Origin of the sequence: uncultured Acinetobacter sp., assembly GCF_947624825.1 — a bacterium.
Taxonomy (GTDB): domain Bacteria; phylum Pseudomonadota; class Gammaproteobacteria; order Pseudomonadales; family Moraxellaceae; genus Acinetobacter.
On record NZ_CANQLZ010000021.1, the window covers coordinates 1 to 42,260 of the forward strand.

Here is a 42,260-nt window from a genome sequence, read left to right on the forward strand (position 1 = left end):
ATTATGGCTCTTATTTCATTGCGCCAGCTCTTGGATCACGCCGGCGAACATGCTTACGGCGTACCAGCATTTAACGTAAACAACTTAGAACAAATGCGTGCCATTATGCTCGCTGCAGATCAAACCAATTCGCCTGTGATCGTACAGGCATCTGCAGGTGCGCGTAAATATGCAGGCGCTCCATTCTTACGTCACTTAATTTTAGCGGCAATTGAAGAGTGGCCACATATTCCTGTGGTAATGCACCAAGATCATGGTACAAGCCCTGATGTGTGCCAACGTTCAATCCAATTGGGCTTCTCATCAGTCATGATGGATGGCTCATTGGCGGCAGATGGCAAAACACCAACGTCGTATGAATATAACGTGGATGTTACACGTCAAACCGTAGCAATGGCACATGCGTGTGGCGTATCGGTAGAAGGCGAAATTGGTTGCTTAGGTAGCCTAGAAACAGGTATGGCAGGCGAAGAAGATGGCGTAGGCGCTGAAGGCGTACTTGACCACTCTCAATTGTTAACCTCTGTTGAAGAAGCAACTCAGTTTGTAAAAGACACCAATGTTGATGCTCTAGCGATTGCAGTAGGGACTTCACACGGTGCTTACAAATTCACGCGTCCACCTACAGGTGATATCTTAGCGATTGATCGCATTAAAGAAATTCACGCGGCACTTCCAAATACCCATCTTGTGATGCACGGTTCAAGCTCAGTGCCACAAGAATGGTTGGTAGTGATCAATGAGTACGGCGGTAACATCGGCGAAACTTACGGTGTGCCAGTTGAACAATTGGTTGATGCAATCAAACACGGTGTACGTAAAATCAACATCGACACAGACTTACGTTTAGCATCTACAGGTGCAATGCGTCGTCTAATGGCTGAAAAACCATCTGAATTCGATCCACGTAAATTCTTTGCAGCAACTGTTGATGCAATGAAACAAATCTGTGTAGATCGTTATGAAGCATTTGGTACAGCTGGTAATGCAGATAAGATCCGTCCAATTTCGTTAGAAAAAATGGTTGGTTTCTACGGTAAATAATTTGCCATAGCTTATCTATAAAAAAAAGCCCACACTTATGTGGGCTTTTTTTGTCAATATGGATGACTTAACCAGATATGAGCTTTATTTTGGCAGCTGCCTTATGCAGCGTATGTGTTTCGATTTTACTTAAAATAGCCAAGCAAAAAGGCTATCAGCCATTTGAGATGATCACTTGGAATTATTTTTCGGCAAGCGTGTTATGTGGTCTGTGGTTTGAGCCACAATTTAGCCAACTGTCTTGGGCAACGCCGTGGTGGCTCATCCTGAGTTTAGGGCTTTTATTGCCAAGTATTTTTTTATGCTTAGCACAGGCACTTAATCAGGCCGGTATTTTAAAGACCGAAATCGCTCAGCGTTTGTCAGTGGTATTATCTTTAACTGCGGCATATTTTATTTTCAATGAAAGTTTTAATGCGCTTAAATTGTTAGGGATTGGTTTAGGCGTGGTGGCTATTGGGCTGATTTTATATTCACACCAAAAAGATCAAGCTTCAAAAAACCAAGGCTTACTTTATTTGGCTTTGGTGTGGGGTGGATATGCCTTAATTGACGTATTACTCAAATATAGCACCGGTCTTGGGCTACAGTTTGCGACGACCTTAAATCTTATCTTTATTTTTGCTTTTATACTGTCGCTATGCTTTCTTCGTTATCGTTACGCAACGTGGGGCAGTGCTAAAAATATTGGGGCGGGTTTAGGCTTGGGCGTGCTTAATTTTGCCAATATTGCCCTATATCTGCAAGCGCATAGCTTACTTAAAGACAGTCCTGCCGTGGTGTTTGCGGGTATGAATATTTTGGTGGTGGTTTTAGGGGTGATTGCCGGTGTTGCAATTTTTAAAGAGCACTTAAAACCAAGTTCAGTTTTAGGCTTAAGCCTCGCTTTAATTAGCGTATTTTGTCTAGCATTTGCAATGTCATCTTAAAATAACTTTTAATTAAAGTACGTGGATATTTCAGTGCATCCATTGCTTCGGCATTGCCCAATAAGCGCCCATGTGCACCGCAATCGGGGCAACTTGGATAATGCCGCGCGCAAGCCTGTTGTCCAACATGCATATAAAGATGATGGCAGCTTGAGCATTCAAACTTAATCGGAAGAGGGGCAATTTTTAACATGACTGAGTACCGTCTTTTTGTTTTTGTATAAAATATAGTCTTTTTGTGGCGATGAGCAACCTATTTTTTTATATTTGGGCAAGCGAACTTGCCCAAAGTGTTACCACTTATAAATGCGTAAAAATGAGATCTTCAGATAAACGTGATTTAGGTAATTTGGCATTGAAATCCTGTTCGCTACGGTAGCCTAAGGTTAAAATCACCGATGGAACCAAACCTTGAGCCGTGAGTTGTAGCTCTTGATCTAAAATTTCTTCATTAAAACCACCAATCGGTGTGGCATCAATCTGTTCAACACCTGCTGCAAGTAGCATTTGTCCTAAGGCAATAAAGGTCTGATTTTCAGCCCAACGCTGAATATCACCTTTTTCGTTGCGATAATACTCAATATAACCCGTGCGTGTATCTTTTTGCCCTTGCTTGGCTTGTTCATCTTTAAAACGACCACTGATTTCATCTTGTGCCAATAATTGCTCTAAATGCTGAGCATCAATATCCGCTTTGGTACAAAATAAAATGGTATGAGAGGAGTCTAAAACTTTTGGCGCATTGTATGCATACTTACCCACTAAAGCTTTTGCAATCCGTTGTTTGGCCGCCAAATGATCAGCAATGATAAAATGCCACGGCTGAATATTAATAGACGATGGTGCTAAGCGCAGAATGGCCAACAATTGTTCAAACTTATCTTGTGGGATACGTTTACTCGCATCATAAGCTTTGGTGGTGTAACGGCTTTGTAAAACTTTTAATAGATCCATGTGGCATATCCAACATCATTTTTAAAGCATTTTAAATAAAGCACTGCGCTTGCGGCAACTATTTATGCAGTTTATCTAAAGATAACACATAAGCTCCATCATCTTTTTTAATGATTGAAAATTTTGACCATAAATAAGACTGAGGCAATAGTGTTTATATTTTCCTACCATATCAGGTATTGGCAATCAGCTAAATTTTTCTAAAAAATTCACTGTAAAAAAGCCTTTCATGGAAAGGCTTTTTTATAAACTTCTGGTTATTTTGTTTGCTCATAGTCTTGAATGACTTCGAGTGCAGCACGGAAAGCTTCTTGAGTGGCAGGCGCACCGCAGTATGGAAGACTATGCAATAACACTTCCTGAATTTCTTCAACTGTTGCACCATTATTAAGTGCACCACGTACATGACCTTTGAGTTCAGTTGGGCTTTTTTGTGCAGTTAAAAATGCAATAGTAATCAGTGAGCGATATTTACGTGGTAGCACACCTTCACGTTGCCAAGTTGAACCCCAAGCATGCTCATTAATCCAATCCTGAAGTGGTTGGGTAAATGCGACTGTATTGTCCTGTGCACGCTGAACAAAGCTTTCACCCATGACTTCAGTACGCACTTTTAAACCATTTTCATAATCTTGCTGTGACATTGCTCGCCTCAAATATTGAATAAAGATTTTGTGATTTAGAACATACACATGCCATGAGAATATTCTCATGGCATGTTGATGAATTAAGGTAATTCAACAGCAATAGCAGTTGCTTCACCACCGCCAATACATAAGGCAGCAATCCCTTTTTTGTGACCTAGACGTTTAAGATTATGAATAAGAGTGACAATAATACGTGAACCTGATGAGCCAAGCGGATGACCCAGTGCACATGCACCACCACAAATATTGACTTTTTCTACATCTAGCTCAAAAGCATCAATCGCAGCCATGCTTACCATAGCAAAAGCTTCATTGATTTCCCAAAGGTCAACGTCAGCTACACTCCAACCTGTTTTGGCCAAAACTTTTTCAATAGCACCCACTGGTGCGATTGTAAATTCAGATGGATGCTGAGAATGGCTAGCATAGGCTTTGACTTCAGCCAATATTGGTAAAGCGTGATCTTGCGCATAGTCCTCAGATGTCACGGCAATTGCTGATGCACCATCAGAAATGGAGCTGGCATTGGCAGCGGTAATGGTGCCATCTTTGGCAAAAGCAGGACGTAGGGTTGCAATTTTATCAATTTTTGCATTAAACGGATTTTCATCCTGCGTAACAGACGTTTCACCTTTACGACTCGTCACCGTCACGGGTGCAATTTCTGCTGCTAAGTCACCATTGGTAATGGCAGCTTGCGCACGAGTAAGTGAGCGAATGGCAAATGCATCTTGTTGTTCGCGAGTATAGTTTTTCTTATTTGCTGTGTCTTGTGCGAGTACACCCATAGACAAGCCAGTCTCAGCATCTTCTAAGCCTTCTTGAAACATGTGATCAGTCACTTTGCCATGACCCATGCGCAAACCAGCACGCGCTTTATCCATGAGATAAGGGGCATTACTCATAGACTCCATGCCGCCTGCAATAATGAGTTGTGCACTTTGTGCTTTAATGGCATCTGCCGCTTGCATGACGGCTTTCATGCCCGAACCACAGATTTTATTAATGGTGGTTGCACCCACATGATCTGGAATCCCCGCAATACGCATCGCTTGACGTGCAGGACCTTGTTTTACACCTGCAGGCAGAACGCAGCCCATAATCACTTCATCAATCGTTTCAGCATTGATTCCTGCACGTTTCACTGTTTCTTGAATCGCAGCTGCGCCTAATTGTGGCGCGCTTAAGCTAGAAAGACTACCTTGGAAGCTACCCATAGCAGTACGGCTAGCAGCAACAATGACAATTTTTTTCATGCAATTTCTCGTTATTTCAACAGTATAAATAGAATAAAAGCAGCCGAAGCTGCTTTGATCCATGTGCAATATTAAGCGACTTGTAATGCATCAATGATCAGTTCAACACCTGTTGCAGCTTTGATCTGTTCTAAGCTTACATCTTTGGCAAGTTCAACCAATACAACACCACGCTCAGTAATGTCCATCACACCAAGGTCAGTAATGATGCGGTTCACGACACCTTTGCCTGTAAGTGGTAGGGCACACTGAGGCACAACTTTTGCACTACCATCTTTGGCATTGTGTTCCATGAGCACCACAACTTTTTGAACGCCAGCAACTAAATCCATTGCTCCTCCCATGCCTTTGACTTTTTTACCGGGAATCATCCAGTTAGCTAGGTCGCCTTGTTCTGAAACTTCCATGGCACCTAAAATGGCAATGTTGACATGGCCACCACGAATCATGGCAAATGATTCAGAGCTTGAGAAGAATGATGCACCTTTACGTGCAGTCACTGTTTGTTTACCTGCATTGATCAAGTCAGCATCTACAGTTTCAGCTGTAGGAAACTCGTCAATACCCAATAAACCATTTTCAGACTGTAACCAGACATTAATGTTTTCTGGAATGTAGTTGGCAACTAAGGTTGGCAAACCAATCCCTAAATTGACATAGAAGCCATCTTCAAGTTCTAAAGCAGCACGTTGTGCCATTTCATTACGCGTCCAAGCCATGATTTAAGCCTCCGCCTTTAAAGTCATTTGTTCAATGCGTTTTTCAGGTGAAGCATTCACCACGATGCGGTTGACATAGATACCCGGTAAATGAATATCATCCGGATCGATGTCACCAATTTCAACGACGTGTTCTACTTCAACAACGGTGAACTTTCCTGCAACTGCACATTCAGGGTTAAAGTTGCGTGCCGTTTTACGGAAGACAAGGTTGCCTGCTTTGTCAGCTTTATACGCTTTAACTAAAGCAATATCTGCAGTGAGTGATGGTTCAAGAATGTATTCTTTGCCATCAAATTCACGTACTTCTTTGCCTTGTGCAATTAAAGTACCTACACCAGTTTGGGTAAAGAATGCAGGGATGCCTGCACCACCAGCGCGAAGTTTTTCAGCCAAAGTACCTTGTGGCGTCAATTCAACTTCAAGCTCACCACTTAAATATTGGCGTTCAAATTCTTTATTTTCACCGACATAAGATGAAATCATTTTTTTGATTTGCTTGGTTTGTAGCAATTTGCCTAAACCAAAATCATCTACACCAGCATTGTTAGAAATACAGGTTAGATTTTTAACGCCAGTGTCTTTTAATGCGTCAATCAATGCTTCAGGAATACCGCAAAGACCGAAACCACCCACCGCCAACGTTTGGTTATCTGCTACAACATCTGCTAAGGCTTCTTGAGCGCTTGCAACCAATTTATTCACGTTTTTAATCCTTTAAAAATCAGTCATCAACTTTTGCAGTCGCAGAATTGTTATCTAGCTCGTCTGCATGAAGGAATTGGGTATGATGCGGTGCACGTTTGTTCTTAGACCATTCCTCAAGCATTTCGTATTTCATTTCTTCAGTGATCATGGCAATTTTTTCAGGCGCTTTTTCATCGTCATATGCCAATTCTAAGCGGTGACCATTTGGATCAAAGAAATAAATTGAATGGAAAATACCGTGGTTGGTAATACCAAGCACGTTTACGCCATTTTCTTCTAAATGCGCTTTTGCTTCGATCAGCGCATCACGGTCTTTGACTTTCAACGCAATGTGTTGTACCCATTTTGGTGTATTTTCATCACGACCCATTTCAGGTTGTGTTGGCAGTTCAAAGAAAGCCAAAACGTTACCATTACCAGCATCTAAGAATAAATGCATATACGGATCAAAGGCTTTGGTTGAAGGTACATAGTCTTCAGCAAAAGCTAAAATGAAGTCCATGTTGAGGTTCTTTTTGTACCATTCAACTGTTTCTTTTGCATCTTTACAGCGGTAAGCCACATGGTGGATTTTTTCGATTTGAATCGCCATGATTATGTCCTTATAAAATATTTATACAGCTTCTGGCTGCGCTTCTGGCGCTGCCTGTTGGAAAGCTTTTAAAGTGTTACAGTGCGCGTAAATCGATTGAATTTTCGGATATGCCGATAAATCAACATTGAAGCGCAGTGCGTTATAAACTTGAGGAATCAAGCAGCAGTCAGCAAGCGTTGCCTGTTCACCAAAGCAGTACTGACCGTTGGATTGAGTGAGTAAGGCTTCTAGTGTGTTAAAACCGACTTCAACCCAATGTTTGTACCAAGCATTTTTTTGTTCATCTGTGACTTGTAATGTGCCTGCTAAATATTGCAGTACACGTAAGTTATTTACAGGATGAATGTCACAAGCGATGCTTAAACTAAATGCACGTACTTGGGCACGTTGTTGTAAGTCTTGTGGTAACAATGCTGTATCGGTATATTTTTCATCTAAGTATTCAATAATGCTTAGGGATTGACCAAGAGCGAAATCGCCCTCAGTCAATGTTGGCACTAATTCACTTGGATTGACTTGACGATACGTTTCACTATGTTGTTCACCACCGTTATTAACCAAATGTACAGGCACTTGTTCTGCTTCTAATCCTTTAAGATTTAAAGCAATGCGTACACGGTAAGCGGCAGAACTACGGAAATAGGTATAAAGTTTCATCGCTGTTCCTATTGGTACTTATTCAGCGAAATTAAACTGAACTGCTGGAAGTACTTTTCCGGTAACTTCACCAAAGCCAATGCGCAGACCATCTTTTTCACAGTAGCCTTTCATGGTCAATGTATCGCCGTCTTGCATGAAAGTACGCTCTTCGCCATTGGCTAAAGTGAGCGGCTTTGTCGCATTCCATGTGATTTCAAGTAAAGAACCGTAAGAGTTAGGTGTAGGACCAGAAATCGTACCTGAACCCATTAAATCACCCACTTGCACGTTACAACCTGCAATTGTGTGATGCGTCAATTGCTGTGACATAGACCAGTACATGTATTTGAAGTTTGTTTCACAAATCACGTCGGCTTGTTCAGCATTTTCAGCTTGGATTTCTACAGACAGATTAATGTCATAGCTGTTGTCTACATTTTCTTCACGTAAGTAAGCCAATGGACGAGGTTCTTGAACAGGTGTACGTGTTTTGAATGGTTCAAGTGCTTCTAAAGTCACAATCCATGGAGAAATTGAAGATGCAAATGTTTTGGCATTAAATGGACCGAGTGGCACATATTCCCATTGCTGTAGATCACGAGCAGACCAGTCATTAAACAGCACCATACCGAAAATGTGATCCCAAGAATTTTCAATTGAGATCGGCTCGCCTAATTTATTTGGTTTACCTACGATAAAGCCCGTTTCTAATTCAAAGTCTAGCTTGCGGCAGGCAGAAAATTGTGGACGATCAGCATTTGGTAATTTGATTTGACCCGATGGACGAACAACATCTGTACCGCTCACAATCACTGAGCTTGCACGACCGTTATAACCTACTGGTAATTCAGACCAGTTAGGAAGCAAAGCATTTTTAGGATCACGGAACATACAGCCAACGTTGGTTGCGTGTTCTTTAGATGAGTAGAAATCTGTGTAGCCAGGTACATGTACTGGCAAATGTAGTTTTACGTCTGCTTGTTTGAAGAAAACTTGATCGCGTAATGCTTGGTTGTCACGCAGCTCAGCATTGTGCTCAGCCAATAGGTTTTGAAGCTCAGCACGTACTTTAGACCAGTTGGCTTTGCCTGATTCAATAAATTTATTGAGTGTAGCTTGATTAAAGAAAGTTTGACCTTCTTCAATTTTTAAATAACCGTTTGCTTCCAATGCAGCTAAGTCAACCACCCATTCACCCAACGCTACACCCACGCGGCGTTCACCATCAAGCGTTTCACTAAATACACCGTACGGCAAGTTTTGGATTGGAAAATCCGAATCTTGAGCAACGTCGATAAATGATTTCAATTGGATAGTCATTTCCATGTTCCTTGTGTCAAAGCAGCGCAAACATATTGCGGCGCGTTTATTCATCGAGAATAAAATTTCAGCAAAAGTTCTTATACTTTAGTTGTAAAAAAATGTATTTCTTACATATAAAATCATTAAAAAACATAAGCTTATTTATAACAAAATGATTTATAAGCCTAACGTCTAAGAACTATTGATTTTTGCGATTAATCAAATCATACTCGTTTTCATAAATTTCGCAATAAGTAATTTGATTATGAATTGCGTAATTAAACTAAAGTTTTAGATCATCAACGAGGAGGCCAGCTTCGGGGGCACTGCGACGATTTTCTTGTGTTTGACGCTTTGCAATCAGTGCGCTTCGAGTAGAATACTGATCATAAAAGTGAGAGTTGAAGACGAATGTCTGAAGAGAAAATACAAGGTGGCGTACAGTCCGTAGAAGTTGGGTTGACGGTGCTTGATGCGTTAATTTCGCATCAAGCACCAATGATGCTCAAAGAGTTGGCAGAGAAATTGTCGATGCATCCTGCAAAAGTTCATCGTTATGTGGTGAGCCTAATTCGTATGAATTATGCCCAACAACTGAGCGATGGACGTTATGCATTAGGTGATCGGGCTTGGCGCTTAGGTTTAAGTTGTATTCAACGTACCGATGCAATCCAAGCGGCTCAGCCCATGATTAATGCACTGCACCGTCAAATTGATTGCGGGCTGCAGATCAGTAAATGGACATCACAAGGACCGCTCATTGTGCAGTGGATGGAACCCAATCAACAGGTTTCAGTCATTACGCGGGTAGGTTCAATTATGCCCATGCTGAACTCAGCAACTGGACGTGCATATGCAGCCTTTATGGCAGAAGACATCGTGCGTCCTCAGTTGGAAAAAGAGTGGCAACTCAAAAAGATGCAGGGGCAGAGCGTTTATCCTGCGAACTGGGCTGAGTTTCAAGACATGAAACAGCAGATTGTTCAAAAGGGGATTGCAACTGTTTCAGGCGATATGTTGGTAGGTGTGAATGCTCTTTGTGTACCCGTATTCAATCTTCAAGGCGAAATTGAATTTTGTATAGCAGCACTCGGCACTGAAGCACAGTTACCTATAGATTATGAAAATGAAAAAGTTAGTGCCTTAAAAGGAACTGCTGAGGCATTAACACAATACATCACTCAGAGATAAGCGACGTCTAAATCTGCTTTCTCTGGGCTGACATTGAGGGAATTAGGGAAAGCAGAATGAAGGAATCAAACAAGTTCTTTTACGGCTGGTGGATTGTATTAGCCTTAATGGCGATTTCGGGCGCAGCGATTGCACTGACAATCACCACTTTTAATATCTATCTGAATGCCTTTACAAAAGATATTGGGATTAGCGCGACTCAATTTGCGCTATGTTCAACCATTATCAACATTACAGTGATGATATTTTCTCCAATAGTGGGGAAGTTAATTCAGCAACATACTAAAAAAGCACTTCTGTTTTTCTTAACAGGTTTTTGCTTAAGCTACGCTGCATTCTCATTGGCATCGAATGTGATTGTACTGTACATCGTCGCTGTATTTTTTGGTTTTTTCTCTACAGGTCTTACCTTTATTCCGCCAAATATTTTGGTGAACCGTTGGTTTGTTGAGAAAAAAGGCTTAGCGATGAGTATTGCGCTGTCAGGTAGTGCTTTATTTGGCATGCTATTGAGCAAATACATCACCTATTGTATTCAAAATTACAGCCTTGCTTTTGCTTATCAAAGCGTTGCAGCCATGATGTTTGTGGTGAGCGCATTGCTGATTCTTTTTTTGATCAAAGAATCACCAGAAAGTATGGGTTTAAAAGCACTCGGTGCAGACAAAGCACAGCTACAAACAGCGAACGTCGATGAAAAGCTGGCCCTGGTTCACCTTGAGCCTAAAGTATTAAAGAAAAAGCCTTTTTTCTGGTCGATGCTTACAGCCCAATTCTTGGTTGGCTTTGTAGGTGGTGGAATCGTGTTGCAATTGCCTGTGTATTTGCAAAACACCTTCGGTATGGAAGAAGCGGCAACTCTACTTGTAATCACTTTGGGCATTATGATTTTTGCCAAAGTTGCCTTAGGTTGGATGTATGACAAGTTTGGTTCTTTAGCGGCAACAACCATTGTTTGTGCTGCTGTACTGATGACCTGTTTGCCATTTATTTTCACCAACTCACCAGATATGTGGATGTTAGGCCTGATCGGGGTGATGTTCTGGGGCTTAGGTAACTGTATTGGTACGGTAACACCTGCGGTTGTGGCATCAAAAACCTATGGTCCTGCGCATTATGGTGAAGTTTATGGCATTTGCTTACGTTTCCAGACTTTAGGTATTGCCACAGGCGTACCTGCAATTTCAATGATTGCTGCAGCATTCGGTTCATTTACTTGGGTTTGGATTATCTGTTCTGTCCTTACCGTAATTTTACTCAGCTGTTATTTCTATGGTATGCGCGGCAGTCATGCTTATCGTACCTATGCACCACAAAATTCTGAATCTCTGAACAACGATATGCCATCAGCTTTAGCAACGGCATCTAAACCTTAACTTTAATCTCAGTGTAATGACGACAAGGAGTCTGACATGCATTTTCCAGCCAATACGCCAAGACAATCACTTTATTACAATTATGAAGTGTACCCACATTTCCATAGCCAAACAGATGTGACCACAGATGAGCAAACTGTTACCGTTGTAGGTGCAGGCCCAATCGGTATGACCACAGCGTTGTTATTGGCTAAACAAGGCGTGAAAGTCATTTTATTGTCTACCGAATTGCAATTGTCTGAAGGTAGCCGTGCTTTGGTTTATACCAAACGCTCTATGGAAATTTTGCAGGCTGCAGGTGCTGCTGAACGCATTATGTCAAAAGCTTTACCATGGACACATGGTAACTCGATCTACAAAGGTCAAGTGGCTTTCCGTATGGCATCGCCAACCAATGAAAACGACCAATTTGCACCGCTAAACAACTTGCAGCAAAACTGGTTAGAACATTTCTTATTAGAAACCATTAAAGAAAATAGCAATATCGAAGTGCGTTGGGGCAACAAAGTTGTGGGTCATGTTCAAGACAATGATCAAGTGACTTTAACTGTTGAAACACCAGAAGGTTCATACAAGCATACGTCTAAATGGGTGGTCGCAGCTGACGGTGGTCGCTCGCCAATTCGTGAAAGCATGAAGCTTTGGATGGAAGGCGCAAGCTACGAAGGCCGTTTCGTGATTGCTGATATTCGTATTAAGCTAGACTATCCAACCGAACGCCTTGCATTCTTCTCTCCAGATTGGAACCCTGGTAACACGATTTTAATGCACCGTGAACCACACGATATTTGGCGTTTTGATTACCAATTAGATCCATCTATTTCACCAGAAGAAGCATTGCTTCCAGAAAATCTACACAAGGCTGTAAATGACCAATTGAAAATGATTGGTCAAGATCACCTTGAATGGGAAATGGATTGGAGCACTGTATATTCAGCGCGTGCTTTAACACTAGACAATTATGTGCACAATCGCGTGATCTTTGTGGGTGATGCTGCGCATTTACTGCCAATTTTTGGTGTACGCGGTGCAAATACGGGTTTCCAAGATGCGCAAGATTTAGCATGGAAGTTGGCAGCAGCAGTAAAAGGCTGGGCACCAGAGAAAATTCTAGAAAGCTATACATTTGACCGTGTAGGTGCTGCGCGTGAAATTATCGCAGAAGCTGGCAAATCTACACGCTTTATGGCGCCACCAACAGATGGTTTTCGCCTTCTTCGTAATGCGGTTTTATCGTTATCACTTGAGCACGAATTTGTTCGTCCGTTATATCACTGGCGTACTTCACGTCCACACGCATATACGCACTCGCCATTGAACAGCCAGTTTGATGACAACGCGAAAATGAATGAATTGACTGAAAATGGTTCACTTATTCCAAACGTGAAATTTGATGATGGTTCATTCTTATATGACTCAATTTCTGGAAAATTCTCAGTGATTGTGTTGACTGAAAATGGCCAACTTCCAGCAGGTTTAGCACTCGAAACTAAAGCCTTGAAAGACAAAGGACTTCCTGTTCAGGTCGTGGCATTAGCAACTGACGGTCAAGCAGTATTAGAAGCAGATGTGTCGTTAACGATTACTCCAGAAGTGGCTGCTGACCGTTTCTTTGCTGGTGCAAATGCGGTGTATTTAGTTCGCCCAGGCCACCATATTAATGGTCGTTGGATCAACTATCGCGAAAATGAGTTGACGCAAACATTTCAACAATTTGCTAAAGTTGCACAAGGAGTAGCAGCATGAACACAATCTCAATTGATAATTTAGAAAAAGTATATGACCACTTGGCTGAAAGCATTGACGCAATTCCTGCGGAAAAGCGTGAATTATTTTTAGTGAAATTGGCTTTACTGAGTGCCAACCAAATTCAGGATGGCTCTATTTTTCTACAGCTGATTAATCAGGCAAAAGTTCTAGAAGATTAAAAGCTTTTAATCAACAAAATCCCTAAGCATCAAAATCGTATGCTTAGGGATTTTTTACGTTGAGGGAAAAAATAAAAAAGGTTGGTTGTACTTATATAACCCCAATCATAGATCAGCTTGGTTTTACATTGAAGCTGATAAAAAATAAATTGCACATTGCATAAATCACAACAACTATTGCAATTTTTACGCGATCACAATAACCCAAATTTTTTATTCATCTATAGTCCTTTTAATCCTAAGCAAAACTTATGCAATGCTTAAGTTATACTGCAATACGTACTAGAGAAAGCATAGTCCGTCTTAAAAAAATGAAAGCAATTGCTCAATTTTGGTTGGTAAATGGCTAAAAAATGCATTGAGAATAAAAACATGTCTGTTTGCGCAGGATAAAATACCCGCCAATTCAGGTTTTTTATTGGCTTTTAAGTATTGTCGCTAATCGTCCACAGGTTATGCTACATCCACCGATGCATACTTTAACTGCTTGGGGCAGCGTTGGCTTGTGACATCGTGCAATATGAATGACATTTTAATTTATGAGTGCAATTGATTGACCTGCCACGATGGGCTATGCAGCTAATCCTAATCATCTTGATTTACAAAAAGTTGTCATAGATGCCATGCAAGGTGTTCCTAGACTAAGCAAAGCCAAATTGATGTGATACAGCAATATTTACTTTAGCTAAACAATCTGTGGATAAAAGTATTTTGATAAAGTCGCTACACGATTATTGGCAAACAATATAAGACAGGTAAATGTAAAGCCAACTGAGGATGGTGGCTAGATTAAGCGCCCTGTATTGATGTTAATACAAAGAATTGGGATTTTGGCTTAAGTATTTGGCAAGACTTGGCTCAATTCTAAACACGTGTTTATGACGATCGACCTTGCCTGTAAAATGAATAAATTTGATATTTTGTCACCAAGCCACGGCTTGATCATCTGGATTCAGACTTTTCTGTTGCACTTTGTCATTCACAAATAAAGCTAAAATATTTTTTTCTTCGTAAGATAATTGAGTCAATTTATGAATGAAAACCTTATTATTTTGCTCTAAATCAAGCATGTTTTTTCTTTTTATGAGAGAAATGTATGATTTCATAAATCAAACAAGATAGACTGAGCAGTAGGATAATCAAAATAAGCATCAATAAAAGCGGTTAAAGCTGCATCAATATTTAAAAATCCAACCAAGATAAATACAGTTAAAAAATGTGGCTTGCTTTTAAAACTCCTTAAGCAACTAACGCATAGACCCATGTTGTAAGTGTTAATTTTTGCAGGTCTGTTTGATCATCGATCACTAAAATTTGTGCTTCTTCTTCACGCCAATCTCCTAGCACAATACGTGGTTTACCCTGTACATCATGAATATTTGGACGATGGGTATGTCCGTGAATGAGAATATCTACATTTTCTAGGGCATGTTCTACAGCTTGTTGGTTGACGTCCATGATGCTATAGCTTTTGACTTGATTGGCTTGCTGACTTTTTTTACGAAAACCATTGGCTAGTTTTTGTCTAAAAATTAAAGGTGTGGCTTTTAATAGCCTAAGTAATATAGGGTTGCGGATAATTTTTTTAAAGCGCTGATAAGAAATATCATCGGTACATAAACCATCGCCGTGTTCTAAGCGCACGGTCGCACAACCAAGCTTAAGTGTAGTCACTTCATTTAATAAAGTGCCACCAAAGCGATCTAGAAATTTTTGTCCTAAGGCAAAATCACGATTACCCACTAAAAAAAAGATCTCGTTGCCCTGAGCACGAAATGCGTTTAATGCGTTAACAATGTCATCAAGCCATGGGCTGTCTTGGTCATCACCAATCCATGCATTGAACCAATCACCTAAAATATACAGCTGTGTATTGCAATGTTGATAGTGGTGTAATAAATCCAAAAACCCTCGAGTTAATCGAGGGTATTGGGGTGACAAATGTAAATCAGCGATAAACAGATAGGTCACAATCGATTCCTTTTTAATCTCTCCCGACCTCCCTTTATAAAAGGGAGGATAATCACATACAAGACAGTGATTATTCCTTCGTTTATTAAAAGAGGGATAGGGAGGAGTTAAAATTATTCAGAAATGATTTTTGCAGATTCAATTACTACGTTTTCTAAAGGAACATCAGCGTGGTAGCCACGGTTGCCTGTACGAACGCCTTTAATTTCGTTCACAATGTCCATACCTTCAACTACTTTACCAAATACAGCATAACCCCAACCTTGTGCAGTTTTGCCCGTGTGATTTAAGAAAGTGTTGTTTGATACGTTAATGAAGAACTGTGCAGATGCAGAGTGTGGTGCTTGTGTACGTGCCATTGCAACCGTACCTACATCGTTGCTTAAGCCGTTGTCTGCTTCGTTTTCAATTGCATCACGTGTTGCTTTTTCTTTGAAGTTTTCGTCCATGCCGCCGCCTTGAACCATGAAACCATCAATGACACGGTGGAAGATAACGCCGTCATAGAAACCATCACGTACATATTGTAGGAAGTTTTCAGCAGTTTTTGGTGCTTTTTCTGTGTTAAGTTCAAGAACAACACGGCCTTTATTGGTGTTTAATTCAACTTGAGGAAAACTCATTGGGTAATCTCCTAAACATGGACACTAAAGCCATGGGTTTTTTGGTTGAGAGAAGCATAAGCAAACTGTAAACTACATAGCAAGCAAAAAACGTGAATTTCTTTGTGAAAAACTGAAAAACGCGTTTTAATTATCCTAATTTTTTATTTTAGAAGTGATTTTACTGTGATGAAGCCAAATGATGTTGTTGCGTCTTTGCCAAATACCACTGCCTCAGTCGATGCTGCGCAGCAAGGACAACAGCCGGGCTTAGACTTTGTTCGTCAAATCATTACTGATGATTTAGCCGAGGGTCGTACCCAAAAGGTATTGACACGTTTTCCACCAGAGCCAAATGGCTATTTACATATCGGACATGTAAAAGCAATTTGTTTAAACTTTGGAATTGCCGAAGAATTTAACGGTGCATGTAACTTACGTTTTGATGACACCAACCCAGATGCTGAAGAACAAGAATATGTAGATGGTATTGCCAACGATGTAAAATGGTTAGGCTTTAATTGGGATGGCGCGCCACGTTATGCATCAAGCTATTTTGATCAACTGTATACATGGGCAGTACAGCTGATTCAACAAGGCGATGCTTACGTTGATTTACAAAGCCCAGAAGAAATTAAGTTAAACCGCGGTAACTTTATTGAACCAGGTAAAAACTCACCACAACGCGATGCCACAGTTGAAGAAAACCTTGAGCGTTTTGAAAAAATGCGCAGTGGGGAATATGCAGAAGGTCAAGCGGTACTGCGTGCTAAAATTGACATGACCTCACCAAACGTACATATGCGTGACCCAATTATGTACCGTATTTTGCATTCAAGTCATCATCAAACCGGTGATACTTGGAAAATCTACCCAATGTATGACTATGCGCATCCATTGTCTGATGCTATTGAAGGCATTACCCATTCATTATGTACTTTAGAGTTTGTTGATCATCGTCCATTCTATGATTGGGTTGTGGCAAAAGTACAATCACCATCTGTACCGCGTCAGTACGAATCAAGCCGTTTAAACGTCGATTACACCATTACCTCTAAACGTAAATTACGTAAATTGGTTGAAGGTGGTTTTGTCAATGGTTGGGATGACCCACGTATGCCAACTGTTGTGGGTATGCGTCGCCGTGGTTTTACCCCTGAAGGTTTACGTGATTTCTGTAAGCGTGTGGGTGTAACTAAAGTCGATGGCAGTATTGTTGATGTGGCCATGCTTGAATTCTGTATCCGTCAATCTTTAGAAAACACAGCAAGTCGCGGTATGGCGGTCTTAAATCCTCTCAAAGTCACTTTAACCAACTTGCCTACCGACATGGATTTAACCCATTCACGTCATCCAAATGTAGACATGGGTGAACGCATCATTCCACTGACACAAGAAATCTTCATTGATCGTAAAGACTTTGAAGAAATCGCACCAAAAGGCTTTAAACGTTTAATTCCGGGTGGTGAAGTGCGTTTACGTCACGCTTACGTGATTAAATGCGATGAAGTGATTAAAGATGAAAATGGCGAAGTGGTTGAGCTAAAATGTTCAATTGATCCTGAAACTTTAGGTAAAAACCCTGAAGGTCGTAAGGTAAAAGGCGTGATTCATTGGGTATCTGCAAGCAAAGGCGTAAAAGCTGAAGTGCGTATTTATGACCGTTTATTCACTGAATCCGATCCAGAAGTCGGTGATGACTTCTTAGCGAACTTAAATCCAGATTCGTTGCAAGTGCTTCAAGCTATTGTAGAACCTGCACTGGCGCAAGCTCAACCAGAAGATCGCTTCCAATTTGAACGTGAAGGTTACTTCGTTGCAGATCAACACGACCACACTGCTGAAAAACCCGTGTTTAACCGCATTTTAGATTTAAAAGACAGTTTTAAACCTAAATGAGGTTAAAACAAAGCATGGCGTTGTCTGAATATAATTGCTCAATTTGAACTTGAGCAATCAGTTTAAAAGCTCAACTTCGGTTGGGCTTTTTTTAATTTTAATCATGAGTAGGCGAAAGTGAGTGGTACTTTTTTTACAGCTTAAGCGCCTTGATGTGGCTTTCATGTGATCACTTCATCTAAGTTATGCTCATAAATGAGCTTGGTGGATAGGGCATTAAATAGCAAAACAATTACGACTTTGGTCGCCAAATGGGCAATAAAATTGACTTGAGATTAAATATCGAGCATATTTTAGATGAAATATTATTTTAAGTTTCTCGTAACCCCACCACGGTGGGGCTTTTTTTATTTTAACTTGTGTAATTGCTTGGCTTTATCACGTAATTTTTTCTTAATATAGAACACCAACGCAAAACAGGTGGTGGTAATGGTCAGCAGCATCCCGTTCATATAACTTAAAACAGAGCTGATATAGCCAATCGTGGTTAAACGATGCATCATGGCAAACACTTGCGGACTACTTTCCACGCCAGTAATGGCCCAAGTACATAAATGCTCGCAATTATTGATAATTAAATGATAGTTATTCTCGTGCATACGCGAGCGCATACGGCGTACCACTTTACGACCTTGATATTTAGGGGTTAAGTAAGTTTGCACGTCAATATTTTTACCACGACTAAATTTTTGTAAGCTGGTAATTTCAATCGGATGCTTTTTAAACAGATGAGCAAAACCTGAGTAATGAATAATGCGACCACGTCCGGCGTAAATACCATGATGTGAATAGCCTAAGTGTCTGACCACTAAATGTGCACCTAGAGGAAAACGAATTTTAACGCGTTGCTGCATGCTCAACTAAAAGAAAAAGCCAAATAACCTATTAAGTTTAAGCCAATGCTTAGAATTAAACGACACAAATTGTAAACATTGTGAAATCAGCCAAACCTGTGCTTGGCTGATGTTAATTACAAACAATTGGCAGGTTTTGGCACACCGGCCAAACGACTTAAATGACGTGCAACCAAACCTGTATTAAAACGTGCTTGTAACACAGCGTTGTCAATATCTGCACTGACTGTTTTCATCAAAAATTTGATTAAAGGTCGCGTTGCAGGGGAGTGCCCAAATTGCTGGTAAAAAGCACGTACTGCATGTAATACTGCAAAGTGCCATTCGGTTAACTCAATCTCAAGGCTTTGCGCCAATTGTTGAGCTACCTCTTCATTCCAGAGGGTATAGTCGACTAAATGACCATCTTGATCTAACGCTAAACTCATAACATCCTCTTTATTGCAAACGCATACAACGTGAATAGCTCAAAGTTAAATCAGCAAAATCTGCATAAGACAAGACCTTCACTTGGCTTGGAACACTGAGTAACATGCCTGCATCTGCATCTAAAATCGCACAGCGATAATCATGACAGTATAAGTCTGCATGCAGCACCGCATCTCCCATTAACACGACACAATCACCATTTTGATACAATTTCGCAATCTGTTGTATCATGTGAGGGGTTGCGTGATAAGACGATTGTACTAAATAAAGACAATTTGACATTTTTTACCCCTTACCAATATAAGACATGATCAAACTGAGATACAAAATCAGCATTAAAATCAATCATTTCAATATCTTGGTTGCTATTTTTTACAAAAGCATGATGAGCTTGCTTGTGTTCAACCAAAATTGGGGTGAGATCATAAAATTCAAAGCTATCGACCATATTTGATGCCACTTTAAAGGCATGTTTAAGCGTATCAAAAGCGACATCACTTTGTAATAAACTTAATGCCGCATCTTGCAATAAAACGTTCACTTCACAACCAAAGGTGGCCAACACCATGGTGGCCGATAAACTTTCATGGACTTGCAAGCTGCTTAAATTAGCATGGCTTAAAATAACCAATACAGATTTCACACAATTTACCTTTTTAAACGCAACAATGTTGCAAATATAACCACTTAGAATTGAACAATACGTACGGCTTCTTGAACAGCATCAGCAAGTTCACCTAAGCCCACCAGCTCAAATTGCGCTGCAAGATTGTGATGATCGAGTTGGTGACGCTTGGCATTTTCAGCATCAGTAATGCCACGTGCTAAAGCTGCGCTGACACATACTGGCAAACGAATGCCAAGTTTTTGCCATGCATGGCTTAAATTTCGTTGATCATCCGGTTGCCATTGTAGGCTATTGGCCACATAGACACCATCTTGGTAAAAAAACACGCGAAATGGCTGTTGTTTTGCCTGTAACGCTTCGGCAAGACCCAAAGCGTGCCAAGCATGAATACTGCTTGGTGCGGAGGTAATCAGTAATAGAGTAGACATGGTATTTCATGGTCCTCAATAGGACCTTAGACTTCATAATGATAAGGGTAGTATACAATGATTCTCGTCACGGGTGGTTTAGGCTTTATTGGCTCTCACATTGCGTTAAGCCTCATGGCACAAGGCCAAGAAGTGGTCATTGTGGATAATCTTTCCAACGCCAATGTACAAATTTTACAACGCCTTGAGTATAGCTCAGGCATGTTTGTGCCTTTTGTAAAGTTGGATATCCGAAATACGCCAGCCTTAAATAAAGTTTTTGAACAATATTCGATTGATGCTGTTGTGCATTGTGCAGGGTTTAAATCTATTCACGAATCGGCGCTCAAACCACTAGAATATTACAACGACAATATTAGTGGCATTATGAGTTTATTGCGTTCTATGCAACGTACAGGTGTGCGTCATTTAGTGCATGTGTCGAGTCTTGCTGTGTATGGTATGTCAAGTTTACAACTCAATGAGCAACAAGCCATACAGTATAACTATCCAAACCCGTATATTAAGTCACAGCAAATGATGGAACAGATTATTCAAGACACCTTTGCGACCGATAACGAATGGAAGATCGCGATCTTGCGGCTTGCCAACATTGGTGGTGCATTTGGTAATGGAGTTTTAGGTGAGATGGTGGCACCACTGCCAAAGAATATTTTACCGCTTGCTTTACAGGTTGCAGCACAACAGCGTGACGTGGTGGAGTTGCGCCAAGATGCAGCAACGCTAGATCATACCGCAGAGCGTAGTTTTTTACATGTGATGGATGCATCTCGCGCCGTGATTGCAAGTTTAACGTGGTTGTTTCAACAGCAGAATGTATGTGAGGCTTTTGATATTGCAGGTGACGTGATTTCTATGCAGCAATTGGTGGCAAAAATTGCACAGGTCACCCAAAAACCTATTGCACAGGTCACCCAAAAACCTATTGCAACGCAAGCTGCCATCGCCATGGATACGCTAGAGCCCGCTCAATTGGGCAGTCAATCCAATAAAGCCCAAGACATTTTGCAGTGGCAGCCACAGCATGATTTAGACAAAATGATTTTAGATCAATGGTTGTTTTATCAAAACGTCCTACAGGGACAATAATATAAATGATTATCATTTACTTATTGCTAAGGGTGAATTAAGCTACTCATCTCCAGCCATAGCATGTCGATGTGTGCTAAAGCCAATAACTGTATAAAAATAGAGGTGAGACATGTCAACACGTATTGAACATGACACGATGGGTGAAGTGGCTGTACCAAGTGCAGCATTATGGGGCGCACAGACCCAACGCAGTCTACAAAACTTTAAAATCGGTCATGAGCGTTTACCTCGTGCCATGATTCGTGCCATGGGTTTGGTTAAGAAAGCAGCAGTAAAAACCAATGCCAATTTACAACAGCTTCCTCAGCATTTGGCAGATTATATTGTTGAAGCGGCGGATGAAGTGATTGAGGGGCAATGGGACAGTCAATTTCCTTTGGTGGTGTGGCAAACGGGTTCTGGTACACAAAGCAATATGAATTGTAATGAAGTGATTGCCAATATCGCCAATCAAAAACTAGGGCATGCTTTAGGTGCTCAACAGCCTGTACATCCCAATGACCATGTGAATCGTGCTCAATCCACCAATGATTCTTTTCCAACTGCAATTCATGTGGCAGCCAGTCTACAAATGCATGAACTTTTGATTCCTGCAGTTCATGCGCTACGTGAAACTTTAAATAGCAAGGCGCAACAGTTTAATCAGATCGTGAAAATTGGTCGTACCCATTTGCAAGATGCCACCCCATTAACTTTGGGGCAAGAATTTAGTGGTTATGTATCGCAACTTGACCATGCTTTAAAACGTTTGGATCAAGCTTTAGAAGGTCTATATGAATTGCCATTGGGCGGAACTGCTGTAGGCACAGGCTTAAATGCCCATCCTGATTATGCTCATCAAGCAGCAATGCAATTGGCAGATTTAACCGGCTTGCCATTTGTGACTGCACCAAACAAATTTGAAGCTTTAGCTGCGCGTGATGCTGCGGTGTTTGCGTCAGGTGCTTTAAAAACGCTAGCGGTAAGTTTAAATAAAATTGCCAATGATATTCGGTGGTTGGCGAGTGGACCGCGCTGTGGTTTTGGGGAAATTTCCATTCCTGAGAATGAGCCGGGTTCAAGTATTATGCCAGGTAAAGTCAATCCTACCCAAAGTGAAGCCATGACTATGGTGGTGGCACAAGTGTTGGGTAATGACACCACCATTAATGTTGCAGGTGCATCGGGTAATTTTGAGCTGAATGTATTTATGCCTGTCATCGCCTATAACCTCTTACAATCCATTCAGTTATTAGGTGATGCATGTAATAGTTTTAATGAGCATTGCGCCGTGGGGATTGAACCTAATCGTGAAAAAATTGATTATTTCTTGCATAATTCATTAATGTTGGTCACTGCATTAAATCCAGTCATTGGTTATGAAAATGCTGCAAAAGTGGCAAAAACGGCTTATCAAGAGGGGAAGACCTTAAAACAAGTGGCAGTTGAGCTGAACTTGGTGACAGAAGAGCAGTTTGATGCAGTAGTCAAACCTGAACAGATGATTGCACCTAAGGCTCAGTAGCGAATCAACTGCAAAAAAAGCTTATATATCGATAGGTAGACTTTTATTGATAAGCTACTTTTACATACATTTTAGGGGGTGTTTAGATTAACTAAATACCCTTTAAGCAGATTAAAGCAAGAAATAGAGTATGAAATTGTGATTTTTTAAAGCAATTGAAACAGCATGAGTTAAAACGATTGAATAAGCTCTCATAGTTGTTAAAATACCTGTTGATTTTTATGGCTGTGGATTTTCAATTCTAATATTTATATTAAGTTTATGAAAAACAGCATCTTACTTACAGGTTCTCTCAATGCTTTCTATTTATTTAACATATAAATGGTAAAGAATTAAGTTGTTGTTTTAATTGGATTTTAAGGTGTATTTATACTTAAAATAATAGGAAAAATCGAACAAATAGAAACCATAGAAAACAATAACTTAGCAGATAGTTTTGCATCGACTTTTTTAGTCAAATCAGCCAATAAAAAAGCCACAATAAAGTGGCTAGCTTTGAATTTTATTAGTTCTAATTTTTAAATGGCAAATCAATTCCTATGTCAGCATCATTCCAGATAATTTCGTGTCCTGAGGCGTAAAGCTCTGTCATTTTCTCTGTTGCATGACCTGCAAGTGTCTGCGCGGATTTTCCTGATTTTTTGTGCAAGAAAATTGCTAATGCGCGGATTTCATGGAAGCTTGGGAGTTGGCGACCGCTCAGTTCAGGATATGCATGTGCAGCTTTGCTGGCTTTGAGAAATTCTCTAGATACATATTGTGGTTCGAGCTGCGTCCAGTGCTCCTTGTATTGCGTGTGATTTTGGGTTTTACCTTTTGGAACACGGTGAATAATAAAAGGACTAGCGACTTTATCTTTGCATCGATCTAAAACACGTTTTAGCTCATTATTGATCTTAATACGTACATATCCAGCACCTTCTAATAATTCAAAGTCATCTTCTGGATCATCCGTTGTTTTCTCTTGGGCTACGTATAAATAGCCATCCTTGATATCGTCCCACTTCATATTAATGATATCGATTCGACGTTGAGTAGTAAGTAATGCTAGATCAATTGCATTTTTTAACCATTGTGGTGAGGCATCTCGAATTTTAGCCAGTCCTTCTATGGTATGACGCTTACGCTGTTTAATACGATATCGCTTAATAGTCTGAGCCGCGGGATTTTCGGTGACGAGCCCTTTGCTAATGGCCAAGTCAAAGATTTGAATGAGCAGGCTACGAGTTTCAATGCTTGTAGAAGCAGGTAAGCTATCAAGCAGTCTATTGACCATTAGTAAGGTAATTGAAGAAAGAGGGCGTTTATCCCATTTCTTACATTGTCCTAAACTATGTGTATAAGTCCTAATAGAGTTAGCTGCCAACGGTTTACCATCTTTTCTACGTTTTTCAGCCAAGAATTTTGTTGAGAATTCTCCAAAAGTAACCTCACCCATAACAGATGATACAAGGTCACCTGCTGGGATAAGCATGTCATTTAATTTTCGTGCAGCTGTAATTGCCTTGTTTTTGTCGGTACCCATACCATGGTATTTACCAGTTAATGGGTGACGATAGCGCCAAGTAGTACCTTTCCCGCGATATAGATTCGCAGGCAGATCCTTATTTCTCTTTGCGCGTGGGCGAGACATATTTAACTCCTAAGGACTTTATCTACTAAGTCATCGCCGGTTAGCTTAGTGTATGCAGTCCAATTGATATACCAAGTTTTTCGACTACCGAAGCCTTTTTGTTCAGCTGGAAGCTCACCACGTCGGCACATGCGTGTAATTGTCTGTGGAGCAGGCGGAGTACCATCTTCACCATAAACACGTTTAATAAACTCAGAAACTTTGATTAAACAAGTCACTACGACACCTCTCCCAAACTTTTGACCACTGACTCAGGCAGATCAAGACGACAATAAGCTTCGATTTCAGCATCGGTGGCGTGTGATAAATTGCAATGAAGCTCGCAAACTTTGCAATCCTTAAACTTAGCATCCTTATTCTTGTGTATTAAAAACTCAGAGCCATTATCAATATCTGAAATAATCCAGTATAGTTGATTATTCCATTTGCGTATTACAGGGTCGCCCACCTCAAAAATATTATGTTGGCGGCGGTACTCAAGTAATGCAGCATCATACTCATTACCCAAGCCCTGAAGCATAACCTTGGCTTTTTCATAACCAAGGCGCTTAATTATTATTTTATTCGCTTGCATCGGCTTGCTCCCCACGTAATTTAGACATCACATTTTCTTCATACCACACAGCAAATTTTTCAGAATCTTCTCTGGCGACAATCTTATTCTGTGCAACATTTTTACGATGATCTTCCTGAGATTCAGGCCATGCCAAACGATTACGATTGAAAAATTCTTGGGCAGATTCATACATTTGCCATTCGGCACAATCAGCTTGATCTAATGCTTCAAGTAACCAATCTTGAGCCACTTCAGGATCTTCGATGGCAGCACAAGCCATGGTTACAACAGCATTGTGGTGCATGGTGATTGCTTCGCATTGCTTAAGTTCATTAAGCTGCATCATGTAGACGTAAGCCGCAAGAGAGTCACCGCCAAGTTTTATGGTTTTACCATCCGCAACCGCTTTTACTAAAATTCGCTGCTGACGCTCAAACCACTCCCAACGTGCAGCAGGGGACATTTGATCTAAAGGTTTTGGTGCTTGATTTTTCATTTTTCTAATCCCGAATAGTTTTTCACTACCACCTCAATTAAGAGGTGGTGTATTGGTTATTGGTTGATCACGAACAAAATCCACCAGATTCAGCGATAGAATTTCTGTGCCCACAGGGTATGAATACTCGCCATTGTCTACATCATCCTGAGTAACAACATGATCAACTGAATAACTTGAGGTACCCAAAATCACACCATACCCAACATCTTGAAAATTACCGTCTCCATCTGGGTGAAACGAACCATCACCAAGCTGATCTTCAAAATAACTAACGGCTGACTCAGCTTCAATTTTGGCTTCAAGCAGGTTTTCGTGGCGCATGTAATTCCCGCAACCATCGTAGCTAAAAAAGCCATTTTTTCTATCTTGGTAAAGATCTTGAAGCATCTGCTCCTGAGCTGCTTGCCACATTTCCCAAACCATATTGAGAGTTTCATCATTAAAACCAAACTCATCATGCGACTTGTCAGTAAAATTGAAACCACGACCCTCTAATTCAACCAAGAAAGCCTTACGCTTCATTTCCTGACGTGCAGCTTCCATTTCACGTAGTGTTTCGATCATGCCGCCACCTCAATTTTTAATACGTACGTTTGGCCGCCACTGGTGAACTCAATAGACTTGCCGCTATCTAGTAAGTAGAGACCAACATCTTGCAGACTCTTGTCACTCAAGCCTGTTTTTGATCGAGCTCTACGTCGATCACAAGCAAGACAAGCATTTGTTTTGACTGAACGCTCTGACGTATTGCACTTTTCGCACGGCACAAGCGTTGAATAAGACTTAAGTCCTTTTTGCTCGGCTTCCTTGCGAAGCTGAAAATTCTCAAGACCACCAGTGGGCAGGTTAGGATTAAAGCTTGGTGCTTTACTACTATTGACTGCAGGTGTAATTTTTCCACCACTTGCTAAGTACTGAGCAATCGCGTCAGCATATCCTTGTTTTATTTGTGAGTTCATGCTGCCACCTTCTTAACTCGTACTACAAAACACTGACTACCTGCTGCAATCTTTGCATCAGCCTGCTTGTTTAAATCCTTAATAAATTCAAAACCCTTACGCAAATATGCGCGTAAAAACAGCGTGTATTGCTCTTTACCATTTTTACAAAGCTCACCAGTACCCATATTGATAAACACCGATTTACCTTTTGTGGACTTATATTCAATGCGATTACCACGTGGTGTACCCAAACGACCACCATTCACCAAGAACACAGTAAAAGGCTTTAACAACTCAGCATGTAAAACATCAGGACGCTGAGGCTCTACATCAAATTTATATTTCATTGACTTACCCTCATTTTTAAAAGGGCACACGTCTGACCGTGCGCCGTGTGTGGTTAACCTTGTTGCAGCTCATTTAATTTTTGGTTAGCCATACTGTTGAGCATGCGTTTTTCTTCTTGGTCTAGCTCTGCAAAATCAGGACTCATCGTAACGTCAAAGACATCTTGTTCACTTGTCGCACTTTGGATTTTCTCTACAGCGATTTCGTAGTAGCTATCATCAAACATGCTGATTTGATTTTCTAAGAATGTCTTACGCTCAGCGTAGGTAGACTTAACTTGATTCAAATGTTCAACAGTCATTTGACTAGATTGTGCGTTGATCGATGGGGCAATAGTTGTCTCTAAAACTTCAACTGTGGCAGCATCAGAAATCATTTTGGTTAAATTGGTGGCAATAGCTTGGCTCTTTGCTACATCCACCGTTTTAGGCTTGGTCAGTGTGGCCATTTTCTGATTAAGCGCCGTGTTAAGTTCTGCATGTTGGTCATCGCTGAATGTGCCATTGGCTGCAAATGTCGCTCGAATCTTGGTGAGTGCTTCTGGTGTCTGAGCAGCTTCAATCTGTTCTTTAAACTTAGTCACCTCTAAGGCAGTTTCATTGAACTGAAATGCCGTTGTTTCTTCTGCAGGTGTGAACTCTGCTTCGACTTGTTGAATGTTATCAATCAAATATTTACGATCCGCATCCGTTATTCTGTTATCAACATCAATTTCTTTGGCAACTTTAATAACATCCGCCCGAGTCGTAGCTGTATTTAGTGCTTTGGCATAAGTACGTCTAAGTTCGCGAGAAGTTGGTTTTTTCTCGATAGGTTGTTCTGGTTGCTGCTCGGTTTCGGGTTGAGGCTCAGGCTTTTTTGCTTCCACCACTTGCGTTGCCACAGCTTGGGTAGGATTAAACTTTTCACGCTGGGCACGTACAAGCTGCATAAGCTGTTTACGTTCTTCACTATTGTCATGATCCAGTGCTTGTTCTTCGCAGAAATCTAAATGAGCAGGGGATTTCACAGTTAAAATACTGTGCTTGATCATGGCGAAAGTTGGCTTAAGACTCTCTTCTTGTACCTGCTCTTGTGGTTGTTGCTCATGGTGCTGCTGCTGTGGTTGTTGGGCATAGACCGCAGGTTGATCGATTTGCTGTGGCTGTTGGTATGCTTCAATGTGAGGTGCATCATTCTCTACATGCTGATTATCTTCAACAGTGACAAAATCGCCATCGATTGTGATGTTTTTACCTTGTTCAGCAGCGTATGAAACATCCATTGCATTCGACATTTCAATGGATTGTGGCATGTATTTTAAGACTTGAAGTAAGGCAACCTTCTTGGCATAAGCTTCAAAGTGCTTTTTAGAATAGTGGTTAGATTGTAATGCAGGGACCACATTTTTCTTGAAGTGAGCATACACTTTTTTAACAGGCCACACCTCAATAACAGGCATTTCTGAATCTTTAACACGACCGATTGCATAAACATGGGTCAGTTTAGATTCTTCAAATTCGCCACATGGTTTATGTTTACAGTAAGGTGCATCGCCTAGCATGTAATCAAATTCATCACCTTCGTAAACAGCACCAGTCCAAACAGTGCAACGTCCGCCACGGTTCGCAAGATCAACAAGACCTTTCCATCCGGGAATAAAAGTACAAACACCTTTATAAGGCACTAAATAACCTTGGCCATTTACACCAGGTTCTAAACCAAGTTGAGAAGCTACAATAATGCTGGCAAAGATTGTTTTAGAGTCACATTGTTGCAAAGCTTTATTTTGACTAAATGCAGTTAAAGATAAGCGCACCATGCGATCTGCGTTAAGGTGCTTAGGTAAAGCCAATTCAAGCTGAGCTTTATGCTTTTGCATGAAAGCATTGAAAGAAGCAGCAGGGCTAGTTTGGCGAGTTTGTACTTGAGTATTCATATTATGTATTCCTATAAAAATTAAAAATCTAAAGCTTTGTTTACTAAATAATTTGGCAGTGAGATTTCTTCTAATTCGGTTGAGTAACCATCCCACTCATTGAGTAAAAGCGATTCGGCAAGGTTCTCTTTGGCTTGCTCGTAACGCTTAGCACCTACAGCAAGAAAAATGTCGTCTGCCTTGTACTGTTTGACGTTGAAAGGGGTACTACTTTCAACAACTAGAAAAAGGAAATCGGGTTTTTGCTCTGTGTTGTAATACTGCTGAAATCCCTCTTGGTACATGGCTGCACTGAGGTCATAGGCAAAATCAGCACACTTTTTAGAAAAGCCATGTGGACGTGCATCTGTGGTTGACTTCACATCCAAGATCAAGCCGTTTGGTAGGGCATGACATGGTGGAATATGAGAGTCAGGACGAATACGGAGTTGTAAGCCATATACAGGATCAGTAAAGAAAATACTCGCTTCATTTAAGCAGTAATTGTTCTGCATGACTTTGTATGAGCTTAAGCTGCGTAATTGCTCAGCAGCACGACAAGCGTTCTCAACTTGTTCTTGAGTCACAAGCATTTTGCCAACATTGGCAGCTTCCCATGCTTCGGCTTGTGCTTTGCCATCTTTGGTACGGCGGTTAAATTCAGGTGCAATAACAAACTCATCGTTAAAGCATTCAGGCTCTAAAAACATGGTGTGAATTAAGGTGCCAAAGTTCATAGCTGCTGAGCTTTCTTTTTTGGCTTCTTTGGTCACGTTGTTGACATAGAAGTGAGCACCAGAGCGAAGTAAGTCTTTAAGCTGGCTTGAGCTAAATTCAGGGCGACTGTGGTAAGCCTCATTGCTCATGCGCTCAACCATGTATGCCGTATTTAGCATTTGGGTCATAGCATTCATGATCAGCTCCCAAATACTGCAGTCAAAAGCAGCGTAATGACGAACCAAGACACGATTGCGATAAGTGCGAATAAGGCAAAATCAAGGATGTCGGCTTTAAGCTTTTGGAAGCGTGGTGAGCCTTGCTCAGTTGGCTTTGGCTCACGGTAGAGGATAGGGGTTGTTTGAGTTTTGTTCGTGTCAAACTCAGGCGTTTGACTGTTTTTGATTGTTTGTTGCATAATGATCTCGCAGTTTTCTGTAAAAGCTCCTGGCCGTCGAAAGTAAGGAGCTTTTTTGTTGTCTGTGATCATTATGTTCAATTAATTAAACAAATAAGTCAAGATTTTGTTTTGTTATTTGTGCATTAATTTGTTTTATAAATTGAACTTTAGGTATTGGTAGGTAAAAAAAACCCGCTGAAAGCGGGCTGTTAAATACAACAATTAAACTTAGGTAATCAAGCAGGTATTTTTTCTTCTTGTTTATTGGGAATAAACTCTTGATGAATATCATTCAAATACTTACTAGAGCTTTCCTGAGTCACTTCATATTCAAGATGTTTATTAATAAATTGTAATTTTGCTCTAGCGTTTGCAATAATTTCAGACCATGTCTTTGCCCATACTGTAATATTGTGCTGAGCAGAATCGTGAATCAAGCCTTTAGGTTTATTTCTTTGATTTGCTTCCTCTTCAGCATAAGGATCTAATTCATTTGAAACAGCTAAAAATGTCCATTTAGCTGGAACATTATTAAAACGTTCATCTGTGGCCACAGCTGTAGCATATTTTTTAATCTGTACTATTACATCATCATTAATTTTTTGTGATGGTCGCTTAAGTTCTACTACTAAGTAATCAAATTCACCTTGTCGAGTTTGATTTACCTTGCTTAACATTAGGTCAATACGACCAGTTCTACCATCTGATAGATGTACCGGATCTTCTCTTTCACCTAATTTTGAGAGATGCTTTTCTAGTACTGTTTCTAATCTTTCTTCTGATAGTGACAAGGCAAAATTTTCATCAAAAATCCATGCTTCTTTTTCTAGAATTTTGTGCAATTGGTCGCGCTCAGTAAAAATTTTCTTTGTGCCCTTATCAAATAGTAAATTTTCTAGACCATCGAGAAAGTTTAATCTATTAGCTACAATTGTTGCAGACGAAATAATGCATGAGAGAGAAGTATTATCTAAAAGTTCTGCCAATGTATCTTGCTCCTCTTTTTGTAGACCTAGTACTTCTGTGATAATTTTTTGTACAGATTCTGGATTTTCTGATATAGCTTGAGCAAGTAATTTAAACATAAATTTTTTAGATGTATGGTCTGTTTTTTTGAAATTTGGTAAAAAGTTTTGGATATTTATTGCTAAAATATCAAAAACATCCTTCTCAACTTTTTTTACTTCTGTAAGTGATGCGTCATCTTGATATGGATAGACTTTTTCTTCTTTCCATTGGTTAACTGCATCTTGATATTGGCTTGCTATTTTTGCACGGAAATGTCCTTGAATCGTTTCAATTGCTAGATCCAATATTTGGGTTAGCTCAATATCCATTTCAATCAAATCTTGTAGATTGGTTTGCTCACTTAATGCCTCAAAGTAAGCACTTTTAATATATGCTGTAAAATTAAAACCTTTAGCACGCAATTTTTGCTTAGGTTCATATTCAGCTAAAGAAATCCCTTTACTAGAACATAAATGGATTTTTCTATCAGTATCTAAAGCCCATTCTACGATTACAAGTTTGATAGTTTGATCGGTGATATCCTGAAAATGTTCAGAAATATCATACTCTTTTTTACTTATTTGAAAGTCTTTTGGATTAATATTCTGCCCATTTATTGACAGGTTTAAATTAGATGACTCTGATAAATAAACTGCAAACTTCTTACTAATTTCACGTGTGAATTTATCACTAACAAGCTCATTAGCTTTTTTATGATATAGATTTGAAATTGTTACAGATGTACCACAAATGCTCGTCTGAGAAGTCTCAGTATCAGTTGTTTGAAACTCTTCTAGATTATTGTCATTACCAATGATTTTATAACTACTTATTTTTTCTTGGTTCGTTAATGGATCAATACTTTTGTATGTGGTTTTCCATTCTACCCGAGCACCTAAACTAAAAGCTTTAAAACGTCCCTTACCATTTTGACCATGTAAAGGGTGATGATAATTCTTTTTTTTAGATTTTTTCCAAGAATCACCAATACTACTAAAATATAATTCAGCTTCTTCTAAGGTGATACCATTGCCATAGTCAGTAACAACAATAGACTCAATCCCTTCAGCTTCTGTTAATTTATATGAAATTTCTACTTTATTTGATGATGCATCAAAACCATTCCAAATAAGTTCTGAAATAGCGTTAACTGCACTAGCCTTAGTCAATGTACTAATGTGATCTGCAGTAGCAACAATCTTCAATGGTTTAAGCTTATTCGTTTGCATTAAATCCCCCTTCCAAACATAAATAAAAAATTAATACTTAAATTCTCTATGATGCTGTACAACGACACCAATAATAGAAATTTCGATTTGTAATGAGTTATACGTAGGAAAATCGGAATTTAATGGTACAAGCTCAACAATATCTACGCCATGTTCGTTTACACCTATGACGCGGTACTTTTTAAAGGTAGTAAGAGCTGAACCGTGTTGCAGTTCTTGAGCTACCACTAAAGAGCCGGGTACAGGTTTTTTTGCCGCATCAACTATAATTTGATCACCGGGCATAAATTCAGGTGCCATACTCATTCCATCAATGATTAATGAAAAGATGGCCTTGGGATCTGTACCTTGATAAGTAGTACAAGTTTCTCCTTTAGGATTAACACCGTCATAAACGACTTCACGCCATAGTCCAGCTTGAACAAAATCTAAAACAGGGATGACTCTTAATGGTGTTTTGCAAGGTTTTACATTGTCAAAATTTTCAAACGTCAGTTCATTTTGATAATTCTGTGTTGAACTGCCAGCTAGCAACCATTGAGCATTAGTTTTAAGGGCTCGACAAACAGAATCTAGATGTTTGGCACTAGGGCTATTAGTCCCATTAAACCAACCAGAAACAGTTCCGCGAGATGCTCCGGTGAATCGAACAAGGTCTGCCTGTGAAATGTTCAATTCGGACATTCTTAATCTAATACGGTCAGATACTGTTTGTTGCATTTAATTAACCTCTACATATGTTCAAAATTATGAACACTCGAATTGACAATTACCTGAACATAATGTTCAATTGATTGATCAATTTTGTTTAGGTAATAAAACATGACGGTTATTCAGTTACTGGTTTTTTATAAAGTTCAAAATAAATCTAAGTTAGCTAAAAAACTCAATGTATGTAGATCAACAATTACAGGATGGGAAAAAAATGGAATCCCACCTCGTACCCAAGCAACTTTTGAAGTTTTAACGAATGGCAAGTTAAAGGCTGATCGACAAGCCCTAGCACCATAGGAAATCTTATGAGCCTCGAAAAAGAAGACCTACGCTTAAAGATGTTGCCAGACATGATGGAGCGTTTACGCCTCATTGCGGACGTTCATGGTAAAGAATACTCACATCAGGCGGTCATCCTCTTAGAAAAAGCAATCATGGGTGAATTCCATGAAGTCAGTTTAATGCTCGAACGAGCAAATAAAAATAGATTGAAAAGGGAGAGTCTGGGCTTGGTGGGTAACATCGAGACAGACTTGGGCAATACACAAATCGTAGATATGAAAAAAGCCTGATCTAGTGGAATCAGGCTTTTTATATTCACATACGGCAAGGCATAGAATATGAAATCGAATTTAGCACAAGAAATAAGCGAAGCGCAAGGGAAGTTAGTGAGCTTTCCAAAAAGAGAAGAATTCATATCCCTAGCTAAAAAAGAAGATGGGCATACCAAGATGCCTAATTATTTAGTGGATGACAATTACGTTGCTCAAATGACCGGTAATGCTCTGAAATGCTACACAGTGATTAACCGCTTTACTGAGGGCTTTCATCGTAAAAATTGGGCCATTGATTCCACGTTCTTGATGGAAAAAACAGGCATTAAAAAACCACATACTGTGTACGGTGCAGTGAAGCAATTAGAAGATATGGGCTTGCTCAGTGTACAGCGTCAAGATGGTCAAACCAGTAAATTTACCATCACTAACCCATGCCGAAAAACGGCACTGCCTATAAACGGCACCACTGCCGATAATGGGCATAGGGGTAGTGCCGATAAACGGCAGGGGGGTAGTGCCGAAAATGGGCACACTAAGAAAGAAACAAATAAAAAAGAAAATATTAAAGAAAAAAAAGAGAGAGGGATTTCTGCTGAAAAATTGGAAGAAGAATTATTTTCTGAGTATCTCGCTGAGCATACAGATCCAATTTCTTTGAAATTACTTTCCCGTATTCAAGTCAGCCTACCTGCTGATCTACGAGCACAAGCTGAAAAACTTAATCCTGAATTACCAAGTGATCTGATCACGGCGGAAATCAAAGGATTTGCTCAGTGGTCACTGACTCGTAATCCGGTCACGCCACAAACTTGGATGAACTACTGGATTCGTCGTATTCAAAATTTAAAAGGCTCGAATTCGAGAGGATTAAAACCTCAGGCTGAATCAAAACAACCTCAGGCTAAAAAATTCACCGGTCTGTCAGACAGCCAATGCAACGTGTTTGCAAGCAAGATCTGCGCTGATGAAAATTTTGGATCGCAATACGCTGAGATTGGTGAAACACAAAGACAATTCGTATCACGCATCACTGAAAAACTAAAAGACCCTGCTCAAGTACTTGAGTGGGCTGACTACCTGCGCGCCGTGGGTTTTGAGGGGAATCTAGGAGAACAAGCATGAGTTTAATTCAACGTGTGGGCAGTCAGGGACTCGCTGAGTTGGTTCTGAGCAAGGTCTGTACCACGGCCAAAGATGCCAATTGCTATCTGCCCGATTTTAAAGCCTATGGGCATGTGATGGACGGTAACTTGTACTGGTACCACGAAGAAATGCGTCAGTACATCCAGTATGCACCTGAGGGCTATGCCGATGATCTGATTGTGATGCTCAATGATCTTGCCGATGAATTAAAACAGGTGGTGGCATGAATCAGAAAATTTTAGATCCTTGCTGTGGCTCACGCATGATGCATTTTGATCGTCAAAATCCAAATGTACTGTTTGGTGATATTCGTACTGAGCAACACGTTCTGTGTGACGGTCGTACTTTGGATGTGGCTCCTGATGTTGAACTCGATTTCCGTGATATGCCGTTTGCCGATGGTCAATTCAAATTGGTCGTGTTTGATCCACCGCATTTGATCAACGCCGGTGATCAATCTTGGTTGGCACTCAAATACGGAAAACTGCAAAACGATTGGCGTGAAGATCTACGCCGTGGTTTTGCAGAGTGCTTTCGAGTCTTGGCCAATGATGGCGTTTTGATTTTTAAGTGGAATGAAACACAGATCAAAGTGAGTGAGATTTTAGCGCTGACGGATCAAAAGCCGGTGTTTGGCCATATCAGTGGAAAACGTGCCAATACGCATTGGATCACGTTTATGAAGCTTGGTGGTGAAGCATGATCAATCCAAGTACAGCTAAACGATTAGCCAAGCGCCGTGGAGTAGTTCGCTACCATGGTAAACCGTGCAAGAAATGCTCTAACACTGAGCGCTACACGGCGAATAGTTCATGTGTGCATTGCAACTTGGCTGCTGTCAAAAAGCGTTATGCGGTGGGGGGCAAAGTGAATAAAGATCAATTTAGCGAAGTTGAAACACTCAAGCGCAGATTAAAAGACTTAAATCGTGAGTTATTTCATACACGAAACTTGGCTGAGAACTTGCGAGAAGAAAATAAGCAATTAACTGAAATGAATCAGCGTTACAAAGGGAAGTTGCAAGAACAGCAAGATCACATTGCTGCTTTAAAAGACACGATGCAGTCGGCAATGAATCAGTCTGATGAGTGGACCAGTGCTTATAAGATTCTTAGTGCAGGGTTGGGTGAAGGTGATTTATGACAACAATGTCACTCGCCACTTATCACGCTTTGCATGGCAAGGATGTTAAGCAAGGCAAAGGTAAGCCAAAACGCTCTAAATTCAACAACACGGCGGTTGAAGTTGATGGAATGAAGTTTGATAGCGTTAAGGAGCATAAACGCTATATCGAGCTTAAAGCGCGTTCTCAGCGTGGGGAAATTCAAGAGTTAAAGTGTCAGGTCAAATTTGAGTTGGCACCCAAGGTAAAAATTGAAGGGGAAAGGAGGGCAAAACCTGCGCTCAGATACTTTGCAGATTTTACATATATCGAAAATGGGGTGCTTGTTGTTGAAGATGTGAAGTCAGCAGTCACACGAAAATTAGCAAGCTATCGTAATAAAAAACACTTAATGAAGTCGGTTCACGGCGTAGATATTAAAGAAGTTTAAATACAGGTTTTAGAGGGTAAATAGGATGAATGCAGCAGTACAACAGCAACACATTTTACAGGCAACAGATTGGTCTAAATACAGCTTTGAGAATTGGGCACGTCAGCTTGGTGCTTGGATTAATGGGGATAACGAGACAATGACTCGTATTGTAAAAACCATGCCAACCAAGCGCGTTACCCAAGAGCAACGTGAAAAATTAATGGCAGCATACATGGGGGATGAATCTCTTATTGATCGCTTATGTGTTAAACGCCGTGGCACATGCTGTCAACTGGATAATAATGAAGCCCGAGCGATTCATAAAATCTTTTTAGACTTAAATGCAATTGATGATGAGATTGTGGAAGAATGGGTGGGTACGGTTTGGTCGCATTATGTGATGGATAATTCTATTCGTGAAATTGCCACAAGCAATGACACACATATTGCACAGATTCAACAAGACATTAAGTGTGGCTTGGCTTTTATTAAATCGCGCTATCCGCATTTTAAGTTTGATAAATTTACTAAGAAGGATTTGAGTGAAAAATGTGCTTGACGTGTATATACGGGGTATGCGATATTTGTGCTACAGTGATCGAAGTGTAAGTAAGTTGCACTAGATCAGAAAGAAGCTCACCCATAGGTGGGCTTTTTTATTGCCTGAAATTCTATAAACCAAAACAAGGAGATCATTATGTGTGATGCTGACGGTTTGGGTTAATTAATTGATTAGCTGCGCTAGGCACCGCGAAAGAGTGTACAACCCATGCAGTTCATCGAGCATGAATAGGATATGCAGGAAAGTGAAATCAGATTTGGGGGTGATGTCCCGCCAAAAAAAAGAGATATTGAAACCGAAAATTGATTAGTAGTGTGCCTATTCACTGGCAATCAAAGTAGGGAGTAGCCATGGACCACAGCATGGATCTTCTGTGGTGATCATTCTAGGAAGTGATGCAAATTAACTTAAATCCTTTTTTAACCACGAGTTTGAAAAGATTTAGTTGGTTTGAGGTAGGACTCTGCATCATTTAACTAGAGTGATTTAACTACAAACGTCGGACAATATTATGAGTAATTCGGAACATAAAGTATTACAACCACATGAACAGCGTGTAGTCGAAGAACGTGATCAATTAAAAGATCGCTTAGATAAGTTGCGTGATTTTTTGCAAAAAGGTCAGCCAAAATTTATTGATGAAAAAAATTGGGCTTTATTGAATGAACAGTGTGATGCAATGAATTGGTATTACACGATTCTTGATAGTCGTATTGAGTTATTTTAAAAGAAAAACTATATCAAGGCGAATTAGACAAACAGTTTTAATTTCCCTGAGCTCTTAGAAATAAGAGCTTTTTGCCGAACGGATTACGGCACATAAAACCCTGCTGATTCTAGATACTCAGCAGGGTTTTTCTTTTCTTATTTTATTGTGAGATTGATATGCGTTTATCTCGGATCGCTTTTGGTTTGGCTGCGGCACAAATGACGGCAGCAGCGGAAAATTTAGGTGCTACTCTTCGCGCAATGCAAATCACAACTCAAGCAGGCAATGCCAAGCAAAATCGTGTAAGTCAGAAGAAGCGTCGTTTAAAGGCACGCCAAACAGGTAACTACAAATGAAAAAACATTGTCTTATTGGTTTGCTGTTAGCTGTAGGTCTTATTGGTTGTTCGCGTGAGGCTCAGGTCGCATCTCGTAACTTATCTCATGCTGCTGATAATTTTCAGATTGATCGTCGTATTGTTTTTTATAACGGCATCACAGGTGATTACGTTTTGACGATTGAGGGCAAGTGTTCTTTTGAGCCTGTGGGTGAGAGAAAGGTGGATGTAACCTGTAAAACAGGTGAATCGGAATTTAAGAAACACTCGCTAGGTATCTCGGATAATGTGACATATTTCTCCGAGCAACTTAATGCAAAAGGCGTAAGCGTTTATCAGTATAAAGTGGACTTTCGTCCAACCACGATTGTGCCAGATGTTGATTTAAAAGTTCCTCGTTAGTGATTTAGCAACGTTTCCTCGGTTGGTTTATATGGCTTATATCGTTGTAACAATTATTGGATTCTTAATTGGCTATGTCCTGTGCTTTAAGCATTTTCGACATGACATTACGCAAGGCAAGCTAATTAAGTTTGGCAATAGCGTCTATGTTGCATCAAAGAAGCAACTAGAAAAGTAGGTGCAATATGGTTGATAAAGTTGAAGCTCGTAAAAACTTAAACAATGCTGAAATGGTTGAAGCTGTTTTGGCTCATCTATTAAACAATTACGGTGGTAATGCTGAGAGTTTTCTTCGCGCCACTAAAAACGAATTACAAAACACGCGAAAGCGGATTGATGGATTAAAGGCTGTACTTAAGTAGGTGATGTATGTCCGCCGATCCAAACAATTACCCCAAGGCCCCACACAAGAAAAAACCACGCAATAAACCATTGCCCAAGGCAAAGCAATCTTACTTAGAAGCTGAAGAAACACTATTTCAGCAGTTGCAAGAGTTTGGCATTGGTTATGAACGAAAGTTTCAACCATTGCATACAAAGAATTGGCGTTTTGATTTCCATATTGTGAGATTAAAACTTCTGATAGAGATTGCAGGTAGTCCTTGGTCGGTGGGTCGTGGTGGTAAAAAGATCGCAAATTCATTTAATAAGTATGGGCTTGCTGAAGATATGGGTTTTGAGGTTATACGTTTTGACCCACCCACCATTGAGTCAGGCGAAGTGATTAACTGGATTCAACGTCGGTTAGTGAGATTAGAAGATGGACAAACAATTCAGACCATTCCCACCGACTGAACTTATAGATCAAGCCGAGCAAGAAGAAGCAATTCGCTTGGCACCTGCACCTGAACTTAAGGAATGGGTTGTTAAAAATTGGCTGACCGTTGGTGGTGAACTTCACAATCCTGATCACGATCATATTGCTGAGTTACTACACGACAATGAGGAATTTCTTGCGTTCGCATGGGCTTCATCTGCCGCCGTGTCTAAAAAGCGCATGGTGCTTGGTCAATGTGAAAAAGTGATGTTTAACCAAGGCGGGTGGAAAAAGGCACGCCAAGAGCAGCAAATGCGAGATTGGTTTGGCTTTATACCTCAATACTTAATCACGATTGATGCAACGTATTGTGAGCAAGCTAATGATCGTGATTTTTGCCGACTCATTGAGCATGAGTTGTATCACATCGGCGTAGAGCGTGACGAAGATGGCGAAGTCATCTATAGCGACCATACAGGCTTACCCAAGCATTACTTGGCTGGGCATGATGTCGAAGTGTTCTTTGGTGAGATTCGTCAACACGGCGTTGATAGTTCAGTACAACGACTATTAGAAATTGCGAAGAATGCACCATTCGCATCAGAAACAAATATTGCTGCGTGCTGTGGGAACTGTGTAGTTGGTTAATTTTTTTGCCCACCCTGTTGGACGTAGCATGACAAAGGGGTATTTATGGCGGCACTTAAAGAGCCTGTGAAAATCTTTATAGTTCAGTCTCTTGCTTGCTTTGAAACACCTCAACAGGTAGCTGATGCTGTCCAACAAAGATTTGGCATAGAGATTGATCGAAGACAGTGCGAGGGTTATGACCCTACAAAGTTTTCAGGCAGAAATCTAAGCAAAAAATTGACAGAGTTATTTCATCAAACGCGCAAGGATTTTCGAGAAAATATCGACGATATTGCAATTGCTAATAAAGCCTTTCGACTTCGAGAACTTCAAAAGATGTATGAGGATTCAGGTCGAAATAAACGAGCTAAGCAAAATCTATTAAAGCAAGCATTCCAAGAAACTGATGGTCGAGTGACGAAACAAGAAATCACTGGTGCCAATGGTGGCCCAATAGAATCAATTAACGCAAACGTGCCACTTGAGAGCTATAAAAAGGCGCGGGAGCAGATATTAGATGAGTATTGATCCAGCACGCGAACTTGCTTTGCAGATTGAAGCACAAGAAGACCTTTATTTTTTCACACGCTATATGTTTAAAGAGCGTCGAAAATATAAGTGGATGCACAACTGGCATCATCGAGAGCTTTGTGATGCCCTGATGCGCGTGTATCGCGGTGAAGTAAATCGCTTAATCATCAATATTCCACCACGTTACTCAAAAACAGAAATCGCCGTGATTAATTTCATGGCATGGTGCTTTGGCAAAGTGCCTGATTGTGAATTTATTCATATCAGTTACTCGGCAACATTAGCAACCAATAACGCATTTCAGACCCGTAACTTGGTGCAAGAGCCTGCGTTTAAGCGCGTCTTTCCTAATCTAAAGCTACGTGATGATAGTAAAGCTAAAGATGATTGGCGCACTGTGGCAGGTGGCGTGTGTTATGCACAAGGTACAGGCGGTACGATCACGGGTTTTGGTGCGGGTAAGATTCGTAAAGAGTTCGGTGGTGCCATTGTTATTGATGACCCACACAAAGCTGCTGAGGCAAGTTCTGACACAATCCGAGGCAACGTAATCGAGTGGTTTCAAAACACACTTGAGTCACGTACCAACTCACCAAACACGCCAATCATTGTGATTATGCAGCGATTGCATGAGCATGACCTTTCAGGTTGGTTGCTGGATGGTGGGAATGGTGAAGAATGGGAGCATTTATGCCTGTCTGCTGTACAAGAGGATGGCACGGCGTTATGGCCTGAAAAACATAGCATAGAGCGTTTAAAGCAGATGGAAGATGCTGCGCCTTATGTATTTTCGGGTCAGTATCGACAATTGCCGTCACCGCCTGCAGGTGGTTTCTTCAAACCGGATCGCATTGAGATTGTAGATGCATTGCCAAATAACATCTTAAAAGAAGTGCGTGCATGGGATTTAGCTGCATCTGAAAACGAAGGGGATTGGACTGCTGGGCCACGAATGTTTAAGACACCGGATAATCAAATTTATATCGTTGATATGGTGCGTGGTCGTTGGGGGCCTGATGGTGTGGAAAACACGATTAAGCAGACTGCACAAATGGATGGTCGCGCCGTGATGATTCGATTACCGCAAGATCCAGGTCAAGCAGGTAAATCACAGGCTAAAAACTTCATCACCATGCTGTCAGGCTTTAATGTTAAGGCTGAAGCAGTATCAGGTGACAAAATCACAAGGGCACAGCCATTTGCTGCACAGGTCAACATTGGCAACGTCAAAATGCTACGTGGCGATTGGAATAAGGAATTAATCAAAGAGCTGCGTGTGTTCCCAAACGGTGTGCATGACGACCAAGTAGATGGTTTAAGTGATGCTTTTAATGAATTAAATGAAGCACCACAAGTCACCAGTATTGATCTCCCAATGTTTGGATTCTAATTATGAGTATTAAAAAGACACACGCTGATTACGATAAACACATCAAAACTTGGGAAAAATTAGATGATGTGTGTGGTGGTCAAGAAGTTATTAAAGCAGCAGGGCAACAGTATTTAAAACTGCCTGCGCTATTTAAAAGCAATAAAGATCCTGATGGAAAAGATCGTTATACAGAATACTTGCATCGCGCCGTGTTTCCCGGTGTGACTTCTCGCACATTGGCAAGTCATATTGGTTTGGCCTTTGGTAAAACACCGGTATTTAATCGACCAGATGCGCTTGAATACTTAGAGCGCAATGCAGATGGTGCAGGGCGTTCTATCTGGCAAACTGCACAACGTGCCACACGGCTTGTAAGTCGCAATTATCGCTGTGGTATTTATGTGGATTACCCAAGCGTAGCACCAAGCAGAACCAAAGCCGAGGAAAGTCAAAGAGGTGCTTTCCCAATGATTCATGTGATTGCAGCTAAAAATATCCTAGATTGGGATTATGTTTTGGTGGGTAATCAGAAGAAGTTGAGCTTTGTAAAGCTGCTTGAGTCTGTAAAAGTCCGTAAAGGTTTTGATGTTGAAGTGTCGGATCAGTATCGAATCTTGCAGCTTGAAGATGCAGGTCAAGGTGATTTGGTTTATACCGTTCAGGTTTATGCGAAGAATGAAAAAGGCGAATTTGTAGAGGGCCATAAATTTATTCCGACAGACTACAACGGTGCGCCGTGGGATTACATTCCTTTTAGCTTTTGTGGTGCCATGGATAACTCAGATGAGATTGGTACTGCACCATTGTATGAGCTTGGTGCACTTGAGTTGTCTTACTACTCAACCACGGCGGATGTTGAAGAATCAGCGTTCATTGTGGGACAGCCTACGCTTTGCTTACCGGGTATCACGAAAGAGCAATATGACATGGTAAAAGAATCGGGTGCAGGCGTGGGTAGTCGCTCAGGTTTGCCGTGTGATGCCAAGATTGTTCAAGCTGACAAAAACGGTTTGGCTTATGAGCGTATGCAAGATAAGTGGAATCAAATGAAAGAGCTTGGTGCACGACTGATTGAGGTTGGATCTGCA

At 40.6% G+C, this 42,260-nt stretch carries 55 protein-coding genes; 26 read left to right on the forward strand and 29 right to left on the reverse strand.

The window, feature by feature from the left end:
- The first annotated feature begins 3 nt into the window (after window positions 1-3).
- Both fba and Q0017_RS06480 read left to right on the forward strand, forming a co-directional pair.
- Entirely contained in the window at window positions 4-1,044 is a 1,041-nt protein-coding gene (fba, locus tag Q0017_RS06475) for a class II fructose-bisphosphate aldolase (protein WP_298144401.1), read from the forward strand.
- Between the two features lie 77 nt (window positions 1,045-1,121).
- Window positions 1,122-1,973, forward strand: coding sequence for a DMT family transporter (locus tag Q0017_RS06480; RefSeq protein WP_298144249.1), 852 nt, complete (start codon window positions 1,122-1,124; stop codon window positions 1,971-1,973).
- Here the strand turns inward: Q0017_RS06480 and Q0017_RS06485 are convergent.
- From Q0017_RS06485 to fahA, 9 genes are all read right to left on the reverse strand, one after another.
- Window positions 1,936-2,166 carry a hypothetical protein gene (locus Q0017_RS06485; RefSeq protein WP_298144252.1) on the reverse strand — a complete coding sequence of 77 codons (231 nt, stop codon included), beginning with the start codon at window positions 2,164-2,166 and terminating at the stop codon, window positions 1,936-1,938. The genes Q0017_RS06480 and Q0017_RS06485 overlap by 38 nt on opposite strands.
- Before the next feature lie 107 nt (window positions 2,167-2,273).
- Window positions 2,274-2,927 (reverse strand): oxygen-insensitive NAD(P)H nitroreductase, encoded by a 654-nt coding sequence (gene nfsB / locus Q0017_RS06490; protein WP_298144257.1) that lies wholly within the window; start codon window positions 2,925-2,927, stop codon window positions 2,274-2,276.
- Between the two features lie 257 nt (window positions 2,928-3,184).
- Window positions 3,185-3,571: a carboxymuconolactone decarboxylase family protein gene (locus Q0017_RS06495; RefSeq protein WP_298144261.1), complete on the reverse strand. Its 387-nt coding sequence runs from the start codon at window positions 3,569-3,571 to the stop codon at window positions 3,185-3,187.
- An 83-nt stretch (window positions 3,572-3,654) separates the two neighbouring features.
- A complete protein-coding gene (locus Q0017_RS06500; RefSeq protein ID WP_298144264.1) occupies window positions 3,655-4,830 on the reverse strand; it encodes a thiolase family protein in 1,176 nt (391 codons plus the stop codon).
- Between the two features lie 71 nt (window positions 4,831-4,901).
- Complete coding sequence (locus tag Q0017_RS06505) at window positions 4,902-5,549, reverse strand: 3-oxoacid CoA-transferase subunit B (RefSeq protein WP_298144267.1); 648 nt, start codon at window positions 5,547-5,549, stop codon at window positions 4,902-4,904.
- A 3-nt stretch (window positions 5,550-5,552) separates the two neighbouring features.
- Entirely contained in the window at window positions 5,553-6,254 is a 702-nt protein-coding gene (locus Q0017_RS06510) for a CoA transferase subunit A (RefSeq protein ID WP_298144269.1), read from the reverse strand.
- A 19-nt stretch (window positions 6,255-6,273) separates the two neighbouring features.
- The gene (locus tag Q0017_RS06515; protein ID WP_298144272.1) at window positions 6,274-6,849 is read right to left on the reverse strand and encodes a VOC family protein; all 576 of its coding nucleotides are present in this window, start codon (window positions 6,847-6,849) and stop codon (window positions 6,274-6,276) included.
- Window positions 6,850-6,870: 21 nt separating this feature from the next.
- On the reverse strand, window positions 6,871-7,509 hold the full coding sequence (maiA, locus tag Q0017_RS06520) for a maleylacetoacetate isomerase (protein WP_298144275.1): 639 nt from the start codon (window positions 7,507-7,509) through the stop codon (window positions 6,871-6,873).
- 18 nt (window positions 7,510-7,527) lie between these two features.
- Window positions 7,528-8,811 carry a fumarylacetoacetase gene (gene fahA, locus Q0017_RS06525; protein WP_298144278.1) on the reverse strand — a complete coding sequence of 428 codons (1,284 nt, stop codon included), beginning with the start codon at window positions 8,809-8,811 and terminating at the stop codon, window positions 7,528-7,530.
- Window positions 8,812-9,204: 393 nt separating this feature from the next.
- Between fahA and Q0017_RS06530 the strand changes: the two genes are divergently transcribed.
- The 4 genes from Q0017_RS06530 to Q0017_RS06545 are packed head-to-tail and all read left to right on the forward strand — an operon-like array spanning window position 9,205 to window position 13,288.
- Window positions 9,205-9,984 (forward strand): IclR family transcriptional regulator, encoded by a 780-nt coding sequence (locus tag Q0017_RS06530; RefSeq protein ID WP_298144282.1) that lies wholly within the window; start codon window positions 9,205-9,207, stop codon window positions 9,982-9,984.
- A gap of 56 nt (window positions 9,985-10,040) precedes the next feature.
- The gene (locus Q0017_RS06535) at window positions 10,041-11,360 is read left to right on the forward strand and encodes an MFS transporter (RefSeq protein WP_298144285.1); all 1,320 of its coding nucleotides are present in this window, start codon (window positions 10,041-10,043) and stop codon (window positions 11,358-11,360) included.
- Between the two features lie 36 nt (window positions 11,361-11,396).
- Window positions 11,397-13,106 (forward strand): FAD-dependent monooxygenase, encoded by a 1,710-nt coding sequence (locus Q0017_RS06540; protein WP_298144289.1) that lies wholly within the window; start codon window positions 11,397-11,399, stop codon window positions 13,104-13,106.
- Window positions 13,103-13,288, forward strand: coding sequence for a hypothetical protein (locus Q0017_RS06545; RefSeq protein WP_298144292.1), 186 nt, complete (start codon window positions 13,103-13,105; stop codon window positions 13,286-13,288). Before Q0017_RS06540 ends, Q0017_RS06545 begins: the two co-directional genes overlap by 4 nt.
- A gap of 923 nt (window positions 13,289-14,211) precedes the next feature.
- On the opposite strand, the gene Q0017_RS06550 is transcribed toward Q0017_RS06545, so the two are convergent.
- The 3 genes from Q0017_RS06550 to Q0017_RS06560 all read right to left on the reverse strand — a co-directional run bounded on the left by Q0017_RS06550 (window position 14,212) and on the right by Q0017_RS06560 (window position 15,882).
- Window positions 14,212-14,358, reverse strand: coding sequence for a hypothetical protein (locus tag Q0017_RS06550; protein ID WP_298144294.1), 147 nt, complete (start codon window positions 14,356-14,358; stop codon window positions 14,212-14,214).
- Window positions 14,359-14,527: 169 nt separating this feature from the next.
- Window positions 14,528-15,259, reverse strand: coding sequence for a UDP-2,3-diacylglucosamine diphosphatase (locus Q0017_RS06555; RefSeq protein WP_298144296.1), 732 nt, complete (start codon window positions 15,257-15,259; stop codon window positions 14,528-14,530).
- A 113-nt stretch (window positions 15,260-15,372) separates the two neighbouring features.
- The gene (locus tag Q0017_RS06560; RefSeq protein ID WP_298144297.1) at window positions 15,373-15,882 is read right to left on the reverse strand and encodes a peptidylprolyl isomerase; all 510 of its coding nucleotides are present in this window, start codon (window positions 15,880-15,882) and stop codon (window positions 15,373-15,375) included.
- A gap of 168 nt (window positions 15,883-16,050) precedes the next feature.
- On the opposite strand from Q0017_RS06560, the gene Q0017_RS06565 reads away from it, so the two are divergent.
- Window positions 16,051-17,760 carry a glutamine--tRNA ligase/YqeY domain fusion protein gene (locus tag Q0017_RS06565; RefSeq protein ID WP_298144404.1) on the forward strand — a complete coding sequence of 570 codons (1,710 nt, stop codon included), beginning with the start codon at window positions 16,051-16,053 and terminating at the stop codon, window positions 17,758-17,760.
- Window positions 17,761-18,107: 347 nt separating this feature from the next.
- Here the strand turns inward: Q0017_RS06565 and Q0017_RS06570 are convergent, their stop codons facing one another.
- The 5 genes from Q0017_RS06570 to tusD form a co-directional block, all read right to left on the reverse strand.
- Window positions 18,108-18,614 carry a lecithin retinol acyltransferase family protein gene (locus Q0017_RS06570; protein ID WP_298144299.1) on the reverse strand — a complete coding sequence of 169 codons (507 nt, stop codon included), beginning with the start codon at window positions 18,612-18,614 and terminating at the stop codon, window positions 18,108-18,110.
- Between the two features lie 116 nt (window positions 18,615-18,730).
- Complete coding sequence (locus Q0017_RS06575; protein WP_298144301.1) at window positions 18,731-19,042, reverse strand: TusE/DsrC/DsvC family sulfur relay protein; 312 nt, start codon at window positions 19,040-19,042, stop codon at window positions 18,731-18,733.
- A 10-nt stretch (window positions 19,043-19,052) separates the two neighbouring features.
- Window positions 19,053-19,325, reverse strand: a complete 273-nt coding sequence (locus Q0017_RS06580; RefSeq protein ID WP_298144303.1) for a hypothetical protein — start codon at window positions 19,323-19,325, stop codon at window positions 19,053-19,055.
- Between the two features lie 10 nt (window positions 19,326-19,335).
- Window positions 19,336-19,686: a hypothetical protein gene (locus Q0017_RS06585; RefSeq protein WP_298144305.1), complete on the reverse strand. Its 351-nt coding sequence runs from the start codon at window positions 19,684-19,686 to the stop codon at window positions 19,336-19,338.
- A 44-nt stretch (window positions 19,687-19,730) separates the two neighbouring features.
- Window positions 19,731-20,099: a sulfurtransferase complex subunit TusD gene (gene tusD / locus Q0017_RS06590; protein ID WP_298144307.1), complete on the reverse strand. Its 369-nt coding sequence runs from the start codon at window positions 20,097-20,099 to the stop codon at window positions 19,731-19,733.
- A gap of 57 nt (window positions 20,100-20,156) precedes the next feature.
- On the opposite strand from tusD, the gene Q0017_RS06595 reads away from it, so the two are divergent.
- The gene (locus Q0017_RS06595) at window positions 20,157-21,188 is read left to right on the forward strand and encodes an SDR family NAD(P)-dependent oxidoreductase (protein WP_298144310.1); all 1,032 of its coding nucleotides are present in this window, start codon (window positions 20,157-20,159) and stop codon (window positions 21,186-21,188) included.
- A gap of 112 nt (window positions 21,189-21,300) precedes the next feature.
- On the forward strand, window positions 21,301-22,695 hold the full coding sequence (fumC, locus tag Q0017_RS06600) for a class II fumarate hydratase (protein WP_298144314.1): 1,395 nt from the start codon (window positions 21,301-21,303) through the stop codon (window positions 22,693-22,695).
- A gap of 511 nt (window positions 22,696-23,206) precedes the next feature.
- Here fumC and Q0017_RS06605 read toward each other — a convergent pair.
- The 12 genes from Q0017_RS06605 to Q0017_RS06660 form a co-directional block, all read right to left on the reverse strand.
- The gene (locus Q0017_RS06605; RefSeq protein WP_298144317.1) at window positions 23,207-24,328 is read right to left on the reverse strand and encodes a phage integrase Arm DNA-binding domain-containing protein; all 1,122 of its coding nucleotides are present in this window, start codon (window positions 24,326-24,328) and stop codon (window positions 23,207-23,209) included.
- Between the two features lie 2 nt (window positions 24,329-24,330).
- Window positions 24,331-24,546, reverse strand: a complete 216-nt coding sequence (locus tag Q0017_RS06610; protein ID WP_298144320.1) for a hypothetical protein — start codon at window positions 24,544-24,546, stop codon at window positions 24,331-24,333.
- On the reverse strand, window positions 24,546-24,902 hold the full coding sequence (locus Q0017_RS06615; RefSeq protein WP_298144323.1) for a hypothetical protein: 357 nt from the start codon (window positions 24,900-24,902) through the stop codon (window positions 24,546-24,548). Before Q0017_RS06615 ends, Q0017_RS06610 begins: the two co-directional genes overlap by 1 nt.
- Window positions 24,889-25,380, reverse strand: a complete 492-nt coding sequence (locus tag Q0017_RS06620; protein ID WP_298144324.1) for a hypothetical protein — start codon at window positions 25,378-25,380, stop codon at window positions 24,889-24,891. The genes Q0017_RS06615 and Q0017_RS06620 overlap by 14 nt, the downstream gene beginning before the upstream one ends.
- 33 nt (window positions 25,381-25,413) lie before the next feature.
- Entirely contained in the window at window positions 25,414-25,947 is a 534-nt protein-coding gene (locus Q0017_RS06625) for a hypothetical protein (protein WP_298144326.1), read from the reverse strand.
- Window positions 25,944-26,342 (reverse strand): hypothetical protein, encoded by a 399-nt coding sequence (locus tag Q0017_RS06630; protein WP_298144329.1) that lies wholly within the window; start codon window positions 26,340-26,342, stop codon window positions 25,944-25,946. The genes Q0017_RS06625 and Q0017_RS06630 overlap by 4 nt, the downstream gene beginning before the upstream one ends.
- On the reverse strand, window positions 26,339-26,671 hold the full coding sequence (locus tag Q0017_RS06635) for a hypothetical protein (protein WP_298144331.1): 333 nt from the start codon (window positions 26,669-26,671) through the stop codon (window positions 26,339-26,341). The genes Q0017_RS06630 and Q0017_RS06635 overlap by 4 nt, the downstream gene beginning before the upstream one ends.
- A 53-nt stretch (window positions 26,672-26,724) precedes the next feature.
- The gene (locus Q0017_RS06640) at window positions 26,725-28,590 is read right to left on the reverse strand and encodes a recombinase RecT (protein ID WP_298144333.1); all 1,866 of its coding nucleotides are present in this window, start codon (window positions 28,588-28,590) and stop codon (window positions 26,725-26,727) included.
- A gap of 20 nt (window positions 28,591-28,610) precedes the next feature.
- The gene (locus tag Q0017_RS06645; protein WP_298144335.1) at window positions 28,611-29,483 is read right to left on the reverse strand and encodes a PD-(D/E)XK nuclease-like domain-containing protein; all 873 of its coding nucleotides are present in this window, start codon (window positions 29,481-29,483) and stop codon (window positions 28,611-28,613) included.
- Between the two features lie 2 nt (window positions 29,484-29,485).
- Window positions 29,486-29,704 carry a hypothetical protein gene (locus Q0017_RS06650; RefSeq protein ID WP_298144337.1) on the reverse strand — a complete coding sequence of 73 codons (219 nt, stop codon included), beginning with the start codon at window positions 29,702-29,704 and terminating at the stop codon, window positions 29,486-29,488.
- Between the two features lie 218 nt (window positions 29,705-29,922).
- Window positions 29,923-31,923: an ATP-binding protein gene (locus Q0017_RS06655; RefSeq protein ID WP_298144339.1), complete on the reverse strand. Its 2,001-nt coding sequence runs from the start codon at window positions 31,921-31,923 to the stop codon at window positions 29,923-29,925.
- A gap of 30 nt (window positions 31,924-31,953) precedes the next feature.
- Window positions 31,954-32,643, reverse strand: a complete 690-nt coding sequence (locus Q0017_RS06660; protein WP_298144342.1) for a S24 family peptidase — start codon at window positions 32,641-32,643, stop codon at window positions 31,954-31,956.
- Window positions 32,644-32,745: 102 nt separating this feature from the next.
- Here Q0017_RS06660 and Q0017_RS06665 point away from each other — a divergent pair, with 102 nt between their 5' ends.
- From Q0017_RS06665 to Q0017_RS06745, 17 genes are all read left to right on the forward strand, one after another.
- Entirely contained in the window at window positions 32,746-32,934 is a 189-nt protein-coding gene (locus tag Q0017_RS06665; RefSeq protein WP_298144345.1) for a Cro/CI family transcriptional regulator, read from the forward strand.
- A gap of 8 nt (window positions 32,935-32,942) precedes the next feature.
- Window positions 32,943-33,209, forward strand: a complete 267-nt coding sequence (locus Q0017_RS06670) for a hypothetical protein (RefSeq protein WP_298144348.1) — start codon at window positions 32,943-32,945, stop codon at window positions 33,207-33,209.
- A gap of 48 nt (window positions 33,210-33,257) precedes the next feature.
- Window positions 33,258-34,316: a replication protein gene (locus Q0017_RS06675; RefSeq protein WP_298144351.1), complete on the forward strand. Its 1,059-nt coding sequence runs from the start codon at window positions 33,258-33,260 to the stop codon at window positions 34,314-34,316.
- Window positions 34,313-34,564: a hypothetical protein gene (locus Q0017_RS06680; protein WP_298144354.1), complete on the forward strand. Its 252-nt coding sequence runs from the start codon at window positions 34,313-34,315 to the stop codon at window positions 34,562-34,564. Before Q0017_RS06675 ends, Q0017_RS06680 begins: the two co-directional genes overlap by 4 nt.
- Window positions 34,561-35,040: a class I SAM-dependent methyltransferase gene (locus Q0017_RS06685; RefSeq protein ID WP_298144358.1), complete on the forward strand. Its 480-nt coding sequence runs from the start codon at window positions 34,561-34,563 to the stop codon at window positions 35,038-35,040. Before Q0017_RS06680 ends, Q0017_RS06685 begins: the two co-directional genes overlap by 4 nt.
- A complete protein-coding gene (locus tag Q0017_RS06690) occupies window positions 35,037-35,480 on the forward strand; it encodes a hypothetical protein (RefSeq protein WP_298144361.1) in 444 nt (147 codons plus the stop codon). Before Q0017_RS06685 ends, Q0017_RS06690 begins: the two co-directional genes overlap by 4 nt.
- A complete protein-coding gene (locus tag Q0017_RS06695) occupies window positions 35,477-35,890 on the forward strand; it encodes a DUF1064 domain-containing protein (RefSeq protein WP_298144364.1) in 414 nt (137 codons plus the stop codon). The genes Q0017_RS06690 and Q0017_RS06695 overlap by 4 nt, the downstream gene beginning before the upstream one ends.
- Before the next feature lie 25 nt (window positions 35,891-35,915).
- Complete coding sequence (locus Q0017_RS06700; RefSeq protein WP_298144367.1) at window positions 35,916-36,431, forward strand: hypothetical protein; 516 nt, start codon at window positions 35,916-35,918, stop codon at window positions 36,429-36,431.
- 514 nt (window positions 36,432-36,945) lie between these two features.
- Entirely contained in the window at window positions 36,946-37,161 is a 216-nt protein-coding gene (locus Q0017_RS06705; protein ID WP_298144372.1) for a hypothetical protein, read from the forward strand.
- Window positions 37,162-37,319: 158 nt separating this feature from the next.
- Entirely contained in the window at window positions 37,320-37,499 is a 180-nt protein-coding gene (locus tag Q0017_RS06710) for a hypothetical protein (RefSeq protein WP_298144375.1), read from the forward strand.
- Window positions 37,496-37,882, forward strand: coding sequence for a hypothetical protein (locus Q0017_RS06715; protein ID WP_298144377.1), 387 nt, complete (start codon window positions 37,496-37,498; stop codon window positions 37,880-37,882). Before Q0017_RS06710 ends, Q0017_RS06715 begins: the two co-directional genes overlap by 4 nt.
- A gap of 185 nt (window positions 37,883-38,067) precedes the next feature.
- Complete coding sequence (locus Q0017_RS06720; protein WP_298144380.1) at window positions 38,068-38,244, forward strand: hypothetical protein; 177 nt, start codon at window positions 38,068-38,070, stop codon at window positions 38,242-38,244.
- Window positions 38,245-38,251: 7 nt separating this feature from the next.
- Window positions 38,252-38,677 carry a hypothetical protein gene (locus tag Q0017_RS06725; RefSeq protein WP_298144383.1) on the forward strand — a complete coding sequence of 142 codons (426 nt, stop codon included), beginning with the start codon at window positions 38,252-38,254 and terminating at the stop codon, window positions 38,675-38,677.
- Window positions 38,643-39,287: a putative metallopeptidase gene (locus Q0017_RS06730; RefSeq protein ID WP_298144387.1), complete on the forward strand. Its 645-nt coding sequence runs from the start codon at window positions 38,643-38,645 to the stop codon at window positions 39,285-39,287. Before Q0017_RS06725 ends, Q0017_RS06730 begins: the two co-directional genes overlap by 35 nt.
- Before the next feature lie 45 nt (window positions 39,288-39,332).
- Window positions 39,333-39,797, forward strand: coding sequence for a DUF2280 domain-containing protein (locus Q0017_RS06735; protein ID WP_298144390.1), 465 nt, complete (start codon window positions 39,333-39,335; stop codon window positions 39,795-39,797).
- Window positions 39,787-41,190, forward strand: coding sequence for a phage terminase large subunit (terL, locus tag Q0017_RS06740; protein ID WP_298144393.1), 1,404 nt, complete (start codon window positions 39,787-39,789; stop codon window positions 41,188-41,190). Before Q0017_RS06735 ends, terL begins: the two co-directional genes overlap by 11 nt.
- 2 nt (window positions 41,191-41,192) lie before the next feature.
- Window positions 41,193-42,260, forward strand: a 1,068-nt coding sequence (locus tag Q0017_RS06745; RefSeq protein ID WP_298144398.1) for a DUF4055 domain-containing protein, incomplete at its 3' end; no start/stop codon positions are given.

Excerpts from the sequence above, each read along its gene's own strand:
- fba (WP_298144401.1), top strand. The coding sequence starts at position 4 with ATGGCTCTTATTTCATTGCGCCAGCTCTTGGATCACGCCGGCGAACAT.
- Q0017_RS06480 (WP_298144249.1), top strand. The coding sequence starts at position 1,122 with ATGAGCTTTATTTTGGCAGCTGCCTTATGCAGCGTATGTGTTTCGATT.
- Q0017_RS06485 (WP_298144252.1), bottom strand. The coding sequence starts at position 2,166 with ATGTTAAAAATTGCCCCTCTTCCGATTAAGTTTGAATGCTCAAGCTGC.
- nfsB (WP_298144257.1), bottom strand. The coding sequence starts at position 2,927 with ATGGATCTATTAAAAGTTTTACAAAGCCGTTACACCACCAAAGCTTAT.
- Q0017_RS06495 (WP_298144261.1), bottom strand. The coding sequence starts at position 3,571 with ATGTCACAGCAAGATTATGAAAATGGTTTAAAAGTGCGTACTGAAGTC.
- Q0017_RS06500 (WP_298144264.1), bottom strand. The coding sequence starts at position 4,830 with ATGAAAAAAATTGTCATTGTTGCTGCTAGCCGTACTGCTATGGGTAGC.
- Q0017_RS06505 (WP_298144267.1), bottom strand. The coding sequence starts at position 5,549 with ATGGCTTGGACGCGTAATGAAATGGCACAACGTGCTGCTTTAGAACTT.
- Q0017_RS06515 (WP_298144272.1), bottom strand. The coding sequence starts at position 6,849 with ATGGCGATTCAAATCGAAAAAATCCACCATGTGGCTTACCGCTGTAAA.
- maiA (WP_298144275.1), bottom strand. The coding sequence starts at position 7,509 with ATGAAACTTTATACCTATTTCCGTAGTTCTGCCGCTTACCGTGTACGC.
- fahA (WP_298144278.1), bottom strand. The coding sequence starts at position 8,811 with ATGACTATCCAATTGAAATCATTTATCGACGTTGCTCAAGATTCGGAT.
- Q0017_RS06530 (WP_298144282.1), top strand. The coding sequence starts at position 9,205 with ATGTCTGAAGAGAAAATACAAGGTGGCGTACAGTCCGTAGAAGTTGGG.
- Q0017_RS06535 (WP_298144285.1), top strand. The coding sequence starts at position 10,041 with ATGAAGGAATCAAACAAGTTCTTTTACGGCTGGTGGATTGTATTAGCC.
- Q0017_RS06540 (WP_298144289.1), top strand. The coding sequence starts at position 11,397 with ATGCATTTTCCAGCCAATACGCCAAGACAATCACTTTATTACAATTAT.
- Q0017_RS06545 (WP_298144292.1), top strand. The coding sequence starts at position 13,103 with ATGAACACAATCTCAATTGATAATTTAGAAAAAGTATATGACCACTTG.
- Q0017_RS06550 (WP_298144294.1), bottom strand. The coding sequence starts at position 14,358 with ATGCTTGATTTAGAGCAAAATAATAAGGTTTTCATTCATAAATTGACT.
- Q0017_RS06560 (WP_298144297.1), bottom strand. The coding sequence starts at position 15,882 with ATGAGTTTTCCTCAAGTTGAATTAAACACCAATAAAGGCCGTGTTGTT.
- Q0017_RS06565 (WP_298144404.1), top strand. The coding sequence starts at position 16,051 with ATGAAGCCAAATGATGTTGTTGCGTCTTTGCCAAATACCACTGCCTCA.
- Q0017_RS06570 (WP_298144299.1), bottom strand. The coding sequence starts at position 18,614 with ATGCAGCAACGCGTTAAAATTCGTTTTCCTCTAGGTGCACATTTAGTG.
- Q0017_RS06575 (WP_298144301.1), bottom strand. The coding sequence starts at position 19,042 with ATGAGTTTAGCGTTAGATCAAGATGGTCATTTAGTCGACTATACCCTC.
- Q0017_RS06580 (WP_298144303.1), bottom strand. The coding sequence starts at position 19,325 with ATGTCAAATTGTCTTTATTTAGTACAATCGTCTTATCACGCAACCCCT.
- tusD (WP_298144307.1), bottom strand. The coding sequence starts at position 20,099 with ATGTCTACTCTATTACTGATTACCTCCGCACCAAGCAGTATTCATGCT.
- Q0017_RS06595 (WP_298144310.1), top strand. The coding sequence starts at position 20,157 with ATGATTCTCGTCACGGGTGGTTTAGGCTTTATTGGCTCTCACATTGCG.
- fumC (WP_298144314.1), top strand. The coding sequence starts at position 21,301 with ATGTCAACACGTATTGAACATGACACGATGGGTGAAGTGGCTGTACCA.
- Q0017_RS06605 (WP_298144317.1), bottom strand. The coding sequence starts at position 24,328 with ATGTCTCGCCCACGCGCAAAGAGAAATAAGGATCTGCCTGCGAATCTA.
- Q0017_RS06615 (WP_298144323.1), bottom strand. The coding sequence starts at position 24,902 with ATGCAAGCGAATAAAATAATAATTAAGCGCCTTGGTTATGAAAAAGCC.
- Q0017_RS06620 (WP_298144324.1), bottom strand. The coding sequence starts at position 25,380 with ATGAAAAATCAAGCACCAAAACCTTTAGATCAAATGTCCCCTGCTGCA.
- Q0017_RS06625 (WP_298144326.1), bottom strand. The coding sequence starts at position 25,947 with ATGATCGAAACACTACGTGAAATGGAAGCTGCACGTCAGGAAATGAAG.
- Q0017_RS06630 (WP_298144329.1), bottom strand. The coding sequence starts at position 26,342 with ATGAACTCACAAATAAAACAAGGATATGCTGACGCGATTGCTCAGTAC.
- Q0017_RS06635 (WP_298144331.1), bottom strand. The coding sequence starts at position 26,671 with ATGAAATATAAATTTGATGTAGAGCCTCAGCGTCCTGATGTTTTACAT.
- Q0017_RS06640 (WP_298144333.1), bottom strand. The coding sequence starts at position 28,590 with ATGAATACTCAAGTACAAACTCGCCAAACTAGCCCTGCTGCTTCTTTC.
- Q0017_RS06645 (WP_298144335.1), bottom strand. The coding sequence starts at position 29,483 with ATGAATGCTATGACCCAAATGCTAAATACGGCATACATGGTTGAGCGC.
- Q0017_RS06650 (WP_298144337.1), bottom strand. The coding sequence starts at position 29,704 with ATGCAACAAACAATCAAAAACAGTCAAACGCCTGAGTTTGACACGAAC.
- Q0017_RS06655 (WP_298144339.1), bottom strand. The coding sequence starts at position 31,923 with ATGCAAACGAATAAGCTTAAACCATTGAAGATTGTTGCTACTGCAGAT.
- Q0017_RS06660 (WP_298144342.1), bottom strand. The coding sequence starts at position 32,643 with ATGCAACAAACAGTATCTGACCGTATTAGATTAAGAATGTCCGAATTG.
- Q0017_RS06665 (WP_298144345.1), top strand. The coding sequence starts at position 32,746 with ATGACGGTTATTCAGTTACTGGTTTTTTATAAAGTTCAAAATAAATCT.
- Q0017_RS06670 (WP_298144348.1), top strand. The coding sequence starts at position 32,943 with ATGAGCCTCGAAAAAGAAGACCTACGCTTAAAGATGTTGCCAGACATG.
- Q0017_RS06675 (WP_298144351.1), top strand. The coding sequence starts at position 33,258 with ATGAAATCGAATTTAGCACAAGAAATAAGCGAAGCGCAAGGGAAGTTA.
- Q0017_RS06680 (WP_298144354.1), top strand. The coding sequence starts at position 34,313 with ATGAGTTTAATTCAACGTGTGGGCAGTCAGGGACTCGCTGAGTTGGTT.
- Q0017_RS06685 (WP_298144358.1), top strand. The coding sequence starts at position 34,561 with ATGAATCAGAAAATTTTAGATCCTTGCTGTGGCTCACGCATGATGCAT.
- Q0017_RS06690 (WP_298144361.1), top strand. The coding sequence starts at position 35,037 with ATGATCAATCCAAGTACAGCTAAACGATTAGCCAAGCGCCGTGGAGTA.
- Q0017_RS06695 (WP_298144364.1), top strand. The coding sequence starts at position 35,477 with ATGACAACAATGTCACTCGCCACTTATCACGCTTTGCATGGCAAGGAT.
- Q0017_RS06700 (WP_298144367.1), top strand. The coding sequence starts at position 35,916 with ATGAATGCAGCAGTACAACAGCAACACATTTTACAGGCAACAGATTGG.
- Q0017_RS06705 (WP_298144372.1), top strand. The coding sequence starts at position 36,946 with ATGAGTAATTCGGAACATAAAGTATTACAACCACATGAACAGCGTGTA.
- Q0017_RS06710 (WP_298144375.1), top strand. The coding sequence starts at position 37,320 with ATGCGTTTATCTCGGATCGCTTTTGGTTTGGCTGCGGCACAAATGACG.
- Q0017_RS06715 (WP_298144377.1), top strand. The coding sequence starts at position 37,496 with ATGAAAAAACATTGTCTTATTGGTTTGCTGTTAGCTGTAGGTCTTATT.
- Q0017_RS06720 (WP_298144380.1), top strand. The coding sequence starts at position 38,068 with ATGGTTGATAAAGTTGAAGCTCGTAAAAACTTAAACAATGCTGAAATG.
- Q0017_RS06725 (WP_298144383.1), top strand. The coding sequence starts at position 38,252 with ATGTCCGCCGATCCAAACAATTACCCCAAGGCCCCACACAAGAAAAAA.
- Q0017_RS06730 (WP_298144387.1), top strand. The coding sequence starts at position 38,643 with ATGGACAAACAATTCAGACCATTCCCACCGACTGAACTTATAGATCAA.
- Q0017_RS06735 (WP_298144390.1), top strand. The coding sequence starts at position 39,333 with ATGGCGGCACTTAAAGAGCCTGTGAAAATCTTTATAGTTCAGTCTCTT.
- terL (WP_298144393.1), top strand. The coding sequence starts at position 39,787 with ATGAGTATTGATCCAGCACGCGAACTTGCTTTGCAGATTGAAGCACAA.